This window comes from Curtobacterium sp. RIT-PI-V (genome assembly GCF_025642935.1).
Taxonomy (GTDB): Bacteria; Actinomycetota; Actinomycetes; order Actinomycetales; family Microbacteriaceae; genus Curtobacterium.
Map to the genome: position 1 here is coordinate 1 of NZ_JANZKM010000018.1, position 57,671 is coordinate 57,671.

Annotated in this window: 51 protein-coding genes (1 of these 51 running past the window's edge); 40 read left to right on the forward strand and 11 right to left on the reverse strand. The window is 71.0% G+C overall.

The features are described 5' to 3' along the window. Positions 1-525: RsmD family RNA methyltransferase (locus OGL88_RS11895; protein ID WP_263091501.1), on the reverse strand; the 525-nt coding region annotated here is incomplete at its 3' end. 86 nt (positions 526-611) lie between these two features. Between OGL88_RS11895 and OGL88_RS11900 the strand changes: the two genes are divergently transcribed. The 7 genes from OGL88_RS11900 (at position 612) to OGL88_RS11930 (ending at position 9,949) form a co-directional block, all read left to right on the forward strand. Next, a complete protein-coding gene (locus tag OGL88_RS11900; protein WP_263091502.1) occupies positions 612-2,840 on the forward strand; it encodes an ATP-dependent DNA helicase RecG in 2,229 nt (742 codons plus the stop codon). A gap of 43 nt (positions 2,841-2,883) precedes the next feature. Continuing rightward, positions 2,884-3,369 (forward strand): pantetheine-phosphate adenylyltransferase, encoded by a 486-nt coding sequence (gene coaD / locus OGL88_RS11905; protein WP_111086053.1) that lies wholly within the window; start codon positions 2,884-2,886, stop codon positions 3,367-3,369. 118 nt (positions 3,370-3,487) lie between these two features. Further along, positions 3,488-4,069, forward strand: a complete 582-nt coding sequence (locus tag OGL88_RS11910) for a YceD family protein (protein WP_111086054.1) — start codon at positions 3,488-3,490, stop codon at positions 4,067-4,069. Between the two features lie 55 nt (positions 4,070-4,124). Next, a complete protein-coding gene (gene rpmF, locus OGL88_RS11915; protein WP_017888273.1) occupies positions 4,125-4,328 on the forward strand; it encodes a 50S ribosomal protein L32 in 204 nt (67 codons plus the stop codon). A gap of 13 nt (positions 4,329-4,341) precedes the next feature. Next, positions 4,342-5,067, forward strand: coding sequence for a ribonuclease III (gene rnc / locus OGL88_RS11920; protein WP_228506018.1), 726 nt, complete (start codon positions 4,342-4,344; stop codon positions 5,065-5,067). A 4-nt stretch (positions 5,068-5,071) separates the two neighbouring features. After that, on the forward strand, positions 5,072-6,043 hold the full coding sequence (gene mutM / locus OGL88_RS11925) for a bifunctional DNA-formamidopyrimidine glycosylase/DNA-(apurinic or apyrimidinic site) lyase (RefSeq protein ID WP_263091503.1): 972 nt from the start codon (positions 5,072-5,074) through the stop codon (positions 6,041-6,043). Between the two features lie 54 nt (positions 6,044-6,097). Continuing rightward, entirely contained in the window at positions 6,098-9,949 is a 3,852-nt protein-coding gene (locus tag OGL88_RS11930; RefSeq protein WP_263091504.1) for an AAA family ATPase, read from the forward strand. Positions 9,950-10,151: 202 nt separating this feature from the next. Here OGL88_RS11930 and OGL88_RS11935 read toward each other — a convergent pair whose 3' ends face one another. After that, positions 10,152-11,180, reverse strand: coding sequence for a TerC family protein (locus tag OGL88_RS11935; protein ID WP_263091545.1), 1,029 nt, complete (start codon positions 11,178-11,180; stop codon positions 10,152-10,154). A gap of 233 nt (positions 11,181-11,413) precedes the next feature. On the opposite strand from OGL88_RS11935, the gene ftsY reads away from it, so the two are divergent. Next, a complete protein-coding gene (gene ftsY, locus OGL88_RS11940; protein WP_111086057.1) occupies positions 11,414-12,283 on the forward strand; it encodes a signal recognition particle-docking protein FtsY in 870 nt (289 codons plus the stop codon). 59 nt (positions 12,284-12,342) lie between these two features. Then, positions 12,343-12,501 (forward strand): DUF4175 domain-containing protein, encoded by a 159-nt coding sequence (locus tag OGL88_RS11945; protein ID WP_139199230.1) that lies wholly within the window; start codon positions 12,343-12,345, stop codon positions 12,499-12,501. A 189-nt stretch (positions 12,502-12,690) separates the two neighbouring features. On the opposite strand, the gene lipA is transcribed toward OGL88_RS11945, so the two are convergent. Beyond that, on the reverse strand, positions 12,691-13,674 hold the full coding sequence (lipA, locus tag OGL88_RS11950; RefSeq protein ID WP_263091505.1) for a lipoyl synthase: 984 nt from the start codon (positions 13,672-13,674) through the stop codon (positions 12,691-12,693). Continuing rightward, positions 13,671-14,438: a lipoyl(octanoyl) transferase LipB gene (gene lipB / locus OGL88_RS11955; RefSeq protein WP_263091506.1), complete on the reverse strand. Its 768-nt coding sequence runs from the start codon at positions 14,436-14,438 to the stop codon at positions 13,671-13,673. Before lipB ends, lipA begins: the two co-directional genes overlap by 4 nt. An 89-nt stretch (positions 14,439-14,527) precedes the next feature. On the opposite strand from lipB, the gene OGL88_RS11960 reads away from it, so the two are divergent. Next, the gene (locus tag OGL88_RS11960) at positions 14,528-15,199 is read left to right on the forward strand and encodes a hypothetical protein (protein WP_263091507.1); all 672 of its coding nucleotides are present in this window, start codon (positions 14,528-14,530) and stop codon (positions 15,197-15,199) included. 43 nt (positions 15,200-15,242) lie between these two features. Beyond that, positions 15,243-16,796: a signal recognition particle protein gene (ffh, locus tag OGL88_RS11965; RefSeq protein WP_111086061.1), complete on the forward strand. Its 1,554-nt coding sequence runs from the start codon at positions 15,243-15,245 to the stop codon at positions 16,794-16,796. Positions 16,797-16,977: 181 nt separating this feature from the next. On the opposite strand, the gene OGL88_RS11970 is transcribed toward ffh, so the two are convergent. Beyond that, positions 16,978-18,117 (reverse strand): glutamate--cysteine ligase, encoded by a 1,140-nt coding sequence (locus OGL88_RS11970; protein WP_263091508.1) that lies wholly within the window; start codon positions 18,115-18,117, stop codon positions 16,978-16,980. A 119-nt stretch (positions 18,118-18,236) separates the two neighbouring features. On the opposite strand from OGL88_RS11970, the gene aroA reads away from it, so the two are divergent. The 8 genes from aroA to trmD all read left to right on the forward strand — a co-directional run bounded on the left by aroA (position 18,237) and on the right by trmD (position 27,766). Continuing rightward, a complete protein-coding gene (aroA, locus tag OGL88_RS11975; protein WP_263091509.1) occupies positions 18,237-21,479 on the forward strand; it encodes a 3-phosphoshikimate 1-carboxyvinyltransferase in 3,243 nt (1,080 codons plus the stop codon). A gap of 3 nt (positions 21,480-21,482) precedes the next feature. Next, a complete protein-coding gene (locus tag OGL88_RS11980) occupies positions 21,483-22,652 on the forward strand; it encodes an acyl-CoA dehydrogenase family protein (protein WP_263091510.1) in 1,170 nt (389 codons plus the stop codon). An 83-nt stretch (positions 22,653-22,735) separates the two neighbouring features. After that, positions 22,736-23,560, forward strand: coding sequence for an SDR family oxidoreductase (locus tag OGL88_RS11985; RefSeq protein ID WP_263091511.1), 825 nt, complete (start codon positions 22,736-22,738; stop codon positions 23,558-23,560). A 4-nt stretch (positions 23,561-23,564) separates the two neighbouring features. Beyond that, positions 23,565-25,685 carry an oxidoreductase gene (locus OGL88_RS11990; protein ID WP_263091512.1) on the forward strand — a complete coding sequence of 707 codons (2,121 nt, stop codon included), beginning with the start codon at positions 23,565-23,567 and terminating at the stop codon, positions 25,683-25,685. A gap of 164 nt (positions 25,686-25,849) precedes the next feature. After that, on the forward strand, positions 25,850-26,263 hold the full coding sequence (gene rpsP, locus OGL88_RS11995) for a 30S ribosomal protein S16 (RefSeq protein ID WP_111086066.1): 414 nt from the start codon (positions 25,850-25,852) through the stop codon (positions 26,261-26,263). A gap of 3 nt (positions 26,264-26,266) precedes the next feature. After that, the gene (locus tag OGL88_RS12000) at positions 26,267-26,503 is read left to right on the forward strand and encodes an RNA-binding protein (protein WP_111086067.1); all 237 of its coding nucleotides are present in this window, start codon (positions 26,267-26,269) and stop codon (positions 26,501-26,503) included. 19 nt (positions 26,504-26,522) lie between these two features. Beyond that, entirely contained in the window at positions 26,523-27,068 is a 546-nt protein-coding gene (rimM, locus tag OGL88_RS12005) for a ribosome maturation factor RimM (protein ID WP_194651726.1), read from the forward strand. A 5-nt stretch (positions 27,069-27,073) separates the two neighbouring features. Further along, the gene (gene trmD, locus OGL88_RS12010) at positions 27,074-27,766 is read left to right on the forward strand and encodes a tRNA (guanosine(37)-N1)-methyltransferase TrmD (protein WP_205462607.1); all 693 of its coding nucleotides are present in this window, start codon (positions 27,074-27,076) and stop codon (positions 27,764-27,766) included. 146 nt (positions 27,767-27,912) lie between these two features. On the opposite strand, the gene map is transcribed toward trmD, so the two are convergent. Beyond that, complete coding sequence (gene map, locus OGL88_RS12015; protein WP_263091513.1) at positions 27,913-28,704, reverse strand: type I methionyl aminopeptidase; 792 nt, start codon at positions 28,702-28,704, stop codon at positions 27,913-27,915. 167 nt (positions 28,705-28,871) lie between these two features. Here map and rplS point away from each other — a divergent pair, with 167 nt between their 5' ends. The 9 genes from rplS (at position 28,872) to OGL88_RS12060 (ending at position 36,126) form a co-directional block, all read left to right on the forward strand. Continuing rightward, on the forward strand, positions 28,872-29,228 hold the full coding sequence (gene rplS / locus OGL88_RS12020) for a 50S ribosomal protein L19 (RefSeq protein ID WP_123339832.1): 357 nt from the start codon (positions 28,872-28,874) through the stop codon (positions 29,226-29,228). A 132-nt stretch (positions 29,229-29,360) separates the two neighbouring features. Beyond that, complete coding sequence (gene lepB, locus OGL88_RS12025; RefSeq protein WP_205462605.1) at positions 29,361-30,104, forward strand: signal peptidase I; 744 nt, start codon at positions 29,361-29,363, stop codon at positions 30,102-30,104. Continuing rightward, complete coding sequence (locus tag OGL88_RS12030; RefSeq protein ID WP_263091514.1) at positions 30,101-30,799, forward strand: ribonuclease HII; 699 nt, start codon at positions 30,101-30,103, stop codon at positions 30,797-30,799. The genes lepB and OGL88_RS12030 overlap by 4 nt, the downstream gene beginning before the upstream one ends. 280 nt (positions 30,800-31,079) lie before the next feature. Next, positions 31,080-31,403 (forward strand): DUF2469 family protein, encoded by a 324-nt coding sequence (locus tag OGL88_RS12035; protein WP_111086072.1) that lies wholly within the window; start codon positions 31,080-31,082, stop codon positions 31,401-31,403. 105 nt (positions 31,404-31,508) lie between these two features. Then, positions 31,509-31,856, forward strand: a complete 348-nt coding sequence (locus tag OGL88_RS12040; RefSeq protein WP_263091516.1) for a histone-like nucleoid-structuring protein Lsr2 — start codon at positions 31,509-31,511, stop codon at positions 31,854-31,856. A 152-nt stretch (positions 31,857-32,008) separates the two neighbouring features. Next, the gene (locus tag OGL88_RS12045; RefSeq protein ID WP_263091517.1) at positions 32,009-32,398 is read left to right on the forward strand and encodes a YraN family protein; all 390 of its coding nucleotides are present in this window, start codon (positions 32,009-32,011) and stop codon (positions 32,396-32,398) included. After that, the gene (locus OGL88_RS12050) at positions 32,395-33,918 is read left to right on the forward strand and encodes a YifB family Mg chelatase-like AAA ATPase (RefSeq protein WP_263091518.1); all 1,524 of its coding nucleotides are present in this window, start codon (positions 32,395-32,397) and stop codon (positions 33,916-33,918) included. Before OGL88_RS12045 ends, OGL88_RS12050 begins: the two co-directional genes overlap by 4 nt. Next, positions 33,915-35,162 (forward strand): DNA-processing protein DprA, encoded by a 1,248-nt coding sequence (gene dprA, locus OGL88_RS12055; protein ID WP_263091519.1) that lies wholly within the window; start codon positions 33,915-33,917, stop codon positions 35,160-35,162. Before OGL88_RS12050 ends, dprA begins: the two co-directional genes overlap by 4 nt. A 25-nt stretch (positions 35,163-35,187) precedes the next feature. Next, entirely contained in the window at positions 35,188-36,126 is a 939-nt protein-coding gene (locus OGL88_RS12060; protein WP_263091520.1) for a tyrosine recombinase XerC, read from the forward strand. Between the two features lie 3 nt (positions 36,127-36,129). Here the strand turns inward: OGL88_RS12060 and OGL88_RS12065 are convergent, their stop codons facing one another. Continuing rightward, positions 36,130-36,519: a M23 family metallopeptidase gene (locus OGL88_RS12065; RefSeq protein WP_205462600.1), complete on the reverse strand. Its 390-nt coding sequence runs from the start codon at positions 36,517-36,519 to the stop codon at positions 36,130-36,132. Positions 36,520-37,135: 616 nt separating this feature from the next. On the opposite strand from OGL88_RS12065, the gene OGL88_RS12070 reads away from it, so the two are divergent. From OGL88_RS12070 to OGL88_RS12115, 10 genes are all read left to right on the forward strand, one after another. Then, a complete protein-coding gene (locus tag OGL88_RS12070; RefSeq protein ID WP_263091521.1) occupies positions 37,136-38,578 on the forward strand; it encodes a sugar porter family MFS transporter in 1,443 nt (480 codons plus the stop codon). 356 nt (positions 38,579-38,934) lie between these two features. Continuing rightward, positions 38,935-39,864 carry a 30S ribosomal protein S2 gene (rpsB, locus tag OGL88_RS12075; RefSeq protein ID WP_263091522.1) on the forward strand — a complete coding sequence of 310 codons (930 nt, stop codon included), beginning with the start codon at positions 38,935-38,937 and terminating at the stop codon, positions 39,862-39,864. An 82-nt stretch (positions 39,865-39,946) separates the two neighbouring features. Continuing rightward, entirely contained in the window at positions 39,947-40,774 is an 828-nt protein-coding gene (tsf, locus tag OGL88_RS12080; protein ID WP_205462597.1) for a translation elongation factor Ts, read from the forward strand. A 126-nt stretch (positions 40,775-40,900) separates the two neighbouring features. Beyond that, positions 40,901-41,620 (forward strand): UMP kinase, encoded by a 720-nt coding sequence (gene pyrH, locus OGL88_RS12085; RefSeq protein ID WP_123339825.1) that lies wholly within the window; start codon positions 40,901-40,903, stop codon positions 41,618-41,620. A gap of 47 nt (positions 41,621-41,667) precedes the next feature. Then, on the forward strand, positions 41,668-42,222 hold the full coding sequence (gene frr / locus OGL88_RS12090; protein WP_111086089.1) for a ribosome recycling factor: 555 nt from the start codon (positions 41,668-41,670) through the stop codon (positions 42,220-42,222). Between the two features lie 65 nt (positions 42,223-42,287). Then, positions 42,288-43,232 (forward strand): phosphatidate cytidylyltransferase, encoded by a 945-nt coding sequence (locus OGL88_RS12095; RefSeq protein ID WP_263091523.1) that lies wholly within the window; start codon positions 42,288-42,290, stop codon positions 43,230-43,232. A 90-nt stretch (positions 43,233-43,322) separates the two neighbouring features. Beyond that, complete coding sequence (locus OGL88_RS12100) at positions 43,323-43,871, forward strand: DivIVA domain-containing protein (RefSeq protein WP_205462596.1); 549 nt, start codon at positions 43,323-43,325, stop codon at positions 43,869-43,871. Positions 43,872-43,931: 60 nt separating this feature from the next. Beyond that, a complete protein-coding gene (locus OGL88_RS12105; protein ID WP_263091524.1) occupies positions 43,932-44,930 on the forward strand; it encodes a lytic transglycosylase domain-containing protein in 999 nt (332 codons plus the stop codon). A 12-nt stretch (positions 44,931-44,942) separates the two neighbouring features. Continuing rightward, on the forward strand, positions 44,943-45,245 hold the full coding sequence (locus OGL88_RS12110; protein ID WP_240347341.1) for a hypothetical protein: 303 nt from the start codon (positions 44,943-44,945) through the stop codon (positions 45,243-45,245). Next, positions 45,242-45,976 (forward strand): alpha/beta hydrolase, encoded by a 735-nt coding sequence (locus OGL88_RS12115; RefSeq protein ID WP_263091525.1) that lies wholly within the window; start codon positions 45,242-45,244, stop codon positions 45,974-45,976. The genes OGL88_RS12110 and OGL88_RS12115 overlap by 4 nt, the downstream gene beginning before the upstream one ends. Positions 45,977-46,067: 91 nt before the next feature. Here OGL88_RS12115 and OGL88_RS12120 read toward each other — a convergent pair whose 3' ends face one another. Beyond that, on the reverse strand, positions 46,068-47,894 hold the full coding sequence (locus OGL88_RS12120) for a hypothetical protein (RefSeq protein WP_263091526.1): 1,827 nt from the start codon (positions 47,892-47,894) through the stop codon (positions 46,068-46,070). Positions 47,895-48,078: 184 nt separating this feature from the next. Here OGL88_RS12120 and OGL88_RS12125 point away from each other — a divergent pair, with 184 nt between their 5' ends. Both OGL88_RS12125 and OGL88_RS12130 read left to right on the forward strand, forming a co-directional pair. After that, complete coding sequence (locus OGL88_RS12125; RefSeq protein ID WP_263091527.1) at positions 48,079-49,821, forward strand: hypothetical protein; 1,743 nt, start codon at positions 48,079-48,081, stop codon at positions 49,819-49,821. Next, complete coding sequence (locus tag OGL88_RS12130) at positions 49,818-50,825, forward strand: tetratricopeptide repeat protein (RefSeq protein WP_263091528.1); 1,008 nt, start codon at positions 49,818-49,820, stop codon at positions 50,823-50,825. Before OGL88_RS12125 ends, OGL88_RS12130 begins: the two co-directional genes overlap by 4 nt. Before the next feature lie 170 nt (positions 50,826-50,995). Here OGL88_RS12130 and glgB read toward each other — a convergent pair whose 3' ends face one another. The 3 genes from glgB to OGL88_RS12145 all read right to left on the reverse strand — a co-directional run. Further along, the gene (glgB, locus tag OGL88_RS12135) at positions 50,996-53,551 is read right to left on the reverse strand and encodes a 1,4-alpha-glucan branching protein GlgB (RefSeq protein WP_263091529.1); all 2,556 of its coding nucleotides are present in this window, start codon (positions 53,549-53,551) and stop codon (positions 50,996-50,998) included. After that, complete coding sequence (locus OGL88_RS12140) at positions 53,548-55,548, reverse strand: alpha-1,4-glucan--maltose-1-phosphate maltosyltransferase (RefSeq protein WP_263091530.1); 2,001 nt, start codon at positions 55,546-55,548, stop codon at positions 53,548-53,550. Before OGL88_RS12140 ends, glgB begins: the two co-directional genes overlap by 4 nt. A 248-nt stretch (positions 55,549-55,796) precedes the next feature. Then, positions 55,797-57,671 carry the 3' portion of a glycogen debranching protein gene (locus OGL88_RS12145; protein WP_263091531.1) on the reverse strand. It continues 246 nt past the right edge of the window, so 1,875 of the gene's 2,121 nt are visible here — the last part of the coding sequence; its start codon lies beyond the right edge, outside the window; its stop codon occupies positions 55,797-55,799.

Consider the following 57,671-nt stretch of genomic DNA (forward strand, 5'->3'; position numbering starts at 1 on the left):
GCCGTAGCTGCGCTTGCTGAACGGGTCGAGCCCCGCGGGCCACGTCGGTTCGGGCGAACGCTTGCTCCGCTCGAGCACCACGACGGCACCTGCGGTCAACCGCGGCACGAGCGTCTCGAGCACCTCGGCGATCTCGTGCTCGGTCACGTCGTACGGCGGGTCGATGAACACCAGGTCGAACGTGCGCACCGTCCCGCGCAGGTACCCGAGCACCGGCTGCGGCTGCACGTCGATCCGCACCCCGGGGATCCGCTGCTGCACGGCCTTCGCGTTCGCCCGGCACGCCTGCGCCGCGGCCGACGCGCGGTCGACCAGCACGACCTCGACCGCACCGCGCGACGCCGCTTCGAGCCCGAGGGCCCCGGTGCCGGCGTAGAGGTCCGCGACGGACGTGTCGTCGACGAGCCCGCGGGCCTCCAACGACGAGAAGAGTGCCTCGCGCACCCGGTCGCTCGTCGGCCGGGTGCCGGACTTCGGCACACGGAGCGTCGTGTTGCCGGCGGCGCCGGCGATGATGCGGGTCATGCAGCCACCGTATCGGCCGGCGGCGTCGTCCACAGGCCGGACGGGAGGCACGTGGCACGTCGGTCGTGCCCGGTACCGTGGTGTCCGTGGTCACCACCGGAACCCCCGCTGCGCCGGCCGCGCCCGACCTCGGTCCGGCGCCCCTCGACGCGCGGCTCGCGAACGTGCTCGGTGGTCGGACCGCGTCCGCGATCGAGAAGGCGTTCGGCCACCGCACGGTGGGGGAGTTCCTCGAGCACGCACCGCGGCGCTACGCCGAGCGCGGCGCGCTGACGGCGCTCGACTCCCTGGCGATCGGCGAGCCGGTCACCATCGTGGCCGAGGTGGTCGACGTCCGCGAGCGCACGATGCGTGCCCGCCGCGGATCGATCCTCGAAGCCAAGATCGGCGACGGCAAGGGGCTGCTCACCCTGACGTTCTTCAACCAGGGATGGCGCACCAAGGACCTGGTGCCCGGTGCCCGCGGCATCTTCTCCGGCAAGGTCAGCGACTACCGCGGTGCCCGCCAGCTCGCCCACCCGGACTACGAGCTCTTCGACCCCGACGACCCCCGTGCCACGGCCGACCCCGGATCGGACGAAGCGATCCGGTGGTCACGGCAGCCGATCCCGATCTACCCGGCGACGGCGTCGCTCACCTCGTGGCAGATCGCGAAGTCGATGGGCATCGTGCTCGACACCCTGCCGGACCTGCCCGACCCGGTGCCGGCCTCGGCGCGCAGCCGGCTCGACCTCGTCCCGTTCCGCCGGGCGCTCGAGCTGCTCCACCGCCCCGAGAAGGTCGCGGACTTCAAGCGCGCGCAGGACGCCCTGCGCTACCGCGAGGCATTCGTGCTGCAGACCGCCCTGGTGCAGCGCCGGATCCGCGCCCGACGCACCGCGGCGACCCCGCGGGTGGCCGTTCCCGGTGGCATCCTCGAGCGCTTCGACGCCACCCTGCCGTTCACCCTGACCGACGACCAGCGTGCCGTCGGCGCCGAGATCGACACCGACATCGCCCGCACCTGGCCGATGCACCGGCTGGTGCAGGGCGAGGTCGGCTCCGGCAAGACCCTCGTGGCCATCCGCGCCATGCTCACGGTGGCCGAGTCCGGTGGGCAGTCCGCCCTCATCGCCCCGACCGAGGTGCTGGCCGCACAGCACCTGCGGTCCATCGTGAAGTTCCTCGGACCGGACCTGGCGGCCGAGCTCCGTCCGGTGATCCTGACCGGGTCACAGTCCACCGACGAACGCCGACGGGCCCTGCTCGCCGCGGCGTCGGGCAGCTCGAGGCTGGTGGTGGGCACCCACGCGCTGCTCGGCGACCGCGTCGACTTCGCCGAGCTCGGGCTCGTGGTCGTCGACGAGCAACACCGCTTCGGCGTCGAGCAGCGTGAAGCGCTCCGGACCAAGGGCGCCACCCCACCGCACGTCCTGGTGCTCACCGCCACGCCGATCCCGCGCACCGTCGCGATGACGGTGTTCGGCGACCTCGACGTCTCGACGATCACCGGGCTGCCCTCCGGTCGTGCCGGCGTCGAGACCTTCACGGTGCCGCTGGCGGAGCACCCCGGGTGGGAGTCCCGCATCTGGTCCCGGATGGCGGAAGAGCTCGACAAGGGACGTCAGGCCTTCGTGGTCTGCCCCGCGATCGACGACGCCCACGCCGAGGACGACGGCGAACCCGCGCCCGCCGAGTCCGAGGACGACGCCCCCAAGCGCGCGCCGGCGACCGTGCTCGCCACCGCCGAGCGGATGCGCACGATGCCCGTGCTCGACGGCCGGCGGATCGCGGTGCTGCACGGCCGGATGACGGCGGAGGAGAAGGACCGCGTGATGACGTCCTTCGCCGCCGGCGACCTGGACGTCCTCGTCGCGACGACCGTGATCGAGGTCGGTGTCGACGTGCCGAACGCCGCGATGATGGCCGTGCTCGACGCCGATCGCTTCGGTGTCTCCCAGCTGCACCAGCTGCGCGGCCGCATCGGGCGCGGGCAGTGGGCGGGCGTCTGCCTGCTCGTCACCACCGCCGAGCTCGAGACCACCTCGCGGGAGCGCGTCGACGCGGTGTCCGCCTCGGACGACGGCTTCGAGCTCGCCCGGGTCGACCTCGAGCTCCGGCGCGAGGGCGACGTGCTCGGCGAGCGGCAGTCGGGCGGCCGGTCGTCGCTCAACCTGCTGCGCGTGGTCGAGCACGCCGACCTCATCGTGGACGCACGTGGCGAGGCCGAACGGGTCCTCGAACCCGATCCCGAGCTCGACGGGTCCCCGGCCCTGCGCGAGGCACTGGCGCGCCGCCTCGACGAGTCCGACGCGGCGTTCCTCGGCAAGAACTGACCCCGGCCCGGACGCCCCGGCCCGGACCGGTATCGTCGCTGCCATGGCGCAGATCGCGGTGGTCCCCGGTTCCTTCGACCCCGTCACGCTCGGGCACCTCGACGTCATCGGTCGAGCTGCCGGGCTGTTCGACGAGGTGCACGTGCTCGTGGTGCACAACCCGGACAAGAAGCCCGCGATGTTCGAGGCGGTCGACCGCGTCCGGCTCATCGAGGAGTCCCTGGCCGAGGTCGGGACGCCCGGAACGGTCCGGGTCGGGGAGTGGACCTCCGGGCTCCTGGTCGACTACTGCCGGCAGGTCGGGGCGAAGGTGCTCGTCAAGGGCGTGCGGTCGGGCGAGGACGTCGCGTACGAGACCCCGATGGCGATCATGAACCGGCACCTCGCCGACGTCGAGACCGTGTTCCTGCTGCCCGACGCCTCGCGCTCCCACGTGTCGAGCTCGCTCATCCGCCAGGTGTCGACGCTCGGCGGTGACGTCACCCCCTACGTGCCGAAGGCCGTGGCGGCGGCCCTCGCCGCGCGCTGAGCCGCGCGCTGAGCCGCACGCCGAGCCGCAGGCACGGTCGCCCGACGCGCGGACACACCCCCGCCTGCCTCGACTCTCGGCTGCGTTCACGCTAGAGTTGACGATCGTGTCTTCCCACGTGAACAGCCCCTACGCCCTGCGCGTGCGCGACCTGGCGCACCGTCCGGGCGAGATGCGCGAGCACTCGCTCGACATCGTGGTGCCGGACGCGCTGGGAGCCGGTGTGATCGCGGTGCGCGAAGGTGCTCCGCTGCGCATCGACCTGCGGCTCGAGGGCCTGCACGAGGGTGTCCTCGTGTCCGGTCACGCCTCGGCCGACGCGACGGGGGAGTGCTCGCGCTGCCTCATCGACATCAGCGAACCCGTCGAGGTCGATTTCGCCGAGCTGTTCGCGTATGATGCCTCGGAGGATTTCGACTTCTTCGTTCGCGATGACCACGTGGACTGCGAACAGGTCGTTCGAGATGCGGTGGTGCTGGCGCTGCCGTTCCAGCCGGTCTGCCGACCGGACTGCCCAGGCCTCGACCCGGTGACGGGCGAGCGACTGGCCGACCTCGATGAGCAGCCCGTTCACGAGACCCTGGACCCGCGCTGGGCAGCCCTCACCGGCATCCAGCTCGAAGCAGCCGAGCGTGCCGCCCACGGCGACACCACCGACACGAAGACCACCGAGGGCGAGGAGCGGGCCGAGGCCGAGTAGGCCCCGACACCGCCAGCCCCCGTACCGACCACCGACCAACCGAAAGAGATTCACCATGGCCGTTCCCAAGCGCAAGCAGTCCCGTGCGAACACGCACGCCCGTCGTTCGCAGTGGAAGGCCACGCCGATCCAGCTCGTCAAGACGATCGAGAACGGTCAGGTCACCTACAGCCTCCCGCACCGCGCGAAGGTCGTCGAGGACTCGGCCGGCACCCCCCTGTACATGGAGTACAAGGGCCGCAAGGTCGCCGACGTCTGATCGGACCGAACGCATGACGACGACGTCCGGCGCAACGGGGTCCCGCCCCGTTGGGCCGGACGTCGTTCGTCTGCAGGGCCAGCTCGGGGTCGACATCGACCTCGAGCTGCTCCAGCTCGCCCTGACGCACCGCTCCTACGCCTACGAGCACGGGGGCATCAAGCACAACGAGCGCCTCGAGTTCCTCGGCGACTCGATCCTCGGCCAGGCCGTGACCGTGAAGCTCTACCGGTCCTTCCCCGACCTCGACGAGGGTGACCTCGCGAAGCGTCGAGCCAGCCTGGTGTCGACGGTCGCCTTGGCCGAGATCGCTCGGATGATCGGGCTCGGCCAGTACCTGCGCCTCGGCAAGGGCGAGGAACAGACCGGCGGCCGCGACAAGTCGTCGATCCTCGCTGACACCGTCGAGGCCGTCATCGGCGCCACCTACCTGTCCGCGGGCCCCGACCCGGCGACCGACCTCGTGCTCCGCCTGGTCGAGCCGCTGATGATCGACCCCGACCGGTTCGGCGCCGCGATGGACCCGAAGACGAGCCTGCAGGAGCTCGCGGCGAGCCTCTCGCTCGGCAACCCGGCCTACCGCGTCACCGAGACCGGCCCGGACCACGACAAGACCTTCAGCGCGACCGTCGTCCTGCAGGGCGAGGACATCGCGGTCGGCACCGGCTCGAGCAAGAAGGCCGCCGAGATGTCCGCGGCGCTCGACGCCTGGACCCGACTGTCCGGCCGAGCGGCCTGACCGCGTGCCCGAACTTCCCGAGGTCGAGGTCGTCCGCGCCGGCCTCGAACCCGCGGTCAGCGGCGCTCGGGTGCTGCACGTCGACGTCGTGGACGACCGAGCGCTCACCCGGCACGACGGACCGGCCGAGGACTTCGCCGACCGCCTGACCGGTCGCACCATCGCCGCAGCAGTCCGTCGGGGCAAGTTCCTCTGGATGCCGTTGCAGCCGGAGCACGAGGGCGACCGGCCCGAAGCGCTCGTCGCCCACCTCGGCATGAGCGGCCAGATCCTGCTCGGCCGCGGTCGACCGGCGGCGAAGCACCGCCGCATCCTCATCGACGTGCGACCCGTCGGCACGGACCGCGACGGCACCGCCGAACCCGCGGTCGAGCTCGAGTTCGTCGACCAGCGCACCTTCGGCTCGATGGCGATCGACGCGATGGTGCCGACGGTGGACGGCGCCCCCGCGGGGTTCGCCGGGCACGTCGACGCATCGGACCCCGATGCCGTGTGGCGCCGGAGCGTGCCGCAGCAGGTGTCGCACATCGCCCGCGACCCGCTCGACCCCGCGTTCGACGACGACCGCTTCACCGCCATCGCCCGGAAGCGTTCGAGCGGCATCAAGCGGATCCTGCTCGACCAGGGCGTCGTGAGCGGCATCGGGAACATCTACGCCGACGAGTCCCTCTGGGCCGCGAAGCTGCACTACGACCGACCGGCCGAGCGGCTGACCCGTGCCGACCTCGCACGCCTGCTGCACGAGGTGCGCAGTGTCCTCCGGCGCGCACTGGAGGACGGCGGGACGAGCTTCGATGCCCAGTACGTCAACGTCAACGGGCAGTCCGGGTACTTCTCGCAGCGGCTGAACGTGTACGGACAGCAGGGGAAGCCCTGCCCCCGCTGCGGCACGACGATCGTGCGCGAGGCCTTCATGAACCGGTCGAGCCACATCTGCCCCGTGTGCCAACCGCGTCCCCGCGCTCGCACGCGTTAGCCTGACGCCCAGCAGCACCACAGCGCCGCACGAGCGAGCACACCCGGAGACCGCATGTACTTGAAGAGCCTGACCATCAAGGGGTTCAAGTCCTTCGCGCAGCCGACGACGTTCGCGTTCGAGCCGGGGGTCACCTGCATCGTCGGCCCGAACGGGTCGGGCAAGTCCAACGTCGTCGACGCCCTGGCCTGGGTGATGGGTGAGCAGGGGGCGAAGACCCTCCGCGGCGGCAAGATGGAGGACGTCATCTTCGCGGGCACCTCGACCCGCGGGCCGCTCGGCCGTGCCCAGGTGCTGCTGACGATCGACAACACCGACGGGCTGCTGCCGATCGACTACTCCGAGGTGACGATCGCGCGCACGCTGTTCCGCAACGGCGGCAGCGAGTACGCCATCAACGGCGAGAACTGTCGACTGCTCGACGTGCAGGAGCTCCTGAGCGACACCGGCCTCGGCCGCGAGATGCACGTCATCGTCGGGCAGGGGCAGCTCGACAAGGTCCTGCACGCCACCCCGGAGGACCGCCGCGGCTTCATCGAGGAAGCCGCCGGCATCTTGAAGCACCGTCGCCGCAAGGAGAAGACCCTCCGCAAGCTCGACGCGATGCAGACGAACCTGACCCGCCTGTCCGACCTCGCGGGCGAGATCCGGCGCCAGCTGAAGCCGCTCGGACGCCAGGCCGAGGTCGCCCGCAAGGCCCAGTCCGTCGCCGCCGTCGCGCGGGACGCCAAGGCCCGCATCCTCGCCGACGACGTCGTCCGACTGCGCCGGGAACTGCACGACCACCAAGAGGTCGAGGCTGGTCGCAAGTCCGAGCGCATCGTCCTGACCGAACGACTCGACCAGACCCGGGTCCGCCAGCAGCACGTCGAGCAGAGCATGGTCGGGGACGACGTCGACCGCGCCCGGACCGTGGTGCACCGTCTGGAGAGCGTGCAGGAGCGCCTGCGCGGGCTGTCCAGCCTGGCGAACCAGCGGCTGATGTTCCTGGCGCAGCAGGCCGACGCCCCGCAGCAGGGCCCCTCGATCACCCCGGAGCGGGTGGCGGGTGTGCGTGCCGAGGCCGATCGTCTCGCCGCCCGCGCCGACGAGATGCAGGGCGGTTCCGCCGAGACCGCCCGTGCGGTGCAGGCCGCCCGTGACGCGCTCGACGCCCTCGACGAACGCATCGCCGCGCAGGCCGCCCGGGTCTCGCAGCACGACCTCGAGGCGCAACGGCTCGCGAACGCCGTCGACGTGGCCCGGTCGAAGCGCGGGTCCACGGTCGCGGACCGTGAACGTCGCGAGCGCGCCCTCGCCGAGGCGGGCGAGCGCGCCGAGCGTGCGACGGCGGCCCTCGCCGAACTCGGCACCGATCCGTCCGAGGGCGTCGACGACGATGCCCTCGCCACCACGCTCCAGGCGGCTCGTGCGCAGTTGGAGACTGCTCAGGCCGCCCGCGACGAGCAGCGCGACCGGCTGCACGCCCTCGAGCGCGAGCGAGATGCCCTCGACGCGCGGGTCGCGGCGCTCGGCATGTCGATCGACGTCCGCGACGGTTCGCAGGCGCTCATCGACGCCGGACACGCGGGCATCGTCGGGCGCCTGGCCGACGCGCTCACGGTGACGCCCGGGTTCGAGGGCGCCGTCGCCGTCGCGCTCGACGGGCTCGCCAACGCCGTCCTCGCCGACGACCGGTCGGTCGCGCTCGACGCCGTCGACCACGCCCGCTCCGCGGACATCGGTCGCATCGACGTCGTCGTCGCAGACGCCGAGGTCGTCCCCACGGACCTGCCGGAAACGCTGCCGGCCGGCGTCCGCCGTGCACTCGACCTGGTGCAGGGCCCGCCGGCGATCGCCGCGATCCTGCGGAACACCCTGATCGCGGACATCCCGGCGCACGAGGACGAGCACGAGGACGAGCACGAGGACGAGCACGAGGACGAGCACGAGGACGGACACCCGGACACGCTCGACCTGGAGGCCGTGCTCGCCGCCGCCCCGCAGGCGACGGTCGTCACCCGTGCCGGCGACCTCGTGCGCGCCGTCCGCGTGACCGGCGGCGGGGAGCGCGTGACCTCGCGGATCGAGCTCGTCGCGGAGCGCGACGACGCCGTGACGCGACGCGACGCGATCAGGGCGGACGCCGAGGACGCAGCCACGGGCCTCCAGACAGCACGCACCGCCGTCGAGGACGCACGCCGCCGGGCGGACGAGGCCGACGCTGCGTCCCGCGCGCACGCCAAGGCGACGGCCGAGTACGACCGGGCCAGCGCCTCGTCGCGGGCGAAGGCCGAGAACGCGGCGGCCGAGGTGGAGCGCCTGCGCGCTGCCCTCGCCGAGACCGACGGCGCCGTCGAGGTCGTCGAGGCCGCCCTGACGGAGGCCGAGACGGCGCTCCACGCGTTCGCCGAGCAGGAGCGTCCCGTCGTCGACGCCTCCGAGCGTCCGGGCCTGCAGGACGCACTCGAGGCCGCACGCGCCGCCGAGGTCGAGCAGCGCATCCAGGTGCAGACCGTGCGCGAGCGCGTCCGCGCCGAGCTGCACCGTGCCGACCAGCTCGAACGCCAGCTCGAGGCCGAGCGCGCGGCGGCGGAGGAAGCAGCGCGTCGTGCGGTGATCCGCCGCGGGCAGATCGAGACCGCCGAAGCCGTCCTCGCCGACCTGCCGGGTGTGCTGGGCGCCGTCGACCGGTCGCTGGCCGAGGCACGCGTGCAGCTCGCGACCGAGGAGTCCGAACGGTCGAAGCGGAACACCGAACTGCAGGCGATCCGGAACGAGGAGCGCGAGCTCCGCGACCGGCTGCAGACGATCACCGACGGCGTGCACTCACTCGAGATGGAGATCTACGAGAAGAAGCTGCACGTGTCGGGCGTGCTCGACCGGGCGCTGAGCGACCTCGGGCTGACCGAGGCCGTGCTCGTCACCGAGTACGGGCCGACCGTGCCGGTGCCGGTCGACGTGCTGGTGGACCCGCGGGTGCTCGCACGGAAGCACCGCGACGCCGAGCGCGCGGCGGCTGCCGCGGCGGGCCTCGACGGGCCGGCGGACGGTGCCACGGCGCCGGTCGACGAGGCGGAGACCGACACCGACATCGCCCCCGACGACGGCACGGCGGACCTCGACACCAGCGCCGGCGACGACACGGTGGCGCTCGTCGACGCCGATTCGACGTTGCCCGGCGGCCCCGCCCTGCCCGAGTTCGACGTCACCGACGAGGTCGACCCCGACGACGTCGAGACCGTGCCGTACGTCCGCGCCGAGCAGGAGCGCCGCCTGCAGGCCGCCGAACGCGACCTCGGGCGGCTCGGCAAGGTGAACCCGCTCGCGCTCGAGGAGTTCCAGGCCCTGGAGCAGCGGCACGCGTTCCTCGCCGAGCAGCTCGAGGACCTGCAGAAGACCCGCACCGACCTGATGACGATCATCGACGAGCTCGACACGAAGATGCAGACGATCTTCGAGTCGGCGTTCAACGACACCAAGGACGCCTTCGACGTCATCTTCCCGATCCTGTTCCCGGGCGGCTCCGGCTCGATCACCCTCACCGATCCCACCGACCTGCTCGGTACCGGGATCGACGTGCAGGTGAAGCCCGCCGGCAAGAAGATCGACCGCCTGACGCTGCTGTCCGGTGGCGAGCGGTCCTTGGCCGCAGTGGCGCTGCTCGTCGCGATCTTCACCGCCAGACCGTCGCCGTTCTACATCATGGACGAGGTCGAGGCCGCCCTCGACGACGCCAACCTCGGTCGCCTGCTGACCGTGTTCGAGCGGCTCCGCGAGTCCTCGCAGCTCATCGTCATCACCCACCAGAAGCGGACGATGGAGATCGCCGACGCCCTGTACGGGGTGTCGATGCGGCAGGACGGCGTGTCCGCCGTCGTCGGGCAGCGGGTCCAGCGGCGCGAGCCCGCCGACGCGGTCGCGTAGCCGCGCTGGCTGGCCGGCCGGTTGGCCGGCCGGGCGAGACTCGCGCTGAGCGACAGTTCACGCGCTCCGGAGCGGGTGAACTGTCGCCCAGGCCGAGACTCGGCGCGCGCGGCCCGAGACTCGGGGACGGACAGACGGGAGGCACGGTGCCAGCTGGCACCGTGCCTCCCGTCCGCGTTGCCGCCCGTCCAGGGCGTCGCGACTACTCCGCGTCGGCCGCGACCGACTCCTTCGGCTCGCCCGTCGGGGTGAGCCCGCGCTCCTGACGCTTCTTCGAGACGACGAGCGAGGCGGTCGTCGCGACCGCGATGGTCAGCATGATGAAGCCCAGCGAGAACCAGATCGGGATCTCGGGCGCCCACTCGATGTGCTCGCCGCCGTTGATGAACGGCAGTTCGTTGACGTGCATGGCGTGGAAGACGAGCTTCACACCGATGAAGCCGAGGATGACCGCGAGGCCCTGACCGAGGTAGATCAGACGCTCGAGCAGCCCGGCGATCAGGAAGTACAGCTGCCGCAGGCCGAGCAGCGAGAACGCGTTCGCGGTGAACACGATGAAGGCGTCCTGGGTGAGCCCGAAGATCGCGGGGATCGAGTCGAGTGCGAACAGCACGTCGGTCAGACCGATCGCCACCATGACGAGCAGCATCGGGGTGAACAGGCGCTTGCCGTCGACCTTGGTGGTCAGGCGGTCGCCGTCGTAGTGGTCCGACGTCGGGATGATGCGCTTCAGGATGCGGATCAGGCGGGAGTCGCCTTCGTCGCCACCGTGGTCGTTGCCACTGCGGGCCTGCGACCACGCGAGCCAGAACAGCAGCGCACCGAACAGGTAGAACACCCACGAGAAGTTCTCGATGATCGTGACGCCGAGGGCGATGAAGATGCCTCGGGCGACGAGGGCGATCGCGACGCCGACCAGCAGGACCTTCTGCTGGAACTCCTTCGGTACGGCGAAGCTCGACATGATGATGAGGAAGACGAACAGGTTGTCGACCGACAACGCCTTCTCGGTGAGCCACCCGGCGAAGTACTCACCGCCGGCCTGTCCGCCGCCGAAGACCAGGATGCCGAAGCCGAACAGGATCGCGAGTCCGATGTAGAACACGGACCAGAACGCGGATTCGCGGATGTGCGGCACGTGCGGGGTGCGCACGTGCGAGTAGAAGTCGAACACCAGCAGGGCGAGGATGCCTGCGATGGTGAGGAGCCAGACGAAGAGTGGGACGTCCACGGTTTCCTTCAGGTAGGCGACGTACGAGTGCGTGTCGTGGGACGACACGTGGGTACGCCGAGGCCTGAAGGTCTCTTCCGCCGTGTCGCACCGGATCCGGTGCAGCACGACCGGCGCCCCGGGACCGGATCGTTCCGGGCCGTACTGACGGGGTCACCGAGAGGGAATACTCCCCTTCGTGAGACCGAGCATACCGGGCACAGCGGACATGCGCCGCGCTCTAAGCTGGGAGCATGGCGAGTTCCTGGTCACTGTCCTCACGGCTGCGCGGCCTCTTCCAGCGCAAGACGATCGACGAGACCACGTGGGAGGACCTCGAGACCGCGCTGATCGGTGCCGACTTCGGTCCGGACATCTCCGAGGCGATCATCGAGGACCTGCACGCGCGCGTCGACCGGTACGGCACGACCGACCCGGCCGATCTGCAGCGCATGCTGCGCGAGGTGCTCGAGGAACGGCTGTCGAAGCTCGACACCACGCTCAAGCTCAGCGCGCGGCCCGCCGTCGTGCTCGTCGTCGGGGTGAACGGTGTCGGCAAGACCACGACGATCGGCAAGTTCGCCAAGTTCCTGAAGACCTACGACCGCACGGTCCTCGTCGGTGCGGCCGACACCTTCCGTGCTGCCGCGGTCGAGCAGGTCGCGACCTGGGCCGAGCGCGCCGGCGTCGACGTCGTCCGGCCGTCGCAGCCCGGGCAGGACCCGGCCTCGGTGGCGTACCAGACCGTCGAGAAGGCGATCCGCGACAACACCGAGATCGTCGTCATCGACACCGCCGGCCGCCTGCACACCAAGGCCGGCCTGATGGACGAGCTGACGAAGATCAAGCGCGTCGTCGAGAAGCAGACCGAGATCAGCGAGGTGCTGCTCGTCCTCGACGCCACGACCGGGCAGAACGGCCTGGCCCAGGCGCAGGCGTTCATCGAGGGTGCCGGGGTCACCGGCCTCGTCATCACCAAGCTCGACGGCTCCGCGAAGGCGGGGTTCGTGCTCAGCGTGCAGGAGAAGACGGGCATCCCGATCAAGTTGATCGGTCAGGGCGAGGGCATCAACGACCTGACCGGTTTCACCCCGCACGTGTTCGTGCAGAACCTCGTCGGCTGATTACGGGTACTGTCTCCGCAGTACAGGGATCGTCCAGGTACACCGGAAGGAGCCCCTCAATGCCCGCTCTCCTGATCATCGCGATCATCGTCGGCCTCGTCCTGCTCTTCAGCGGCATCTTCGTCGGTGCGCTGAAGTTCCTGCTGTGGGTCGGGATCGTCCTCATCATCCTGGCCGTCATCGGCTGGCTCCTCAGGAGCATCCGCGGTCGCGCATAGCGCTCGCGTCGCCCTGAACGGGCGGATGGACGAACGGGAGGCACGGTGCCAGCTGGCACCGTGCCTCCCGTCTGTCCGTGCCCGAGTCTCGGGCCGCGCGCGCCGAGTCTCGGCCTGGGCGACACTTCTCGCGCTCCGGAGCGCGAGAACTGTCGCCGAGCGCGAAACTCGCGCAGCACCGCGCGAGACTCAGACCGCCTGGCGACCGGGCGCTGCGTCGAGCAGGTGCGACAGGTGCTCGGGAACCGAGCCGCCACGCGCGACCGTGGCGCGCGCCCACAGGCGTCCGGCGCGGTACGACGACCGGACGAGCGGGCCGGCGAGCACCCCGGCGAAGCCCATCTCCTCGGCGACCTCGCGCAGCGCGACGAACTCTTCCGGCTTGACCCAGCGCGCCACCGGCAGGTGCCGCGGCGACGGGCGGAGGTACTGCGTCAACGTGATGATGTCCGTGCCGGCGTCGAACAGTCGTTGCAGCGCGTCCTCGATCTCGATGCGCTCCTCGCCCATGCCGAGGATCAGGTTCGACTTCGTGACGAGTCCCGCTTCGCGACCCTGCGTGATGACGTCGAGGGAGCGCTCGAACGTGAACGCCGGTCGGATCCGCTTGAAGATCCGCGGCACGGTCTCGACGTTGTGGGCGAAGACCTCGGGTCGGGCGTCGAACACCTGGCCGAGCTGATCCGGGCGGCCGTTGAAGTCCGGTACCAGGATCTCGACGCCGGTGCCGGGGGAGTGCTCGTGGATCTGGCGGATGGTCTCGGCGTAGAGCCAGGACCCGCCGTCGGCCAGGTCGTCGCGGGCGACTCCGGTCACGGTGGCGTACTTCAGGCCCATCGACACGACCGAGTCGGCGACCCGGCGGGGCTCGTCGCGGTCGAGCGGCTCGGGCTTGCCGGTGTCGATCTGGCAGAAGTCGCACCGGCGGGTGCACTGCGAGCCGCCGATCAGGAAGGTGGCCTCGCGGTCCTCCCAGCACTCGAAGATGTTCGGGCAGCCGGCCTCCTGGCAAACGGTGTGCAGCTGCTTGTCCTTGACCAGGGCGGACAGCTCGCGGAACTCCGGGCCCTGGGTGGCACGGGTCTTGATCCACCCGGGCTTCGTCTCGATCGGGGTCTCGGCGTTGCGGGCCTCGACGCGGAGCATCCGGCGGCCTTCGGGGGCGAGGGTCATACGAGGGTCTCCTGTCGAGCGGGCGCAGTGCTGGTGGCTGCGGTGCTGGTGGCTGCGGTGCTGATGCTCGCGGCGCTGCGTGCCGCGCGGCTGATCCGGTCGCCGCTGCGCATGCCGTGCTCGGCGGCACGGATGCGGTCGACCACGACGTCGGCGAGGTCGGCCACCGTGACGGGGTGCCCGGCGGCGGCGCTCAGCGTCGTCACCCCGGCGTCGGCGATGCCGCACGGCACGATCGCGGCGTAGGCGTCGAGCGCGTTGTCGCAGTTGATCGCGATGCCGTGGGTCGTCACGCCGTCGGCGACGTGCAGCCCGATGGCGCCGACCTTGGCGGGTGGCGCGCCGGTCGTCGGGACGGCCCCGGTCGTCGGCGACGACGTCCACGCGCCGCTCCGGCCGTCGATGCGCCGTGCGTCGACCCCGACGGTCGCCGCCGCGTCGATGATGACCTGCTCGAGGTCGCGCACCCATGCCACGACGTCGATCGGAACGGCCAGTCGGACGATCGGGTAGGCGACGAGCTGCCCCGGGCCGTGCCAGGTGATGCGTCCGCCCCGGTTGACGTCGACGACCGGGGCGCCGTTCGTCGGCAGGTCGGACGGCTCGGTGCGCCGGCCGGCGGTGTACACGGACGGGTGCTCGCACAGCACGAGGGCCCCGGGGGAGCGGCCGGCGACGACGTCGGCGTGGAGGTCCCGCTGCAGCGCGAGTCCCTCGGCGTAGTCGAGCAGCCCGGCAGGCCGCACGATCTCGAGTTCCGGCATGCGAGCGAGCCTACGACGGTTTCTGGACGGAGTACAACAACGGGGGCGACCTTGACCTGAACCGTGGTTGAGGGCTTCGGATGGCGAACATGGACATCCGCCAGGCACAGCTCGCCACCCGCTCGCTCGACGACACCGCCCGGTTCTGGGAACAGCTCGGCTGCCCGGTCGACCGCGCCGACGGAGTCGTCGAGGTCGCTGTGGGGTCCACGCGCCTCCTGTTCCGGGAACTGCGGTCGATGACCGGTGCGCTGCACCTCGCGATCACGATCCCGGCGGGCACGTTCGACGTGGCTGCCGAGTGGATCGCCGGGATCGCGACGGTGCTGGTCGACGCCGACGGGCGTGACGAGTTCGAGGGCCCGCCGAACTGGAACTCGCGATCGGTGTACTTCGAGGGACCGGACCAGCAGCTGCTCGAGCTCATCGAACGGCGGGATCTCGCCGCTGGGGCAGGTGCGACCCGTGCCGGTGTGTCCACCGGGCCGCTGCCGCTCGTCTCCGTCAGCGAGGTCGGCATCGCGGTGCCCGACGTCCTCGGTGCCGTCGGGACACTGCGCCGCGCCGGACTCGAGCCCTACGCCAACCCGGCAGGCGAGGGCTTCGCCGCGGTCGGCGACGTCGACGGTCTCGTCATCCTGGTGTCGTCGGAACGGCGCTGGTTCCCGACCGGTGACCGCCTGCCGTCGACCGCGCCGGTGGTCCTCGACGTCGGGCTGGACACCCCGGTCGAGCTCACGCCCGGCGTGCTGCTGCGCTGACCGACCAGGACCCGCGCTCCGAGCCTTGTAGAATCGACGGATCATGGCGCAATTCGGTTCACTCTCCGATCGGCTGACCGAGACCTTCCGCAATCTGCGGAGCAAGGGTCGGCTGACTCCGTCCGACGTCGACGGCACCGTCCGCGAGATCCGGCGGGCGCTCCTCGACGCCGACGTCGCGCTCGAGGTCGTCAAGGCGTTCACCGCTTCCGTGCGCGAGCGTGCCCTCTCCGACGAGGTCAACCGCGCGCTGAACCCGGCGCAGCAGGTCGTCCAGATCGTCAACGAGGAACTCGTCGGCATCCTGGGCGGGCAGCAGCGTCGCCTCGAGTTCGCGAAGAAGCCGCCGACGGTCATCATGCTCGCTGGTCTGCAGGGTGCCGGTAAGACCACCCTCGCCGGCAAGCTCGGCAAGTGGCTCAAGAAGGACGGCCACACCCCGATGCTCGTCGCGGCGGACCTCCAGCGTCCGAACGCTGTGCAGCAGCTGCAGGTCGTCGGCGAGCAGGCCGGCGTCCACGTCTTCGCGCCGGAGCCCGGCAACGGCGTCGGTGACCCGGTCAAGGTCGCCAAGAACGCCATCAAGGCCGCGGTCGACCAGCAGTACGACACCGTCATCGTGGACACCGCCGGTCGTCTCGGTGTCGATGCCGAGCTGATGAAGCAGGCCGCGAACATCCGCAAGGCCGTCGACCCCGACGAGGTCCTGTTCGTCATCGACGCGATGATCGGTCAGGACGCCGTCGTCACGGCCCGCGCGTTCCAGGAAGGCGTCGACTTCACCGGTGTCGTGCTGTCGAAGCTCGACGGCGACGCCCGCGGTGGTGCGGCCCTGTCGGTCGCCAGCGTCACCGGTCGCCCGATCATGTTCGCCTCCACGGGTGAGGGCCTCGACGACTTCGAGCCGTTCCACCCGGACCGCATGGCGAGCCGCATCCTCGACCTCGGCGACATCATGTCGCTCATCGAGCAGGCCCAGTCGGCCTTCGACGAGGACGAAGCCCGCGCGGTCGCCGAGAAGATCGCGTCCGACTCGTTCACGCTGAACGACTTCCTGCAGCAGATGCAGCAGCTCCGCAAGGCCGGCTCGATCAAGGGCATGCTCGGCATGCTCCCGGGCGCCAAGGGCATGCGCGAGGCGCTGGACAACTTCGACGAGCGCGAGATCGTCCGCACCGAGGCGATCATCCAGTCGATGACGCCGAAGGAGCGCGAACTCCCGAAGCTCCTCAACGGCTCGCGTCGACTCCGCATCGCCAAGGGTGCCGGCTCCACGGTCACCGAGGTCAACGCCCTCGTGAACCGGTTCGAGCAGGCCGCGAAGATGATGAAGACCGTTGCCCGTGGTGGCGTGCCGCAGATGCCGGGCATGGGTCCGATCCCGGGCATGCACGGCGGCAAGAAGCAGCAGCAGGGCGGCAAGAAGAAGTCGAAGGTCGGCAACCCGGCCAAGCGTGCGGCGATCGCCGCCGGTACCGCTGCCGCTCCGCAGCAGGCGCCGAAGGGCTCCGGCCTCGGCCTCGGCGGTGCCGCCAAGGGCGGCAAGGCGCCGACCGAGGAAGAGCTCGCGAGCCTGCAGAAGTTCCTGGGGCGCTAGTCGCGACCGCTGACGGACGGGAGGCCCGGTGCCAGCTGGCACCGGGCCTCCCGTCCGTCTGCGCGCACCTCGCGACGTTCCTTCCCAGAACGGGCGCGATGGCAGGCGGCATCGGGCGTACCTGGTCGGAAGTAACGACCCGGTACGCCCGATCCGACCAGCTACGCGGAGCGGCCCGGGGTCACAGCGACTCGCGGAACTCCGTGACCAGGTGGCGGACGACCTCGCGCAGGTCACCGCCGTGCTCCTGCGCGACCCGCAGCTGCCGCTGGTAGGACGCCCCGTTCGCGATCATCGTGTCGAGGTGGTGCAACTCCTGCTGGCAGCCGAGTCGCTCGGCCACCGGGTCGAGCCGCTGCACCAAGTCGTGCACCTCGTCGGTCACGAGTCGCTCGTCGCCGGCGGCGTTCGTGATGATCTCGGCCTCCATGCCGTAGCGGGCGGCGCGCCACTTGTTCTCACGGACGAACCACGGCTGCATCGTCGGCAGGGTCTCGCCGGCGTCGAGCCGGTCGGACATCGTGGTGACCAGGCACTGCACGAGTGCGGTGACGGCACCGACCTCGTGCAGGGTCGAGATGCCGTCCGACACCCGGTTCTCGAGCGTGCCCCACTTCGGCGACGGGCGGATGTCCCAGCGCAGGTCCTTCACGCTGTCGATGACGCCGGTGTGCGTGAGGTCGCTCACCACCTCTTCGAAGTTCGCCCAGGCCCCGAGGGCGGGCGGCAGGCCACCGGTGGGGAGCTGCTGGAACATCAGCGCGCGGTTCGAGGCGTAGCCGGTGTCGATGCCGGCCCAGAACGGGCTCGACGCGGTGAAGGCCTGCAGGTGCGGGACGTACGCGAGCATCGCGCCGAGGATCGGCAGGGCCTTGTCGCGGTCGTCGATGCCGACGTGCACGTGCACACCCCAGATGAGCATCTGACGGCCCCACCAGCGCGTCCGGTCGATCAGGGTCGTGTAGTGCTCACTGTCCGGGGTGATCTCCTGCTGGTCCCAGACGGCGAACGGATGCGTGCCGGAGCACATGACCTGGGCGTCGAGCGGCTCGGCGGCGTCGATGACCTCGCCGATGATGCCCGACAGCTCGCTCGTGGCGTCGCCGACCCGGGAGTGCACGCTGGAGACGACCTCGACGGTGTTCGTCAGGAGTTCCTCGGTCACCCGCTCGCGGTCGCCGATCCGTTCGTGCACGGCCGCGATGACGGCAGGGGCACGGGGCGTGAGGTCGCCGGTCGACAGATCGACCAGCGGCAGTTCCCACTCGACGCCGATGGTCGACGGAGGGGACTCGGTGAAGCGGATGTCCATGCTGTACATCCTGCCCGGAAGGTTGTCGGACACGCACAACGACGGCGGGTTCTGGTCGTGCGGATCCGATTCACAGTAGTTCCACACCGGGCGTACCGTTGATATGTACAGAGCAGGAAGAGGTACGCATGCAGTTGGTCGTGCGCGGCACGTCCGCACCACTCGTCGGTGAACTCGACGTCCCGGTCTCGAAGTACCACGCGCACCGCGCGCTGGTGCTCGCGTCGCTGGCGAAGGGGACGAGCATCGTCTCCGGCATCAGCGCCACCCGTCAGGTCGAGTGGACCGTCGGCACGCTCCGCGCCCTCGGCGTCGACGTGAAGCGTCGCGGGGACGAGTACCACGTCACCGGGCTGGGCGGCCGGTACGCGGCCACCGACGTCGTCGACCACGGGTCCCGTGGCGCCGACGGCATCCTGAACATGGGGTCCTCCGGCACCACGCTCTACTTCATGACGGGTCTTGCGTCGCTCGCCGACAAGCCGATGACGCTCGCCGGCATGAAGTACTTCCAGCGCCGGCCCATCAAGGCACTGCTGACTTCCCTGACCCAGATGGGCATCGAGCTCGAGGCGACGAACGACTGCCCGCCCGTCACCGTCCAGCCGAAGCGCCCCCGCGGCGGTGACGTCACGATCGCCGGCACCCTGTCGCAGTGGGTCTCCGGCCTGCTGCTGGTGGCCCCGTTCGCCGAGCAGGAGACCCGGATCCACATCACCGGCGACCGGCTCAACGAGCAGCCCTACGTCGAACTGACCGTCCGGATGATGCGACAGTTCGGCCTGACGGTCGAGGTCTCCGACGACTGGCTCGAGTACCGGATCCCGGCGAACCAGCAGGCCTCCCCGCACGACTACGTCATCCCGCCGGACATCGGCTCCGCCGCGTTCGGCATCGCCGCGGCCGGCATCCGCGAGTCGAACCTGCTCCTGCGCGGCATGACGGCCTTCACCACCGCCGAGACCGACCACCCGGAGAGCGAGTTCCTCGACCTCGCGACGGCGATGGGCGTCCCGATGCGGATCGACGAGGAGACCGGGTTCGTGCGCATCGAGCACGACGGCTCCCCGCTGCGACCGCTCGACATCGACTGCCAGCCGATCCCCGATCTGCTGCCGGTGCTGTCGACCATGGCCACGTTCGCCGAGGGCACCACCCGGCTCTGGAACGTTGCCCACATCCGGTTGAAGGAGTCCGACCGTGTCGCCGCGATGCTGCAGCTCAACCGCATGGGCGGCCGGGCCGAGCAGGGTGCGGACGAGCTCCGCGTCACCGGCGTCGGGGCCGAGGGGCTCCACGGCGCGCAGATGTCGTCGTTCAACGACCACCGCGTGCTCATGTCGCTCGCCGTCGCCGCCTCGAAGGCGCGCGGCACCTCGGGGCTGACCTACCCGCGGGCCTACCGGATCTCGTACCCGACGTTCCTCGAGGCGATGAACTCCGTCGGCCTCGACATGGAGGTCGGCGACGCCCTCGCCGCGCAGATCGCTCGCGACGACCGGGCCGACGCGGCCGAGGCGGCCGAGATCGCCGACGCGCGCACCGACCTCGGCGAGCGCACCGACGGTGAGCGCGCCGACGGTGAGCGCACCGACGGTGAGCGGGCCGACGGTGCGCGCGCCGACGGCGAGCAGCAGCCGGCCGCGCCCACGAACCCGGAGCAGCTCGCGCTCGCCGGAGTCGACGCCGACCCCCTCGTGCTGAGCGAGAAGGTCCGTACCCTGGCGACGACCGATCCCGACGGCCTCGCGGTCATCGAGGTCGGCGGCGCAGCATCGGTGAACACCACGTGGCGGGAACTGCAGGACGAGGCCGACAAAGTCTCCGCGCTCCTGCTCGAGCTGGGGGTCCGCACGGGCGAGTCGGTCGCCATGCAGCTGCCGAACTGGCGCGAGTTCGTCTCCATCACCCTCGGGGCGATCCAGATCGGGGCGGTCGCGACGCCGATCATGCCGGTGTTCGGTCCGCGCGAGACGACGATGACGCTCGCCCGGTCCCGCGCCCGCGTGGTGTTCCTGCCGAACGTGTTCCGCAAGCGTCGGCCCGCGCTCGAGCTCCTCGACGTCATCGACGAGGCGAAGGCCCAGCAGCGCCGGCTGTCGGTCGAGCACGTCATCGTGCTCCGGTCCGAGGCACGCGGTCAGGCCGACGCCCCGACCAACCAGCCGCCGCTGCCCGCCGATGCCCTGGACCGGGTGGCCACGAGCGACTGGCACTGGCGCTACTTCGACAACGCCCTCGACGCCGTGCACGCGGACGTCGACGAGATCACCGCGCGTGCGCCGGGCCCCGACGACGTCTGCCAGTTGCTGTTCACGAGCGGCACGACGGGGGAGCCGAAGGGCGTGCAGCACCCGCACCGCACCCTCGGGCTGGCGACCGCCATGCACGTCGCGCAGTCGGGCTTGACGAGCACGGACCGGATCTACATCCCGTCGCCGCTCGCGCACCAGACCGGGTTCCTGTACGGCATGCTGCTGGCGTTCCGGCTCGGTGCGCCGCAGGTCATCCAGCCGGTGTGGGACGGCACCGTCGCGCTCGAGCAGGCGTTCGGCGTCGCGAAGGCGTCGTTCGTGCAGTGCGCGACCCCGTTCCTGACCGACCTCGTGGACCTGGTCGAAGCCGGTGCCGCCCAGCCCGAGTCGCTGCGGATCTTCGTGCCGACCGGTGCCGCCGTGCCGCGGGCCCTCGCCCAGCGGGCCGCGACGGTGCTCGGCACGGCCATCCTCGGCGCGTTCGGCACGAGCGAGACCTGCCTCGGCGCCCTGTCCAGCCCGAGCGACGACCCGGCGGCAGCGTACGGGCACGACGGTCGTGCGCTGCCGGGCATCCGGATCCGGATCGTCGACGACGAGGGCCACGAGCTCCCCGCCGACACCGAGGGCAACTTCGAGCTGCACTCGCCGACGATGTTCGACGGCTACCTCGACCGCCAGGACCTGACCGACGACGTCTTCACCGAGGACGGCTGGTACAAGACCGGCGACCTGGCGAAGGTCGACGCGAACGGCTTCCTGTCGATCACCGGTCGGATCAAGGACGTCATCAACCGTGGCGGCGAGAAGATCCCGGTCGTCGAGATCGAGAACCTGCTCTACCAGCACCCCCTGGTGACCGACGTGGCGATCGTCGCGATGCCGGATGCCCGACTCGGTGAGCGTGCCTGCGCGTTCGTGGTGCCGGCCGCCGGTGCCGAACGGCTCGACTTCGCGGCGATGCAGCAGGCGCTCGACAAGGCGGGCGTGAGCAAGTACTACTGGCCGGAGCGGCTCGAGTACATCGACGAACTGCCGCGCAACGCCGTCGGCAAGGTCCAGAAGAACGTCCTGCGCGAGCAGGCGGCCGCGCTCGTCGCGACGAAGGAGAACTGAGAGATGACGATGGTCACGGAGCCGGACACCGAGACGGCCTTCCAGCAGCTCAAGGCCGAGGTCACCGAGTGGGTCCGCGGCCGTGGTGAGGAGTGGGCCGACGAGATCGAGCGCACCGGCCAGGTCGCCCCGGAGCTCTTCCAGGAGCTCAAGGACAACGGGTGGCTGTCGCTCGCGGCGCCGACCGAGCTCGGCGGACGGGACATCCCGTTCTCGCGCTACCTCGAGATCATGGAGATCGTCTCCCGCTCGCACGCGTCGATCCGCATGCTCGTCCACGTCATCAACGGCACGTGGCGCGCCATGGCGCCGTACGCGACGCCCGAGCAGATCGAACAGGTCGTGAAGCCGAGCGTCGCGGGCGACAAGCTCGTCGCGTTCACCCTGACCGAGGCCACGGCCGGCACCGGCGCGGACATCCGCACCACCGTCCGCCGCGAGGGCGACACCTACGTGATGAACGGCGAGAAGCACCTCATCACGTTCGGCGTCAAGGCCGACTACTGGCTCATCGCGGCCCGCCTCGAGGGCACCACCGGCCAGGACGGCACGGTCGCGTTCCTCATGCCGAACTCCGGTCTGCCGGGTGCCGAGGTGATCGACGACTCCGACACCATGGGCATCCGCGGTACCGACCACGCGATCCTGCGCTTCACCGACGTGCCCGTGCCGGCCAGTGCGCTGCTCGGCGCCGAGGGCCAGGGGCTCGAGGTCGCGCTCGGCGGCTTCCTGCTGCCGAGTCGCGTGTCCGTCGCGATGAGCGCCGTCGGCCTCGCCGAGCGCGCGAACGAGCTCGCCGTCGAGTACGCGAACAAACGGGAGACCTTCGGCAAGCAGCTCTCCAGCCGCCAGGCGATCCAGTTCTACCTGGCCGAGAACTACGCCGACATCGCCGCAGCCCGCGCCCTGGTGCTCGAGGCCGCCCGCGCCTACGAAGAGGACCGCCCGGACGCCGGCACGCTGTCCAGCGCCTCGAAGATGGTCGCGGTCGACATGCTCGCCCGCGTCACCGACAAGGCCCTGCAGGTGCACGGCGGCCAGGGCTACTGGAAGCGCAACGCGATCGAGCGCGTCTACCGCGACGCGCGCGCGCAGCGCTTCGAAGAGGGCACCAACGAGATCCAGAAGCTGGTCGTCGGCCGCGCCGTCGTCACCGGCAAGGCCGGGTTCTAGACCACCACCACCCACCGGACGGGAGGCCCGTGGCAGGCCCGCCCCGCGCCTCCCGTCCTTCCCCACACACGTAGAGGACCGCAGTGACCGACACCACCAACGCACCCATCGCACTGATCACGGGCGCTTCGCGCGGCATCGGCCGCCTGCTCGCGCAGAAGCTCGGCCAGCGCGGCGTGACCGTCGTGGTCACGTACAAGGGCAACGCCGACCTGGCCGAGGAGTCGCTGGCCGACGTCAAGGCCGCCGGCGGCGACGGCATCACCGCGCAGGTCGACATCGAGCAGCCGGAGTCGATCGACGCCCTGTTCGACCTGGTACGGGACACCTACGGTCGCCTCGACTACTTCGTCGCGAACGCCGCTGCCAGCGCGTTCAAGCCGGTCAAGGAACTGAAGCTGCACCACCTGGACCGCAGCTACGCCACCAACGCCCGCTCGTTCGTGCTCGGGGCGCAGCGTGCCGCCGAGCTGATGGACCGCGGTGGGCGCATCGTCGTCGTGACCTCGTACGGATCGCTCCGCGCGTTCCCGACCTACGCCGCGCTCGGCGCCGCGAAGGCCATGAGCGAGTCGTACATGAAGTACATGGCGGTCGAGTTCGGTCCGCGCCAGATCACGGTGAACGCGGTCAACGGTGGTCTGATCGACACCGACTCGCTCGAGTACTTCTACACGAAGGTCCCCGGCCAGGCGCCGATCGACTCGGTGTTCGAGAAGCTCCCGCTGCAGCGCCCCGGCACCGCCGACGACATGGCGGACGCGGTGGACTTCCTGCTGTCCGACAAGGCCGGCTACATCACCGGCCAGGTGCTGTCGGTCGACGGCGGCCTGACCGTGATCGCCCCGCCGTTCTGGGCGGACACGACGTCGCCGCTGCGCGACGCGGTGCTCCCTCCGGCAGAGTAGGGGCATGAGCACCGTCGCCATGCCCGAGCTCGCCGTCGTCTCCTCGCCGTGGACCCTCGGCCCCCTGACCCTGCCCAACCGGGTCGTCATGGGGTCGATGCACACCGGACTCGAGGTGCACGACGACGGTGGGGCCGGCATGGCGGCGTTCTACCGCGAACGTGCCGCCGGCGGCGCCGCCTGCATCATCACCGGCGGCATCGCGGTGAACGACGAGGCCCGGGGCGGCCCCGACTTCGCCGTGTTCGGTGTCGGGGGAGCGGACGAGCGGTTCCGCGCCGCGGTCGACGCCGTGCACGACGAGGGCTCCACGATCCTCGCGCAGCTGTTCCACGCCGGGCGGTACGCGCTCGCCGCGGGGATGGTCGACCGGCACGGGGACCCCCAGCGCGTGGTGGCACCGTCGGCCCTGCCCTGGGCGGCCGCCCGTGGCGTGGTGCCGACCGAGCTGACGCCGGCCGAGATCGAGCGCACCATCGAGGACTTCGCCGCCGCGGCCCGGTCCGCGCGCGACATCGGGTTCGACGGCGTCGAGATCATGGCGTCCGAGGGGTACCTCATCAACCAGTTCCAGTCGCCGCTGACGAACCTGCGTGACGACGAGTGGGGCGGTTCTCCCGAACGCCGACGACGCTTCACGATCGCGGTGGTGTCGGCCGTGCGTGCCGCGGTGCCGGACCTCGCCGTGACGATCCGGCTCTCCGGCGCCGACCTGATGCCCGGTTCGTCGACCGAGGACGACGTCGACGCCCTGGTTCACGACCTGCTGCCGCTCGGGCTCGACGGCATCTCGGTGGGGATCGGCTGGCACGAGTCCCGCACGCCGACCGTGCAGGCCGCCGTGCCGCACGGTGCCTGGCTCGCCTACGCCGCGCGCATCGCCGGGGTCGTGCGCGCCTCGTCGTACCCAGACGTTCGGGTGATCGCGTCGAACCGGATGACCGACCTGCGCGACGGTGAGACCGTCCTCGCCGACGGAGCCATCGACGCCGTCGCGCTCGCCCGACCGTTCCTCGCCGACCCCGCGCTCGTGAACCGGTCGCTCGCGGGCCGGTTCGCCCTGGTGAACACGTGCATCGGCTGCAACCAGGCGTGCCTCGACCGCTCGATCATCGGCGCGCCGGTGTCCTGCCTGGTGAACCCGCGTGCCGCCCGCGAGGTCGCGTTCCCCGCGCGTCCGACCACCGACCCCAAGCGCGTCGACGTCGTCGGCGGGGGACCGGCTGGACTCGCCGCAGCCGTCGACGCCGCCCGACGCGGCCACCACGTCACCGTGTGGGAGGCCGCCGACCGGCTCGGCGGCCAGTTCGGCCTCGCCGCGCTCGTGCCCGGCAAGGAGGACTACGCCGCCACCGTGCGGGCTGCCCGCGCCGAACTCGACGAGCGGGGGGCCACGGTGCACCTCGGCCGCCCGGCGACGCCCGCGGACCTGGCGGACAGCGACGCCGTGGTGCTCGCCGCCGGGGTGGTCCCGCGCGACGTCGACGTCCCCGGTGCACACCTGCCGCACGTCCTGTCGTACGAGCATGCGCTGCGCGATGGCGTGCCGGCCGGCACCGTCGCGATCATCGGTGGCGGCGGCATCGGCGTCGACACCGCGGCGTTCCTGACCGAGTCGCCGGACGAGTCGGTCCGCGCCACCGAGTTCGCGGCGCGCTGGGACCTCGACGTCTCCGAGGAGCTCGTCGGTGACGTGCCCCAGCGGCTGCCCGCCGCGTCGCGCACGATCCGGCCGGGCTCCGACGTCACCGTGCTGCGCCGATCGGGCAAGTTCGGGCAGGGCGTCGGGATCACCTCGCGCTGGGTCGCCATCGGTCGCCTCCGTGACGCCGGGGTGCGCATGGTCGGTGGCGTGCAGGAGTACCTGCGCATCGAGCCCGGTGTCCTCTGGATCCGCGACGAGCACGGCGAGGAGCGCGCGATCCCGGCGGACAACGTCGTGGTCTGCGCCGGGCAGGAACGCGCGATCGACACCGAGGGTGACGTGCCTGACGAACTCGTGACGGGCCTCCAGGCCGCCGGTGTGCCGTTCGCCGTCGTCGGCGGCGCACGCGACGCACGGAGCGTGGACGCGGTCCGCGCGACGTCCGAGGCCCTCGAAGCGGTCCGGCGACTCGCGCCGTAGCGCGTCGGCTCGCATCGCGGCCCGGAATCTGTAAGAATGAACGGTCGAATCGCCGCAGCTCGACCCTCTATCCAGCTGTGAGCGATCTCTCTCGAGCTTTCACCGTGTGTGCCCCCACGCCCGCGGTTCCAGTTCAACCACAACGTAAGCAAACAGGAGCAATTGTGGCTGTCAAGATCCGTCTGAAGCGTCTCGGTAAGATCCGTGCGCCCTACTACCGCATCGTCGTCGCCGACTCGCGCACCAAGCGCGATGGTCGTGTCCTCGAGGAGATCGGTCAGTACCACCCGACCGAGGAGCCCTCGGTCATCAAGATCGAGTCCGAGCGTGCGCTCTACTGGCTCGGCGTCGGCGCGCAGCCGACCGAGCAGGTCGCGGCCCTCCTCAAGCTGACCGGCGACTGGGCCAAGTTCAAGGGCGAGAAGGACACCGCGTCCAAGGTCAAGGTCGCCGAGCCCAAGCAGGCCTTCCAGGTCGACTCCTCGAAGAAGGCCGTCCTCAAGCCGAAGTCGGAGAAGACGGCTCCCGCCGCCAAGACCGACGACGCCGAGACCGCCGACGAGACGACCGAGGCGTAGTCCTTGCTCGAATCCGCGCTGACGCACCTCGTCAAGGGGATCGTCGATCACCCTGACGACGTGCGCGTCGCCAGCTCCACCTCCCCGCGGGGCGAGGTCCTCGAGGTGCGCGTGCACCCCGAGGACCTCGGCCGCGTGATCGGTCGTGCCGGGCGGACCGCCAAGGCACTCCGCACCCTCGTCTCGGCCCTGGCCGACGGCAAGCGGGTGCGGGTCGACGTGGTCGACACCGATTCCTAGGGAGACGACCCAGCTCCGGGTGGGTCGAATCACGAAGGCACACGGGCTCAAGGGCGGCATCAAGCTCGAGCTCTACACCGACGACCCGGATCGTCGGTTCACCCCCGGTGCCACGTTCACGCTCCAGGTCCCCGACGACTCACCGTGGTCGGGCAAGACTCTCGAGCTGGACGAGCTCCGCTGGTACAACGGTCACCCCGTCGCGTTCTTCGCCGGGATCGACGACCGCACCGGCGCCGAGTCGCTCGCCCGGATCATCCTCTGGGTCGAACAGGACGCCGACGCCGAGACCGGCGAGGACGACGCCTGGTACGACCACCAGCTGGTCGGGCTGAAGGTGCTGCGCGACGGCGTCGAGGTCGGCACCGTCGCCCGCGTGGACCACATGCCGGCGCAGGACCTGCTCGCGATCGACACCCCGTCTCGCGGCGAGGTCCTCGTGCCGTTCGTCGCGGCGATCGTGCCCGCGGTCGACATCGCTGCCGGCACCGTCACGGTCACGCCGCCGCAGGGCCTGTTCGAGGACCCCGAGGACACATCACGTCCCGAGACGGTCACGGACTAGCAGCCGTGCGCATCGACATCGTCACGATCTTCCCGGAGTTCTTCTCCGTGCTGGACGTGTCCCTGCTCGGCAAGGCCCGCTCCGGTGGGCTGCTCGACCTGCACGTGCACGACCTGCGCTCCTGGACGACCGACCGGCACCGCACCGTCGACGACACCCCGTACGGCGGTGGCGCCGGCATGGTGATGAAGCCGGAACCGTGGGCGCAGGCGCTCGAAGCCCTGCTCCGGCCGGACGGCTCGTCGACCCTCGTGGTCCCGACACCCGCCGGCACACCGTTCACGCAGTCCATCGCCCGCTCGCTCGCCTCGACCTCCGACCACCTCGTGTTCGCCTGCGGGCGGTACGAGGGCATCGACGCCCGCGTCTTCGAGTGGGCGGCGTCACGCTGCTCGGTCGTCGAGCTCTCGCTCGGCGACTACGTGCTGAACGGTGGCGAGGTCGCGGCGATGGCCATGATCGAGGCCGTCGGGCGACTCGTCCCCGGCGTCGTCGGCAACCCCGAGTCCCTGGTCGAGGAGTCCCACGAGGACGGCCTGCTCGAGTACCCCTCGTACACGAAGCCCGCGTCCTGGCGCGACCACGACGTGCCCGAGGTGCTGCTCAGCGGCCACCACGGCAGGGTCGCCGCGTGGCGGCACGAGCAGCAGGTGGAGCGGACGCGGCGCGTCCGGCCGGACCTGCTGCCCGACTCGTAGCGCCTTCCTGCCTCCCCCCCCCCGAGACTCGGGCTGAGCGACAGTTCTAGCGGTCGCGATCGCGAGAACTGTCGCTGGGCATGAGACTCGGCTCCGCCGTTTCGGACTGGAGGCGCGGGGCGGGCCCGCACCGCGCCTCCAGTCCGTCAGGTGGTCGCGCCGGCGCGCTGGGCGCGACGCAGGGTCAGGACCTCGGGTCCGGCCTCGGTGACCGCCACCGTGTGCTCGACGTGCGCTGCGCGCGAGCCGTCGACGCTCCGCAGCGTCCAGCCGTCGTCGTCCTGGTACAGCTCGTCGGTGCCCTGCATGAGCCACGGCTCGATCGCGACCACCAGGCCCGGCCGGAGCTTCAGACCGCGACCGGGACGTCCGTCGTTCGGCACGTGCGGGTCCCCGTGCATCGTGCGACCGACTCCGTGCCCGCCGAACTGCAGGTTGACGCCGTAGCCCGCCCGCTTCGCCACGTGCCCGATCGCGTGCGACACGTCGCCGAGCTTGTTGCCGGGCGCAGCCTGCGCGATGCCAGCGGCCAGGGCGCGCTCGACGGTGTCGATGAGCGTCTGGTCCTCGTCGCGGGGCGTTCCGACCTGCACCGACACGGCCGAGTCCGCCACCCAGCCGTCGACGCTCGCGGCGAAGTCGAGGCTGACGAGGTCGCCGTCCTGCAGCACGTGGTCGAACGGCAGGCCGTGCAGCGCGGCGTCGTTCACCGAGGTGCACAGGTTCTTGCCGAACGGCGACTTGCCGAACGAGGGGTGGTAGTCGACGTAGCAGCTCTCGGCACCCCGGTCGGCGATCATCCGGGCGGCGACGCGGTCGAGCTCGAGCAGGTTCACGCCGACGTCGACGGTGTCGAGCAGTTCGTCGAGGACGTCGGCCACGAACCGACCGGCGGCGCGGAGGCCGTCGAGTTCCGTGGGGGTGCGCAGTTCGATCATGGGTCCATCCTCGCTGTTTTGCCCCCGGCGTTCCGTGTGGCAGTATGGATCGCTGTGCCCTGGCTGGACTCTGCCACGGGGGAGTCGCCGACACCGGGCACGCACCACCACTTCATCAGACATCGATCCGCGGCGACCCGTGTGCGTCCGCAGAGAGTAGAACAGCCATGAGCCAGCTCCTCGACAACGTCGACGCAGCATCGCTGCGGACCGACGTCCCGGATTTCCGCGCCGGTGACACCATCAAGGTGCACGTGAACATCGTGGAAGGCACGCGCTCGCGTATCCAGGTCTTCCAGGGTGTCGTCATCGGCCGCCAGGGCCACGGCATCGGCGAGACCTTCAAGGTCCGCAAGGTGAGCTTCCAGGTCGGCGTCGAGCGCTGGTTCCCGGTGCACTCGCCGATCATCGACCACATCGAGATCGTCACCAAGGGTGACGTCCGTCGCGCGAAGCTCTACTACCTGCGCGAACTGCGCGGCAAGGCGGCCCGCCGCAAGATCAAGGAGAAACGCGACGCCTGATCGCCTTCACAGTGAGCGTCCGCGAGCCGGACGCCGCTGCTGGCCCCTCGCCGATGTACGGTTGTGCATCGACGGGGGGCTTTCCCTTTGCGCCCGCTGAACCCGGGCGGGCACGTGTGAACGAGAGCGGAAATGACGGACACGACTGAGGAATCCGGGCGCAGACCCCGGCCCGAGAAGCAGCGCAACGGGGTCCTCACATTCCTCCGCGACCTCGTCATCATCTTCATCGCGGCGCTGCTCGTGTCGTTCTTGGTCAAGACGTTCCTGATCCGCTCGTTCTACATCCCGTCGGCGTCGATGGAGAACACGCTGCAGATCAACGACCGCGTGATCGTCAACGAACTCGTCCCGGGTGTCGTGGCGCTGAAACGCGGCGACGTCGTCGTGTTCAAGGACCCGGGTGGATGGCTCGCCGGGTCCGAGGTGCCGAGCGTCACGCCGGACACCCAGCCCGCCAAGGCGATCGACTGGGTCCTGACGCAGATCGGCCTCGGGACCGGTGACAGCGACGACCACCTCATCAAGCGAGTGATCGGTCTGCCGGGGGACAAGGTCTCCTGCTGCAACGACCTCGGGCAGATGTCCGTGAACGGCGTCCCGATCAAGGAGCCGTACCTCAAGCTGCCAGCCGGCGCTCCCGCCTCGGCGACCGACTTCTCCGTCACCGTGCCGAAGGGCACCATCTGGGTGATGGGCGACAACCGCAACGACTCCAAGGACTCCCGGTACAACGGGGACACACCGTCGAAGGGGTTCGTGCCGTTGTCCGACGTGACCGGCCGTGCGTTCGTGATCTCCTGGCCGACGAGCCGCTGGACGTGGCTCGACGACCACCCCGAGGTGTTCGCCGGGGTGGAGGAGCGCGACCAGTGACACCCGTCCGCCCCTCCCTCCGCGTCGAGAAGCGGCTGCTGGCCGACGGCCGTGTCACGGTCATCGGGATGGACGAGGTCGGACGCGGTGCGATCGCCGGTCCCGTCGGCGTGGGCGTCGCGGCCGTGACGATCGACGTCGGCCGGGTGCCGCAGGGTCTGGCTGACTCGAAGCTGCTGTCCGCAACCCGCCGGACGGACCTGGTCCCCGTCGTCACCCGGTGGGCACGCACGGCCGTCGGCATGGCGTCCGCCGAGTACGTCGACCGGCAGGGGATCGTCCCGGCGCTCGGAGCCGCGGGGGCGCAGGCGCTCGAGTCGCTGGTCGCCGACGGGCTGTCGCTCGACGGCGCAGTGGTCGTGCTGGACGGTTCGTTCGACTGGCTGACCCGTGCCGTCCCCACCTCGCTCCGTCCGACGACGGACCCGCTCGAGGTCGTCGTGCAGGTCAAGGCCGACCGGGACTGCGCCTCGGTCGCCGCAGCGTCGATCGTGGCGAAGGTCGCGCGGGACGCCCTGATGATCGCGGCGCACGACGAGGCACCCCACTACGCCTGGGCGTCGAACAAGGGCTACGGCTCGACCGCGCACTACGACGCCATCCGCGCGGTCGGGGCGCACGCGCTGCACCGGAAGTCGTGGTTGCACCAGGCGTCGAGCGTGTCACTGGACGGCTTCGACGCGCTCGTCAGCTGAGGCGCTGCGGTCGCCCCTGCCCGGCGGTGGCCTCAGCGGTCCTGCCGCGGCGGCGGCCCGTTCGGCGGCCCTCAAGGTTCCGAGATCTCGGCATCTCGGCGCACGCCCGGTGCCGCTGCGGAACCTCGGCAGAGCGCACGCGGCGTGTTGTGGAACCTCGGTGAGCTCGTTGGGGAGCGGCCGGCCTCGGTGCGTTCGCCCTTCACGTTCGCGGCGCTGGGGCACATGGCTGCGGGGTGGTCGCGCACTGGTGCGGCTGCCGCCGTAGACTGTGGGCGCAATGGATGAAGACGAATTCGACGACTACGACCGCGAGGTCGAGCTGGCCCTGTACCGCGAGTACCGCGACGTCGTGTCGCAGTTCCGCTACGTGGTCGAGACCGAGCGGCGTTTCTACCTGGCGAACGAGGTCGAACTCGTACGCCGGGACACCGAACACGATTTCTACTTCGAACTGACGATGAACGACGTCTGGGTGTGGGACGTCTACCGTTCCGACCGGTTCGTGAAGGGCGTCCGCGTCCTCACCTTCAAGGACGTGAATGTCGAAGAACTGACATCGCGAGAACTCGAACTGCCGAAGGAACTCGCACTCGACGAGTGATCGTCAATTCCGGTGCATTCGGTGAATCGCCGGTGATCGGTGACGTGCCGGAATTCCACGCGCTATTCTGGTCGGGATTTCCCGTCCAATGAACAGGAGCCGCGCATGGCACAGAAGGTCACCGTCCAGCTCGTCGACGACCTCGACGATTCCCCCATCACCACCGGTGAAGGTCGCACGGTCGAATTCGGTTTCGACGGCTCGTCGTACGAGATCGACCTGACGAACGACAACGTCGACAAGTTCCGCGAAGCGATCTCCGACTACATCGCCGCAGCGCGCAAGGTCTCCGGTCGTCGCACCGGCAGCACGGTGCCGAAGTCGACCCCGAAGCGCGGCAACTCCGAAGAGCTCGGCAAGATCCGCGAGTGGGCGAAGGAGAACGGCTACGAGGTCTCGACCCGTGGTCGCATCTCGACCCAGGTGCAGGAAGCGTACGCAGCCGCACACTGAGCCGCTGTCGACGAAGGACCCGGGTGATCGTGATCACCCGGGTCCTTCGTCATTCCTCCCCAAGGGCGATCGTCGTCGTCTGATTCCACAGAGCCGTCGTCGGCGCCCACCCACGCTGCCGTTCCCGCGATCGTTGCCGTGGAGGCAATGACATGGAACAGAAGCTGCATGATCGCCCCGGACGAACACTCCGGAACAGCCGCCTGGGGCGGTTCGGCGAGGACCAGGCCGTGGCGTGGTTGCACGAACGGGGATTCCGGGTCCTCGAGCGGAATTGGCGGTGTGCCCGGGGCGAGATCGACATCGTCGCGTGGGATTCCTGCACACTCGCGTTCATCGAGGTGAAGACGCGATCCGGTACGACGACGGGGCATCCGTTCGAGGCGATCACGGCGACGAAGCGCACCCGGATGCGACGACTCGTGGCCGAGTGGTTCGACGCCCATCCGGAGGTGTCGGCACGCGCGATCCGCATCGACGTCGTCGCGGTCCACGTCGACGGCCCCCGGGCGGTCGTGCACCACGTGGCGGGTGTGCTGTGACGGGCATCGGGCGCGCTGCGGCTGTCGCCCTGCTCGGCGTGACCGGGCGCCGGATCGAGGTCGAGGCCCACCTGACCAGCCAGCTGCCCGCCTTCAGCATCATCGGACTGCCGGACACCTCGCTCGGCGAGGCGCGCGAGCGGGTCCGTGCCGCCGCTGCGAACGCCGGGTGTCCGTTGCCGGCTCGCCGGATCACGGTGAACCTGACGCCGGCGGCGATCCCGAAACGGGGTTCCGGGTTCGACCTGGCGATCGCGATGGCCGTGCTCGCCGGCGCCGGACTCGCACCCGAGGTCAGTGAGCGGATCGTCTACATCGGGGAGCTCGGTCTGGATGGTCGGGTCCGACCGGTCGCCGGCGTCATCCCGATGCTGCTCGCCGCCCGCGACGCCGGGGCCGACCGGGTCGTGCTGCCGATCGGCAACCTGCCCGAGGCCCGCGTGGTCGACGGCGTGCGCAGCACCGGGGTCGACTCGCTCCGGGCCGCCGCGATCGACGCCGGCGCGCTGCTGCCGCCCGTCGAGGTCGACGCCGTACTACCGGTGCCGGTGCCCTCGGTCCAACGGCCGGTGGCCGAACTGTCGGACGTCGTCGGGAACCCGATCGGGGTGCGCGCCGTCGTCGCGGCGGCGGCCGGAGGGCACCACGCTCTCCTGCTCGGTCCGCCCGGTGCCGGCAAGACGATGCTCGCCGAGCGACTCCCCGGACTCCTGCCTGACCTCGACGACGCGACAGCGCTCGAGGTCGCCGCCGTCCGGTCCGTCGCCGGACTCGGGCCGGCGTCGTGGAGCACGAAGCCCCCGTGGGAGGCCCCGCACCACTCCGCGTCGGCGATCTCGCTGATCGGCGGCGGCTCCGGTGTGCTGCGACCCGGAGCAGTGTCGCGGGCGACCGGCGGCATCCTGTTCCTCGACGAAGCACCGGAGTTCCCCCGAGCGGTGCTCGACGCGCTCCGCCAACCGCTCGAGTCCGGTCGGATCACCATCCACCGGGCTGCGGGCGCCGCCGAGTTCCCGGCGCGGTGCCAGGTCGTGCTCGCTGCCAACCCCTGCCCGTGCGGCAACGCCGGCGGAGCGCACGGGCAGCCGTGTGAGTGTCCGCCGAGTGCGGTCCGGCGGTACCTCGGGCGGATGTCCGGACCGCTGCTCGACCGGATGGACATCCGGGTGCTCGTACCCCGGGTGACGACCGGGAAGATGCGCGGTGCCGACGGGAGCACCCCGACGACGGCCGAGGCCCGCGACGGTGTCGCCGCGGCCCGCGCTCGGATGGCCGAACGCCTCCGGGGCACCGGGTGGACGAAGAACGCCGAGGTCACCGGGGCCTGGCTGCGTGCGGACGGTCGGATCGAACCGGGTTCGACCACCGAGCTCGACCGGGCGCTCGACCTCGGCACCCTGACCATGCGCGGGTGGGACCGGGTGATGCGGCTCGCGTGGACCCTCGCCGACCTCGAAGCGGTCGACCGTCCGAGCAGAGCGCACGTCCGGGGCGCCCTCGCCCTGCGGAGCGCGCTGTGAGCGGCGTCGGGCCCGGCCACGGCAGCGAACTGCTCGCCGCGATCCGGCGGCTCCTCGGGACGGACGAAGCGTCGGATCCGGTCGAGACCGCTGCCCGCGTGGCGTGGTCCGTGATCGTGGAGCCGGGGGACTCCGTCGCCGGTGAACTCATGTCGGCCCTCGGGCCCAAGCGCGCCCTGGGGTCGGTCCTGCTCGCGGCCGACGGTGCGTTCGACGAGCTGCTCGAGCGCTGCGGGGAAGCGGGTGTGCCCGGTGCGGAGGACCCCGATGCGCTCGTTGGTGTGCTGCACACGGCCATCGACCGGTGGCGACCGCGCTTGGTCCGGTCCGACGTGGCCGACGTCGTCGCCTCGGCCGACGCCGTCGGGGCACGACTGCTCGTGCCCGGGTCCGCTGGGTGGCCGACGGCGATCGACGACCTCGGCCCCCACGCACCGCTCGTCCTCTGGATCCGCAGCGCCACGGCGGGTGTCGGCGACGGGGCCCCCGCCCTGGCCGTGGTCGGGTCACGGGCGAACACCGTCGCCGGGGCCGAAGCAGCCGCCGAGATCACCTCGGCCGCCGCGGACGTCGGCTGCACGATCGTCAGCGGCGGCGCCTACGGGATCGACGCGGTCGCACACCGGGTGGCGATCGCCGCGGGGGCCACGACGGTCGCGGTCCTGGCCGGGGGGATCGACCAGCTCTACCCCGCCGGCAACGTGCAGCTGCTCCACAACGTCGCTCGGCAGGGTGCCCTGGTGGCGGAGTCGGCACCGGGGACCCGTCCGACCCGGTGGCGTTTCCTGGCCCGGAACCGGTTGATCGCCGCCCTCGCCGACGCCGCCGTCGTCGTCGAGGCCGGCGCGCGGTCCGGTGCGCTCAACACCGCGCACCACGCCGGGCAGCTCGGTCGCCCGGTGTTCGCCGTCCCGGGGGCGTTCGCGTCCTCGGCGTCGGTCGGGTGCCACCGGCTCGTGGCACAGGGTCGGGCGCAGCTCGTCGTGCACCCGGGGGACCCGGTCGCCGCGATGCGTCCCGTGGCCGCGTCCGGTGCGTCCGCGGTTGCGGACGAACCCCTCGTGTCGGTCCAGCGCGATCCCGAGGTCGTCCGGGTCCTCGACGCGCTCGGCCGTCGTGCCCTGCCGGAGGCCGAGATCGCTCGACGGTCCGGGCTGTCAGGAGCCGACGTGGCGGATGCTCTCGCGCTCGCGCAACTGCAGGGGCTCGTGGCGCGCAGCAGCGGCGGGTGGGGCCGCGCATGACGTCGGCCAGCCGTACGCTGACGACGTGGCGGACCGAGCAGAGCAGAAGGAAGCGCGACTCGTGGCAGCGGTCGACTCGTTCCTCGGGCACGCTCGACACGCCAGGGGGCTCAGCGAGCAGACGCTCCGCGCGTACGCGAACGACCTCGACCAGTTCGTCGGGTTCGCCGCCCGACGCGGCGTCGTCGGCATCGACGCGGTCGACCTCGAACTCCTCCGTGACTGGTTGTGGGAAGCCGACCAGCGGGGGCTCGCACGGTCGACGATCGCCCGCCGGTCGTCGTCGGTGCGGGCGTTCACCCGGTGGGCGAGCGAGACCGGGGTGACCGCGACGGACGCCGGTGTGCGGCTCCGTGCGCCGAAGGGCGGTTCGCACCTGCCGCGGGTGGTGTCAGCCGACCAGGTTCGTCAGCTGCTCGACGGCCTCGCGGCCCGTGCAGCGACCGACGATCCCGGGGCGCTGCGGGACCTGGCGCTCGTGGAGCTGCTGTACGCCGCGGCCATCCGGGTGAGCGAGCTCGTCGGCATCGACGTCGCCGACGTCGATCGCGGGCGGCTCACGGTCCGCGTGCTCGGGAAGGGGGGGAAGGAACGGGTCGTTCCGTTCGGTGTCCCGGCCCGTGACGCACTCGAGGCGTGGACGTCGCGGGGGCGTCCGACCCTCGCGGCGCGGGCCGACGTACCGAGCACAGCACTGTTCCTCGGCGACCAGGGCGGCCGGCTCGGGGTGCGCAGTGCGTACCGCGTGGTGGCTCGCCTGCTCGGGGACCTCCCCGGCGAAGGGCCGAGCGGACCGCACACCTTCCGGCACACCGCGGCGACGCACCTGCTCGACGGGGGAGCGGACCTGCGGGCGGTCCAGGAACTGCTCGGGCACGCGAGCCTCGGGACGACGCAGATCTACACGCACGTGTCCTCGGCACGGCTGCGCGAGGTCTACCGGACCGCTCACCCGCGCGCCTGACGCTCACCCCGGCCAGGCGGACTCCGGCAACAGCACGGGCCACTCGGCCGGGGGAAGGTACGCCGTCGGGTCCACGTAGCGGCCGTCGACCCGCGCGCCGAGGTGCAGACACGGTGCCGAGGCCGGGCAGTGCCCCACGGACACCCGGCCGACCGGATCACCCTGGCGGACGTCGTCCCCGGCGGCGACGAGTGGCTGCACCGAGTCGAGGGTGCTGACGAGCCCTCCGCCGTGGTCGATCGTCACGACGCTCCTGCCGCCCACCGGTCCGGCGAACGCCACCGTACCGTCGTCGACCGCCGCCGCGGTCGTGCCGAGCGGCGCCGGGACGTCGATCCCGCGGTGACCGGCGGCGTAGTCGTCGGACGGTGGTTCCCACCCGCGCTCGACCACCCGCGAGCCGGTCGGCCAGACCCACGGCTCGGCAGCACGGGCGGCCGCCGTGCGGTCCCGATGGCCGCGGAGGTCCTGCGGCGCGGGCCCAGGCGCGAGCCCAGGCGCGGGCCCGGGTGCGGGCCCGGGTGCGGGCCCAGGTGCGGGCCCAGGCGCGGGCAACGACGCGGTGGCCATCCCGGACGCCCCCAACATCCCGACCACCACCACCACCGCGACGACCGGGGGGAGCCGAGTGCCGGAGCCGGGGAACAGGAACATGCCGCCACTCTGTCCGCCCGGGACCGGCCACACGACCGAGGTGAGGCGGTCCGTGGAGGGCGGGGCGGGCCTCCCGGCCTGTGGAGGGACGACGCGACCGCAACGAACGAGCATGCGGACGCGTCTCGCGACGAAGCGCGAGGCGATCGACGCGTGGACTGTCGGAGAGGTCGTGCGCAGGCCCAGCCCCCGACCCGACCGCCCCGCGCCCGGGCGCACCCGGTTATGACCACATCCGCCACGAGGAGTACAGTCGGGGCCGCTCCGGACCACGCAACGCCGCACGGACGGCGAACGAGCCGACCGCCGGGGCACCGTGCCCACAGCAGCACGGCCGGCAGAACCCAGGAGCATCGTGTCCAACACAGCCACCGGGCACGGCGAGGACCGTGCGTTCAAGGGGAAGGTCACCGCGTTCGCCATCGCAGCAGCGGTGGGCGGTTTCCTCTTCGGTTTCGACTCGTCGGTCATCAACGGCGCCGTCGAGGCCATCAAGGGCGAGTTCGGCCTGTCCGAGGCGGCGAGCGGCTTCGCGGTCGCGTCCGCACTCATCGGCTGTGCGTTCGGCGCCTACTTCGCCGGTCGACTCGCTGACCGCTGGGGCCGCACCCGGGTCATGTTCTGGGCCGCCGTCCTGTTCTTGGTGAGCTCGATCGGCTCCGGCTTCGCGTTCGCCACGTGGGACTTCGTCCTGTGGCGTCTCGTCGGTGGCCTCGGCATCGGTACGGCCTCGGTGATCGCGCCGGCGTACATCTCCGAGGTCTCGCCGAAGGCGATCCGCGGGCGTCTCGCCTCGTTCCAGCAGCTCGCCATCACGCTCGGTATCTTCGCCGCGCTGCTCTCCGACCAGTTCTTCGCCGTCACCGCTGGTGGCGCCTCCGAGGTCGTCCTCGGCCTGCCGGCCTGGCGCTGGATGTTCCTGGTCGGCGTGATCCCGTCGGTGGTCTACGGCATCCTGGCGATCACGCTGCCGGAGTCGCCGCGGTACCTGCTCGCCAAGGGACGGACGGAGGACGCCCGTGCGGTCATGACGAAGATCGTCCCGCGCGACACGGTGAACACGAGCCTGGAGGAGATCCAGGACGGCATCAAGAAGGAAGCCAACGAGAAGAAGGGCTCCATCCGGGGCAACCGCTTCGGCCTGCAGCCCATCGTCTGGGTCGGGATCATCCTGGCGGTGCTGCAGCAGTTCGTCGGCATCAACGTGATCTTCTACTACTCGACGACGCTCTGGCAGGCGGTCGGGTTCAAGGAGAGCGACTCGTTCCTCATCTCGACGATCACGTCGGTGGTCAACGTCGCGGTCACGTTCATCGCGATCTTCCTGGTCGACAAGGTCGGTCGGAAGCCGCTGCTCGTCACCGGTTCCGCCGGCATGTTCGTGTCGCTGGCGATGGTCGCGATCGCGTTCTCGCAGTCGACGATCGTGGACGGCAACCCGAGCCTGCCCGGCTCGTGGGGCGTCATCGCCCTCGTCTTCGCGAACCTGTTCGTCGTGTCGTTCGGTGCGACGTGGGGTCCGCTCATGTGGGTACTGCTCGGCGAGATGTTCCCGAACCGCATCCGTGCCACGGCGCTCGGCATCGGCTCGGCCGCCAACTGGGTCGCGAACTTCATCGTCACGATCACCTTCCCGGTGCTGTCCGGCTTCAACCTGACGGTCACGTACGGCATCTACGCGCTGTTCGCGCTGATCTCGTTCTTCTTCGTCATCGCGAAGATCCCCGAGACCAAGGGTCGCTCGCTCGAGGAGATGGGCATCTCCGCCGAGGGCGACACGGTGAACGCGAAGGCGTGATCAGACGCGCCTGACACACCCAGAACACCGGACGGGGCCCACGCCGCCGGTTCCGGCCCGTCGCGCCAGCGACGGGCCGGCCGTGCCGGTGGGGAGGCCCGGATCACGTCAGCCGGTCGGCGCGCGTGATCCGGGCCTCCCGTCTGCTAGCATTTCTCCAGCAGTGCGCTGATGCGCGCTGACTTCGCGTGTCCACCAAGCCGCTTTCGGCTCGGTACCCGACCACCGGTCCTGCTCTCACGAGCGGGCGGTCGCGTGCCAGGACACCAGGGATCACGACCTCCGGTCGTGCTCGACACAACCGCAACAGGGGCACAGCGCAGCTGTGCGCCGAGAACACAGAAGGAGGACGGCACATGGCCGTCGTCACCATCCGCCAGCTGCTCGACAGCGGCGTCCACTTCGGACACCAGACCCGTCGGTGGAACCCGAAGGTGAAGCGCTTCATCCTCGCCGAGCGCTCGGGCATCCACATCATCGACCTGCAGCAGTCGCTGGCCTTCATCGACCGCGCGTACGACTTCGTCAAGGAGACGGTCGCGCACGGTGGCACGATCCTCTTCGTGGGCACCAAGAAGCAGGCGCAGGGCTCCATCGCCGAGCAGGCGACCCGCGTCGGCCAGCCGTACGTCAACCAGCGTTGGCTCGGCGGTCTGCTCACGAACTTCCAGACGGTCTCCAAGCGCCTCGCGCGCATGAAGGAGCTCGAGGAGATCGACTTCGACGACACGACGAAGGGCTTCACCAAGAAGGAGCTCCTCATCAAGAAGCGCGAGCTGGACAAGCTCCACAAGACCCTCGGTGGTATCCGCAACCTCACGCGGACCCCGAGCGCGCTCTGGATCGTCGACACCAAGAAGGAGCACCTCGCCGTCGACGAGGCGCAGAAGCTCGGTATCCCGATCATCGGCATCCTCGACACCAACTGCGACCCCGACGAGATCACGTACCCGATCCCGGGCAACGACGACGCGATCCGCTCCGTCGGCCTCCTCACCCGCATCGTCGCCGACGCCGCGGCCGAGGGCCTGAAGACCCGCCACAACGGTGGCGACGACGAAGCGGCCGCAGAGCCCCTCGCCGAGTGGGAGCAGGAGCTCCTCAGCGGCGGCGACGCCGCGACGCCGTCCGCCGACGCCGCTCCCGAGGGCGCGACCGTCGAGGAGAACAACGCTGACGCGCAGGTCGCCGCGAAGGAGATCGGCGAGCCGATCGCCGACGACGCGAAGAACGCGGAGCCGACGGCCGAGGCCGAGGCAGCCGCGGAGACCACCCCCGCCGAGTGACCTGTCGCAGGCGCCGGATCCGATCGGGTCCGGCGCCTGCTTCACCACTCTCCACACACGTACCGTCCAGAAAGGACAGTCAATGGCAAACTTCACCGCTGCTGACGTGAAGAAGCTCCGCGAGGACCTCGGCGCCGGCATGATGGACGCGAAGAACGCGCTCGTCGAGGCCGACGGCGACTACGACAAGGCCGTCGAGCTGCTCCGCATCAAGGGTGCGAAGGCCGTCGCCAAGCGCGACGACCGTGCCACCTCGGAGGGCGTCGTCGTCGCTTCCGCCGAGAACGGCGCCGCCACGGTCGTCGAGCTCGCGAGCGAGACCGACTTCGTCGCGAAGAACGAGAAGTTCACGACGCTGGCCGACAAGGTGCTCGGGGCCGTCGCGGCCGCCGGTGCTGCTGACGTCGCCGCCGCGAACGCCGCCCCCGTCGACGGCAAGACCGTCCTCGAGGTCGTCAACGAGTCGGCCGCCGCACTGGGCGAGAAGCTCGAGGTCCGCACGGTTCGCCGTGTCGAGGGCTCGGCCTTCGAGATCTACCTGCACAAGACCAGCCAGGACCTGCCGCCGCAGATCGCCGTCGTCATCGCGTACGAGGGTGACAACGCTGCCGAGGCCCGCTCGATCGCCCAGCACGTCGCGTTCGCGAACCCGACGTACCTGACCCGCGACGAGGTCCCGGCGGACGAGATCGCCAAGGAGCGTGCGACCGTCGAGGCGATCACGCGCGAGGAGGGCAAGCCCGAGGCTGCGCTCCCGAAGATCGTCGAGGGTCGGGTGAACGCCTACATCAAGCAGGTGTCGCTCCTCGACCAGGACTACGCGAAGGACAACAAGATCTCCGTCGCGAAGGCCGCCGAGAACGCCGGCATCACGATCCAGGGCTTCGCCCGCGTCAAGGTCGGCGCGTAACGAACCCGTGACGGGGTCAGGAACCAACCAGGTTCCTGGCCCCGTTTTTCGCGCCTCCGGACGCGACACACACGCGACACATCCGCGAGTACATTTCCACGAGACCACGACGAAGGGTGCGATCAGATGACCGACGAGAAGACCGGACGACGCCGCGTACTGCTGAAGCTGTCGGGAGAGGCCTTCGGGGCCGGATCGCTCGGTGTGAACCCCGACGTGATCGGGGCCATCGCCAAGGAGATCGCCGTCGCCGCGCGCGAGGTGGAGATCGCGATCGTCGTCGGCGGGGGCAACTTCTTCCGCGGCGCCGAGCTCTCGCAGCGCGGCATGGACCGCGGCCGCGCCGACTACATGGGCATGCTCGGCACCGTGATGAATGCGCTCGCACTGCAGGACTTCCTCGAGCAGGCCGGGGCCGCTACGCGCGTGCAGTCGGCCATCGCGATGACCCAGGTCGCCGAGCCGTACATCCCGCGGCGCGCCGAGCGACACCTCGAGAAGGGTCGCGTCGTCATCTTCGGCGCCGGCGCCGGTCTGCCGTACTTCTCGACCGACACGGTGGCCGCGCAGCGAGCGCTCGAGATCAAGGCCGACGAGGTCCTCGTCGCCAAGAACGGTGTCGACGGCGTGTACACGGCGGACCCGAAGAAGGACGCCACGGCCGAGAAGCTGCACCACGTGACCTACCAGGACGCGCTCCTGAAGGGCCTGAAGGTCGTCGACGCCACCGCGTTCTCGCTCTGCATGGACAACGGCATGCCGATGCACGTCTTCGGCATGGAGGGCGAGGGCAACGTCCAGGCCGCCATCCGTGGCGAGCGCATCGGCACGGTGGTCAGCAACTGACCCGCACCGCTGACTAGACTCGACGCCAGTACCGAAGGAGTAACACCGTGATCAGTGATGTCCTGACCGAAGCCACCGAGAAGATGGCGAAGGCTGTCGAGGTCGCCAAGGACGACTTCTCGACCGTCCGCACCGGCCGCATCAACGCGGCGCTCTTCCAGAAGATCCCGGTCGAGTACTACGGCACGCCGACGCCGCTCGCGCAGCTCGCGTCGCTGCAGACGCCCGAGGCCCGCACGCTCATCGTGACGCCGTACGACAAGACGGCGCTCAAGGAGATCGAGCGCGCGATCGCGACGTTCCCGAACCTCGGCGCCAGCCCGACGAACGACGGCGACATCGTCCGCGTGACGATCCCGGAGCTCACCAAGGACCGCCGCAAGGAGTTCGTCAAGCTCGTGCGGACGAAGGGCGAGGACCACAAGGTCGTCATCCGGAACATCCGCCGCAAGGCCAAGGACGACCTCGACGCACTCAAGGGCGAGATCTCGGACGACGAGATCTCGCGCGGCGACAAGGACCTCGAGGCCCTGACGAAGAAGCACGTCGACCAGATCGACGAGTCGCTGAAGAAGAAGGAAGCCGAACTCCTCGAGGTCTGATGCGGCGCCCGGACCAGGGCGGTGAACGCCCCACAGCAGAGCACGGACCCGACCAGACCGGGCCCGTGAAGAAGGGGCTCCGCCAGGACTTCGATGCGCGTGCCCGAGCGGCCCGCACCGACTTCGAGGCGCAGCTCCGCCAGCGCAAGGCCGACTTCGGTGCGCGCAACGAGGCCCTGACGGCGCGGACCGGGCGCAACCTGCCGGCGGCGATCGGCATCGCGCTCGCGTTCGCCGTGGTCATGCTCGGCACGCTCCTCATCTGGCCGCCGTCGTTCATGGTCGTGGCGGCGTTCCTGCTCGGCGTGGGCGTCTACGAGCTCACGAGCGCCATGCGCTTCGCGGGCCGGGACGTCCCGCGGATCCCGAGCGTCGCCGTCGCGATCGCGATCGTGCCGGCGGCGTTCCTGCTCGGGCAGGTCGCGGCACTCTTCACGCTGCTCGGTGGCATCGTCCTGATCAGCCTCTGGCGTCTGGTCGAGGTCGCGCTCTCGCGGCAGAAGCCGTCGGCAGGCGACGTGTTCCGCGACGTCACGAACGGCCTGTTCGTGCAGGCGTACATCTCGTTGCTCGGCGCCTGCGTCGTCCTGCTCTCCGCGCAGTCGCGGGGCAACCTCTGGGTGATCGGTTTCATCCTCGTCGTCGTCGCTGTCGACACCGGTGCGTACGCCACCGGGTTGAACCTCGGCAAGCACCCGATGGCGCCGCGGATCAGCCCGAAGAAGACGTGGGAGGGCTTCGCCGGCTCGGTCGCAGCGAGCATCATCGTCGGCATCCTGGTCGCCTGGCTCATGCTCGGCCTGCCGTGGTGGACCGGCGTCGTCCTCGGCGTGCTGATCTCGGGGTCGGCGACCCTGGGTGACCTCACCGAGTCGATGATCAAGCGCGACCTCGGCATCAAGGACATCTCGTCCTTCCTGCCCGGGCACGGCGGTCTGCTCGACCGCATCGACAGCATCCTGCCGTCGGCTGCCGTCGCCTACGTGCTGTACCTGATCGTCAACCACTGACCGACCTCGATCGACCTCGTCGGCCCACCCTGAGCGCTGCCCTCAGCGTGCCCAGGTTGTGCCACGGTTCGGGACTGGCAGAATGACGCCGTGGCCACCACCTTCCCGACCGCAGCCCGCTCCGCCCTCGGATACGACGTCGACGAGGTCGAGCGTTTCCTCGAGGACGCCCGTCGTGCGTACTCCGCCGACGACAGCGCCCCCGGCATCGAGGCGGCGAAGATCCGTGCCACCGCGTTCTCGATGCGCAAGGGCGGCTACTCGACCTCGCACGTCGACGCAGCGCTGGAGCGTCTCGAGGACGCCTTCGCGGCCCGGGAGCGTGAGCGGGAGATCGGCGATGCCGGGCAGAAGGCCTGGTACGCCGAAGCCCGCACGAAGGCCTCCGACGTCGTGGCTCGCCTCGAGCGGCCCGACGGACAGCGGTTCAGCCGGGTGAGCGTGCTCGGCACCGGTTACCACCCGAAGGACGTCGACGCGTTCGCGGCCCGCCTCGGCGGCTACTTCCGCGAGGGCAAGCCGCTGAGCCTCACCGAGGTGCGGTCGATCGTGTTCCGCCCGAAGCACGGCGGCTACCGCGAAGCCCAGGTCGACGCGCTGCTCGACGCCGTCGTCGAGGTCATGCTCGCCGTCCGCTGACGACGCGCTGCACCCAGGTGCTTCGCTTTCCGTGATCGTTCCGTTACCCTGGTCCTACTCATGGGCAGGCACACGGCAGACCACAGCTCCGACCGCGATCTCCGCGAGCACCTGAGCCTCCAGGCTTCGGGTGAACGCCGCGCGGCACTGAACCGAACCCGTACGGCGGACACCTCGGTGCTCCAGGCGAACCCGCAGGTCCTGCCGGAGACCGGTCCCGTCGCGACGCCGAAGTCGGTCGCGGCGAACCGCGTGTCCGACGAACGCATCGCCGCGTTCGCGCACGAGGCCCCAGCGTCCCGGGTGGACCCGCGTGCCGTGAAGCAGCAGAACGCGACGGCGATCCAGCGCACCGCGACGGCGCAGCAGCCGAACCGTGGCGCAGCCGCTGCGGTCAACGCCTTCGCACGGAAGCGTTCCTCGGTTCCCGCGTTCTCGTTCGTCGGGGTCTTCCTCTTCGTCGGGGCGTCGCTCTTCAACCCGCTCCAGGCCGACGTCGCGCAGGCCGCGGTCGACACCCCGGTGCTCGTGAAGACGCCGCAGGCCCCGCAGCAGTACACCGCGCACGGCACCTACGGCGACGCCGCTGCCGACCGCGACGGCTACGGCGTGACCGTGCCGGCCCCCAAGGTCGTCAAGCCCGTCGTCGAAGAAGCAGCCGACGACGCCACCACCGACGAGACGACCGACGCCGCCGCGACCGAGACCGAGAGCGTCTCCGCCGCGAACACGCTGGCCGCCGTGGCCGCGACGCCCGACGCGGGCAGCGCACAGGCCATCGCCCTGCAGCTCGTCACGGCCCGGGGCTGGGGAACCGACCAGTACAACTGCCTCGTCTCGCTGTGGAACAAGGAGTCCGGCTGGCGGGTGAACGCCTACAACCCCAGCGGTGCGTACGGCATCCCGCAGGCGCTCCCGGGCAGCAAGATGGCGACCGCCGGTGCCGACTGGCAGACGAACCCCGCAACGCAGATCACCTGGGGGCTCAACTACATCGCCGGTGTCTACGGCACGCCCTGCGGCGCCTGGGGCCACAGCCAGGCGAACAACTGGTACTGATCGGCAGTTGGGGTGCCGCGCAGCAACCGGCCGCGGCGTCCCCGTGGTCGCGACGTCGAGCCTGACGAGGACACCGGCCTCGACCGGCTGATGAGTTCGTGGAAGCGCACCGAGGTGCGTCGCGGGCGCGAGTACCTCGTCCAGCCCGTCTCCGCGGCGTCGGCGCTGAAGGAGTACGTCTGCCCCGGGTGCGGCGGAACCGTCCTGCCCGGCACCGCTCACGTGGTGGTCTGGCGATCCGACGGGGTCCTCGGCGACGCTGCTGACCTGGCATCACGCCGACACTGGCACAACCACTGCTGGAGCATCGCATGACCGACGACGGCGAGATCCGCTCCGCCACGCAGCTGCCCGCCCGCCGCACCGACGTCGAGCTCGTCACCGACGACCACCTCACGCTGGTCGGGGAACTCGCCGAACCGGCGTCGGGCCCGGCACGGGGCACCGTCGTGACGCTGCACCCACTGCCGACCGCGCACGGCTTCATGGACTCGCACGTGCTCAAGAAGGCCGCCGCGCGTCTGCCGGCTCTGGCGGACATCGCGGTCCTGCGCTTCAACTTCCGGTCGGTGACGTCGCCGCGCGGCACGTCCGAGGGCGTGTTCGGCGAGGGCGTCTCCGAGGGCTTCGACCTACGCGCCGCCGTTGCCGAGGTGGTCGACCGTGGTCTTCCGACGCCGTGGTTGGTCGGGTGGTCCTTCGGCACCGAGGTGATCCTCAAGCACGCCCTCGAGCACGTCGAGGCCGGCACCGTGGCGGGCGTGGTCCTGCTCTCACCGCCGTTGCACCGCACCACGGAGGACGAGCTCGCGCGCTGGGCGGCCGTGGACGTCCCGGTGGTGGCCCTGGTGCCCGAGCACGACGACTTCCTGCAGTTCGACGAAGCGATCGCCCGGTTCGCCGTCGCCCCGAACGTCCGGGTCGTCCCGATCGAGGGCGCGAAGCACCTGTGGGTGGGGGAGCGGTACGTCCGGATCGTCCTCGACGCCGTTGCCGACCTCGTCGTGCCGGGCAGCGCGCCGCTGCCGACGCACTGGCCGGTCTGACGGCATCCACCGGTTCGACGCACGGTGCGTGCCGACCTCGGTGCGGTGAGCGGACCGGGAGGCGCGACCCGCGCCTCCCGGTCGGCTCGCGTCAGCGTTCGGTCGCGTCCACTGCGTCGTCGGCTGCTCCAGGGGCGGTCCCCAGCAGGCCGGTCGCGTGCGTGAGCACGCCGCGCAGGTTCTCCAGGTAGCCCGCCACGGCCTCGCGCTCGGTGCGGATCGCCGACAGTCGGTCCTCGGCCTCGGCGGTGATGGCAGCCGTCCGCTCCTCGGCATCGGAGACCATCCGGTGCACGCGGTCCTGGGCGTCGGCGACGATGGTGCGGGCGTGCTCCTGCGCCTCGGCGGTGCTGGTGCGCTCGAGGTCGTCGGCTTCCTGCTGGAGCCGTTCGGCGCGCTCACGGGCCTCGGTGGCACGGCGCGTGGCCTCGGCGAGCTGCAGGTTCGCCTCGTCGAGGTACTTCTGCGTCTCGGTGACGGTCTCGTGGTGCTTCTGCAGGTAGTCCTGCTCGGCGTCGTCCCGGCGTGCGGAGAGCTCGGACTCGAGCGTCGTGCGGGCCTCGTCGCGCTCGCGGGCGACCTCGGCGCGGGCCTCGTCACGTTCCTTCGCCAGGTCGGCGCGGGCCGTGTCGATCTCCTGACGGAGGGCGGTGCGCTCGGACTCGAGCGTGTCGAGCTCTGCCGAGCGGCGGTCGGCGATCTCGGTGTCCACCTCGGCGTGCTCGCGTTCGCGGCGTGCGGCGAGCGCGTTCTCGTGCTCGCGGTCCGCGCGTTCGGCGGCAGCATCGGCTTCGGCGCGCTCCCGCTCGATTCGGGTGTCGTGCTCCTCGAGCTCGCGTGCGATGCGATCGGCGGTCTCGTGCACGAGCCGCTCGTTCTCGACGCGCGTCTGTTCCTCGTCGACGCGCAGCTGCGCACGCGATGCCTCGGCCTCCTGCGCCAGGGCGGCACGCGCCGAGGCGAGTTCCCGGTCCCACTCGGCACGGGCTGCGGCGAGTTCCTCGTCCACGACACGGCGGCGGTCGGCGAACTCGCCGTCGATCTCGGCGCGGCGGCGGTCGACCTCGACCTGCAGCTCGGCGCGGCCGGTCTCGATCGCCAGGGCGTGCGCCTGCTGCTGCTCGTCGCGCTCCCGGTGCCACGCAGCACGCCCCTCGGCGACCTCGCGCTCGAGTGCCTGACGGCGGGTGGACTCCTCGTGGTCGAGGTCCTCGACCCGGCGGGCGTGGTCGGCCTCGAACACGGAGCGGCGGTGCTCGGTCTCGCGGTCGAGGTCGGCCGCGGCGGTGCGCGAGTCGGCCGACTCGCGCTGGGCGATCTCGCGCAGCTCGGCGACCTCGTGCTCGACCTGGGCGCGCAGGGCGTTCGTCTCACGGATGGCGACGGAGCGGACCTCGGCGGCCTCGGTCACCGCGGCACCTCTGATGGCGGCGGCCTCGTTGCGGGCGTCCTGTGTCAGGAGGCCGGCTTCGGCACGGGCACGCTCGACGGTGTCGGCGGCCTCGGCCCGAGCACGGGTGAGTTCGTTGGTCGAGCGGGTGCGCGCGTCCTCGAGGGTGTCGCGGGCTTCCTCCTGCGCCTCGCGCACGGTGCGGTCGGCCTCGGCCCGGCTCGACGCCCGCAGACGCTGCGCGTCGATGTCCGCCTGACTGATGAGACGAGTGGACTGCTCCTCCGCCACGCGCAGGGTGGACTCGAGTCGTGTGCCCAGGCCGCTGTAGGTGGGGGTGCCGGCTTCGTCGAGCTCGCCCTGGAGCTCGGAGACGCGGGACTGCAGGAGACGGATCTCCTTCGCGGCGTCGGCACGGTCGGTGTTCGACTTGATGAGCTCACGGCGCAGGTCGTTCAGCGAGCGGTCGACGTCGTCGCGGCGGTACCCGCGCAGCTCGGTCCCGAACTCTGCCTCGTCGTTCGCCACGTGTCGCTCCTGGGTGCTCGGCGGAGGGCCCGATCCGGCCCGCGGTCGATTGTAGTGGTGGCCCGACGGGGTCGTCTGAGTCCGGCGACAGCCCGGATGGATGCGCTGCTCAGCCATGCTCGCTATCCTGAGTCGCTGATTCGCGCGCCGACATCCCCACCCCGGCGCGGTAGGGAGAGTGTTCGTGCGATTCGTCCTGGCGATCGTCAGTTTCGTCATCGGCCTGCTGCTCGTCGCGTTGGCGGTCGGACAGCGGACCGTGTTCGCTCCGCCGTCCTCGCTCGTCGCGGACAGCTCGACCACCAGCTCCGCTCCGGTCACGGTGATCCCCGGGTCGACGCTCAACGCGAACCCCGGCTACCAGCGCATCAACGTGTCCGGCTCCGGCAAGGTCTTCGCGGCGTACGGCAAGACGGCCGACGTCGACGCGTGGGTCGGCGACGCCGAGCACACCACGCTCCGGTTCGACGCCGAGAGCGCGAAGCTGGTGGGCAAGACCACCGGCTCCGAGGCGTCCGTCCCGTCGCCGAAGGGCAGCGACCTCTGGTACCAGGAGTACGACGGCTCCGGGCAGTTCACGGTCCGTCTGCCACAGGACGTCTCGGTCCTCATCGTCAGCGACGGCACCGCCGCCGCCCCGAGCGACGTCTCGGTCACCTGGCCGAAGGACACCGCGACGCCGTCCGTCGGGCCACTGCTGGTCGCCGGTGGCGTCTTCGCACTCGGCGGCATCGTGCTGCTGGTCCTGGCGTTCCTGCACCAGCGCCGCGGTCGTGGGCCGCGTCGTCGCAGCGGTGGCACCCGACCGCCGCGCGTGCGGGCGTCGCGCCGCGCCGCCGCCGCCGGTGCCCAGGTCCCGACCCGGGGTCGCCGCGGTTCGCGCGCGTTCATCGCGGTCCCCGTGGTGCTCGTCGGCACGCTCGCACTGGCCGGCTGCTCGTCCGACTACTGGCCGCAGGGTGGGGATCCCTCGCTCGCGACCCCGACCCCCACGGCCAGCGCGACCGGCGCGGCGGAGACCACCGAGCCCACGGCGGCGACCAAGCAGCAGATCACCCGCGTGGTCGAGCGGATCGCAGCGGTCGCCGAGAAGGCCGACGGAGCCCGCGACACCGACCTCGCGACGACCCGGTTCACCGGTGCCGCGCTCGACCTGCGGACGGCGAACTACGCCATCCGCGGCAAGGACTCCGAGGTCAAGGCCCCGCCGGCGATCTCAGCCGGCCAGGTGTGCGTCGCGTTGCCGCAGCAGACCGACACGTGGCCGCGCACGGTCTTCGTGATCGTCGCCGAGGACTGCGACGCCAAGTCGGCACCGCAGGCCCTGACGCTCGTGCAGGACACCGCGCGCGACCCGTACAAGGTCGCCTACGACGTCTCGCTCGAGGCCGACGCGAAGATCCCGAGCCTCGCGCCGACGTCGATCGGCGCGGCGCTCCTGGCCCCGCAGTCGAAGCTCCTCGCGATCGCCCCGGACCAGGTCGCGACCGCCTACGGCGACATCCTGTCCAAGGACTCGAAGAGCGAGTACGCCGACCTGTTCGCCACCGAGGGTGACGGCCTTCGCACCACCATCGGCAAGGCGTACAAGGACAAGAAGGCGGAGTCCCTGCCGGACACGGCGAAGATCGAGTACTCGTCCGAGGCCCCGGAGGACTCCTCCGTCGCGATCGCGACCGACGACGCCGGCGCGCTCGTCTCCGCCGACCTCAACGAGATCGAGAAGGTGACCCCGACCGCCTCCGGCGCCGAGGTCAACACCGAGGGTGCCGTCAAGGCACTGTCCGGGGTCGACACGAGCAAGAAGGGCATCAGCGCCACGTACGGCGTCCAGCTGCTCTTCTACGTGCCACCGGTCGCCTCGGATGACAAAGTGGTCCTGCTCGGGTTCACGCAGGGCCTGACCGCAGCGAGTGAGGTGCAATGAGCAACATCCCCCCGACCCCGTCCGGGCTCCGCGGAGCCGTGGACCTGTCGTCCCTCGTCGACCGCGCACAGCGGCCGCCCCAGCCGCCCGCCGGTGCTCCGGCGCAGGCGGGAAGCCCGACCGGAGCTGCGGTGCCGGGCACCGAGACCGGTGGCGACCTGACCGTCCCGTCGCTCGTCCTCGACGTCACCGACGACACATTCCAGGACGTCCTGGAGCTGTCGTCCGTGGTGCCGGTCATCGTCGACATCTGGGCCGAGTGGTGCGGGCCGTGCAAGCAGCTCTCGCCGATCCTCGAGCAGCTGACCGCCGAGTACGGCGGGCGCGTGCTGCTCGCCAAGGTTGACGCCGACACGAACCCGCAGCTCGTCCAGGCGTTCCAGGCGCAGTCGATCCCGACCGTGGCCGCGCTGATCGGCGGACGCCCGCTCGGGCTCTTCGTCGGCGCGCTGCCCGAGGCGCAGGTCCGCGACGTCTACGAGCAGGTCCTCCAGGCAGCCGAGCAGAACGGCGTCTCCGGTCGCGTCACCGTGGACGGTGCCGCCGCGACCGACGACGCCGCCGAGCAGGGCGAGCCGGAGCCCGAGCCGCTGCCGCCGCACCACCAGGCCGCGTACGACGCGATCGAGCAGGGCGACTACGCCACGGCGATCACCGAGTACAAGACCGCGATCCTGCAGGACCCGCACGACCAGATGGCCGTCGCGGGGCTCGCGCAGGTGTCGCTGCTGGACCGGCTGAACGGCCACACCGCCGACGACATCCGTGCCGCCGCCGGCGCGGGTCCGAAGGACGTCCCGGCGCAGCTCGCGGTCGCCGACCTCGACATCTCCGGTGGCCACGTCGAGGACGCCTTCGGGCGCCTGCTCGACCTGGTGCCGACGGTGTTCGGCGAGGACCGTGAAGCCCTGCGCGTCCGCCTCGTCGAGTACTTCGAGCTCATCGGGACCGACGACCCGCGCGTGGTCGCGGCCCGCCGTCGCCTGGCGAGCGCCCTGTACTAGACGCGCGCGACGAACGGACGGGAGGCCCGTGGCGGATCCGCCACGGGCCTCCCGTCCGTTCGTGCGGGCGTTCCGACCCCTTGCGCAGGCCATGAGATGACGAATCGCGCGTGGGAGGCCGGGATGTCCGGCCTCCCACGCGCGAAACGGCTTCGTACGCGCGGAACGTCCTACTGCGCGAGCTCGAGCCAGACGGCGCCGAGCGGCGGCACCACGAGGTGCGCCGACGCCGGGCGGCCGGCCCACGGGGTGTCCTCGGCCGTGACGACCCCGAGGTTGCCGACACCGGAGCCGCCGTACTCTGCGGCGTCGGTGTTGAGCACCTCGTGCCACTCACCGGCGCTCGGCAGGCCGAACCGCCGCTCGACGGGCACGCCCGAGAAGTTCACGAACACCGCCAGCCGGTCGTCGCCGGCCTTGCGCAGGAACCCGAGTGTCGAGTGGGGTGCGTCGCCGCCCTCGATCCACTCGAAGCCGTCGGCCGTGCTGTCGTGCGTCCAGAGGGCGGGCGTGTCCTTGTAGACCCGGTTCAGGGCAGCGACGAGGTCCTGCACGCCGCGGTGCCCGGGTTGGTCGAGAAGCCACCAGTCGAGCCCCTTCGCCTCGGACCACTCTGCGGGCTGGGCGAACTCCTGCCCCATGAAGAGCAGCTGCTTGCCGGGGTGCGCCCACATGAACGCCAGGTAGGCCCGGACGTTCGCGAGCTTCTGCCACTCGTCGCCGGGCATCTTGCCGTAGAGCGAGCCCTTGCCGTGCACGACCTCGTCGTGGCTGATCGGCAGGGTGAACTGCTCACTGAAGGCGTAGACGAACGAGAACGTGATCTCGTCGTGGTGGTAGCTGCGGTACGCGGGGTCGCGCTGCACGTACTCGAGCGAGTCGTGCATCCAGCCCATGTTCCACTTCTGGCCGAACCCGAGCCCACCAGCGCTGGTCGGCTGGGTCACGCCGGGCCACGAGGTGCTCTCCTCGGCGATCATCACGATGCCCGGGTAGCGCTTGTACGCGGTGGCGTTCGTCTCCTGCAGGAACGCGACGGCGTCGAGGTTCTCGCGGCCGCCGTGGATGTTCGGCAGCCAGTCGGTGCGGGAGTAGTCGAGGTACAGGATCGAGGCGACGGCGTCGACGCGCAGGCCGTCGATGTGGAACTCCTCGAGCCAGTACAGGGCGTTGGCGACCAGGAAGTTCCGGACCTGCGGCTGCCCGAAGTCGAACACGTACGTGCCCCAGTCGAGCTGCTCGCCGCGGCGGGGATCCGGGTGCTCGAACAGCGCGTGGCCATCGAAGCGTCCGAGTGCCCACTCGTCCTTCGGGAAGTGTCCGGGGACCCAGTCCATGATCACGCCGATGTCGGCGGAGTGCAGGCGGTCGATCAGGTACCGCAGGTCGTCGGGGGAGCCGTAGCGTGCGGTCGGGGCGTAGTACCCGGTGACCTGGTAGCCCCACGAACCGCCGAACGGGTGCTCGGCGAGCGGCAGGAACTCCACGTGCGTGAAGCCCGTGTACTGCACGTGCCCGATGAGCTGGTCAGCGACCTCGCGGTACGACAGCCCGGGGCGCCACGAGCCGAGGTGGACCTCGTAGACGCTCATCGGCTGGTCGTGCGTGGTCGTCTCCGCGCGGCGTTCCATCCAGGCGCGGTCGCCGTCGGACCACGTGTAGCTCGACTCGGTGATGACCGAGGCGGTGGCCGGGGCGATCTCGGCCTCGCGGGCGAACGGGTCCGCGCGCTCGACCCAGCCGGAGTCGGTGAGGATCTGGAACTTGTACCGCTGCCCCGCGACGGCCCCGGGCCAGAACAGCTCCCAGACGCCGAGGTCGCTCAGACGGCGCATCGCCGTGGTGCGGCCCTCCCAGCCCTCGAAGTCGCCGATCACGCGGACGGCGGTGGCTCGGGGTGCCCACACGGCGAACGCGACGCCGTCGACGCCGTCGATCGTGCGGACGTGCGCGCCGAGGTGGTGCCAGAGCTGCTCGTCGCGGCCCTCACCGAACAGGTGCAGGTCGAGTTCGCCGAGCGTCGGGGCGAACCGGTACGCGTCGTCCGTCGTCCAGGTGGCGTCGTCCTCTTCCGAGGACTCGTCGAAGTCGTAGTCGGCCTCGACCCGGTAGCGCCCGAGCTCCTCGGCGGTGGCACCGGCCCAGAGACCGTCGCCCTCGTGGGTCAACTCGACGTCGTCGCCGTCGAGCCGGACGAGCCGGACCGCCTGCGCCAGGTGACGCACCACGCGGACGCTCGTGCCGCCGTCGACGGCGTGCGGGCCGAGGACGTCGTGGGGCTGGGACCAGCGGCCCTCGGCGACCTGTTGGCGCAGCCACTGCTCGACCGGAGCCGGGCGCGGGCTCGTGCTGTCGGCGGTGGCGGGCTCGGGATCCGGCAGTGTCGGGAGGGCGGTCGACGGCGCAACGGTGGACGGGCCTCCGGTCGGAGTGCCCGAGGACGCGACGGCGTCGACGGACGGTCCCCGCGGGTGCGTCGCGTCGGCGGGGTGCCCCGCCAGCGTGGCGGACTCGGCGACACCGCGGTCGGGCGCCTCGCGCGGTGCAGCGGGAGCACCGGGCAGGTCCTCGTCGGGGGCGGAGACCCGCGGCTCGTAGCGCGGTTCCGGCGCGGCGTCGGACGGCGTCCGCGCGGGCACGGGCGGCGGCGGAGGCGGTACCGGCGGCACGGCGGGGCCGCGGCGCGACGGCGGGGTCGGCTGGGGTGCGGTCGGGTCGTTCGTCATCGGTGCAGTCCTTCCACGACGAGCAGGTGCACGGGTTCCTGGAACGCGTCCAGGCGGACGTAGTTCGACGCGCCCCAGACCCAGCGCTGCCCGGTCACGACGTCACGGACGTCGAACCGGCTGTCGGCCGGCAGGCCGAGCGCAGCGAGGTCCAGGTGCACGGTGGTCTCACGCGCCGAGTGTGGGTCGACGTTCGCCACGACGATCACGGTGTCGGCGTGCCCGGAGCGGATGAACTCGCCGGACAGGTGCTTCGAGTACACGACGGTCGCGGGGTCGTCCGCCGCGTGCACGTGCAGGTTCCGCAGCTGGCGGAGCGCAGGGTGCGCGGCACGGAGTCGGTTGAGCATCGTCACGTACGGGGCGAGCGACGCGCCCTCGGCCTCGGCCAGGGCGAAGTCACGCGGCTTGTACTCGTACTTCTCGTTGTCGATGTTCTCTTCCGAGCCCGGTCGGGCGACGTCCTCGAACAGCTCGTACCCGGAGTACATGCCCCACGTCGGGGCGCCCGTCGCGGCGAGCGCCGCACGCACCTTGTACGCGGCGCGACCACCGAACTGCAGGTACTCGGTGAGGATGTCCGGCGTGTTCACGAACAGGTTCGGGCGCAGGTAGTCGCTCGTCTCGTGCGACAGCTCCTCGAAGTAGGACTCGACCTCTTCCTTCGTGTTCCGCCACGTGAAGTACGAGTACGACTGCTGGAACCCGACCTCTGCCAGTGCGCGCATCATCGCCGGACGGGTGAACGCCTCGGCCAGGAACACGGTGTCCGGGTGCTCGTCGCGGACTTCGCGGATCACGCGCTCCCAGAACCAGAGCGGCTTGGTGTGCGGATTGTCGACCCGGAAGATCCGGATGCCGAAGTCGATCCAGTGCCGCAGGACGCGGAGGACCTCGGCGACCAGGCCCTCGGGGTCGGAGTCGAACTGGATCGGGTAGATGTCCTGGTAGCGCTTCGGCGGGTTCTCGGCCGTGGCGATCGAGCCGTCGGCGCGTTGCGTGAACCAGTTCGGGTGCTCGGTGACCCAGGGGTGGTCGGGGGAGCACTGCAACGCGAAGTCGAGCGCCACTTCCATGCCGGTGTTCTTCGCGGTCTCGACGAAGTCGCGGAAGTCGTCCTCCGACCCGAGGTCGGGGTGGATCGCGTCGTGACCGCCCTCGGGGGAGCCGATCGCCCAGGGGCTGCCGGGGTCGTGCGGCCCCGGGGTGAGCGTGTTGTTCGGGCCCTTGCGTGCGGTCGTGCCGATCGGGTGGATCGGCGGCAGGTAGACGACGTCGAAGCCCATCCGGGCGACGGCGGGCAGACGACGGGCAGCGGTGCGGAAGTCGCCGCTCTTCCACGAGCCGTCCGCGTTCTTCTTCGCGCCTTCGCTGCGCGGGAAGAACTCGTACCAGGCGCCGACGCCGGCGCGGGTGCGCTCGACGTCGAGCAGCTGCGTCGGAGAGTGCGTGCGGAGCGAGGTGAGCGGGGCTTCCTCGACCTCGGCCACGATGCGCGGGTCGTCGACGGCGGCCAGGCGCTCGGCCGGGTCGAGGTCGGTGTCACGCACCTTGGCTGCCGCACGGGTGGCGGCGGGGGAGTCGGTCTCGTCGGCGAGGCGGTCGAGCAGCAGGGCGCCGTCGAGGAGCGTCGCCTCGGTGTCCACCCCGGCCGCGATCTTCAGCCGTGCGGCGTGCAGCCACGTGGCCCAGTCGTCGGAGTAGGACTCGACGTGCCAGGTCCAGACGCCGACGTGGTCGACCTGGACGGTCGCCTCGTACCGGTCGGTCCCGGGCGCGCCGAGGGCCAGGGGGACGGTCCTGGTGCCCCCGTCCGGGCGTTCGAGGACGAGGTCGGCGCCGATGATGCCGTGTCCTTCTCGGAAGACGGTCGCACCGAACGTGATCACCTCGCCGTCGAACGCCTTGCCGGGGAACCCGTTCGGCGTCCTCGGGGCGAGCTCGGTGATCGGGATGCGCCCGATCTTCGGTCGGCGGGGTCGGTCTGCGGTGGCCACGTGCCGAACCTACCCGGAAGCCGCCCGGACGTTCCCCGGAACGCGTGTCGTGTGGACAGCTCGTCGGTCGCTCGTGCCGGTGGAGGGACGGACGGGAGGCGCGGGACGGGGCCGCCACGGGCCTCCCGTCCGACCGCCGATTGGGACCACGTTGCGCCCCGCCGTGGTCATCGCGCCCCGACTCTCCGGGGCGCGATGACGTTGACGGGGCGCAGCGCGCGAGCGCGCGAGCGCCCGAACGCCCGGCGCTAGGCCGGCTCGAACAGGTGGATGCCGGGGCCGTAGGCGGTGAACACCTGACCGGCGGGGCGGAGCCGCTCGTGGTCACGGTGCTTCTCGCTCGACCACGCGAGGCGGTAGCCGAGCACGTCCTCGCGCACCGGCAGCGTCAGGTCCCGTGTGCGCCCGCTGCCGTGCACGACGACCAGCACGCGGTCGTACGGCTCGTGTTCCGGCGTCGACTCGGCGAAGTACTGCAGGACGCGGTGCACCGGCTGGTCCCAGCCCTCGATGGTCATCGGGTGCCCGTCCGGTCCGTACCAGGTCATCCGCGAGGCGCCCGGGGTCTCCTGCCCCTCGACGCCGAAGCGCGTCGGCCGGAGTGCGGGGTGCGCCTGCCGGAACCGGGCGAGCGCGGCGACGGCCTCGGTCATCGACTCGGCGTCCTCGTCGTCGGACCAGTCCACCGGGGTGAGGTCGTCGGAGACGACGTACGCGTTGTTGTTGCCGTGCTGCGTGCGGCTCCGCTCGTCGCCCGCGGTGAGCATCGGCACCCCGGCGGAGAGCAGCAGCGTCGCCGCGAGGTTCCGCATCGACCGGCCGCGCGCTGCCCGGACGCCGCGGTCGGCGGTGTCGCCCTCGACGCCGTGGTTGAACGAGCGGTTGTCGTTCGAGCCGTCGCGGTTCTCCTCGCCGTTCGCCGCGTTGTGCTTGCCGTCGTACGACACCAGGTCGAGCAGCGTGAAGCCGTCGTGGGCGGTGACGAAGTTGACGCTCGCGAGCGGGCCGCGCTCGGCGCCGAACAGGTGGCGGGAGCCGGTCAACGCGCCGGCCAGCGCACCGATGCCGGTGTGGGGCATGCCGTTGCGGCGTTCCTCGGCGATGTCGGTGAGCCAGAACTGCCGGACCGTGTTGCGGAAGCCGTCGTTCCACTCACTGGTGCGGTCGCCGGCCGCCCCGAACGAGCCGGTCTTCCAACCGTCGGGTCCGACGTCCCACGGCTCGGCGATGACCAGGGTGTCCTGCAGGTCGGGGTGGTTCCGGATCCGCTCGAGCAGCGGGTGCGACGGGTCGAAGACGTGGTCGGCGTTCCGGGCCAGGGCGGCCATCAGGTCGAAGCGGAAGCCGTCGACCTGCACCTCGCGCGCCCAGTAGACCAGGCTGTCGACGATCAGGTCCGCCGTGGACTCCACGGAGGTGTCCAGGGTGTTCCCGCAGCCGGTGGTGTCGTAGTAGGTGTCCCGGAACGGCGGGTTCGCCTGGGTCCACCGGTACCGGTCCGCGCCGTCGATGCCGCGCAGGCTGGTGGTGGGTCCGCCGAGGCCCTCTTCCGCCGTGTGGTTGTAGACGACGTCGAGCACCACCTGGATGCCGGCCTCGTGCAGCAGTCGGACCATGCCCTTGAACTCGCGCAGGACCGCGGACGCGCCCTCCGCCCGTGCGGGTGCCGAGGCGTGCGCGGCGTGCGGCGCGAAGAACCCGAGCGTGTTGTAGCCCCAGGCGTTCTCGCGGCCGGCGTCCCGCAACCAGTTCTCGGTGTCGAACGCGTGCACCGGCAGGAGCTCGAGGGTCGTGACGCCGATCCGGTGCAGGTGCGCGATGGTGCTCTCGTGCGCCACCCCGGCGTACGTGCCGCGCAGGTGCTCCGGCAGGTGCGGGTTCGCGGCGGTCAGGGTGCGGACGTTCGCCTCGTAGACCACGGCGCGGTCGAGCGGGATCGTGGGCTTCACGACGCCGCCCCAGTCGAAGGCGTCGTCCACGACGACGCTCGTCCAGCGGGGCGCGCGGGTCCCGGTGTCGGTTCCGGTCCCGGTGTCGGTTCCGGTGTCGGCTCCGGCCTCGTCGGCGCCGGTCGGGACGATGCCGCGCGCGTACGGGTCGAGCAGGGGCCGCGTCGGGTCGAA

Coding starts and splice junctions, on each gene's coding strand:
- coaD (WP_111086053.1), top strand. CDS start 2,884: ATGGCGCAGATCGCGGTGGTCCCCGGTTCCTTCGACCCCGTCACGCTC.
- rpmF (WP_017888273.1), top strand. CDS start 4,125: ATGGCCGTTCCCAAGCGCAAGCAGTCCCGTGCGAACACGCACGCCCGT.
- rnc (WP_228506018.1), top strand. CDS start 4,342: ATGACGACGACGTCCGGCGCAACGGGGTCCCGCCCCGTTGGGCCGGAC.
- OGL88_RS11930 (WP_263091504.1), top strand. CDS start 6,098: ATGTACTTGAAGAGCCTGACCATCAAGGGGTTCAAGTCCTTCGCGCAG.
- ftsY (WP_111086057.1), top strand. CDS start 11,414: ATGGCGAGTTCCTGGTCACTGTCCTCACGGCTGCGCGGCCTCTTCCAG.
- OGL88_RS11945 (WP_139199230.1), top strand. CDS start 12,343: ATGCCCGCTCTCCTGATCATCGCGATCATCGTCGGCCTCGTCCTGCTC.
- lipA (WP_263091505.1), bottom strand. CDS start 13,674: ATGACCCTCGCCCCCGAAGGCCGCCGGATGCTCCGCGTCGAGGCCCGC.
- lipB (WP_263091506.1), bottom strand. CDS start 14,438: ATGCCGGAACTCGAGATCGTGCGGCCTGCCGGGCTGCTCGACTACGCC.
- OGL88_RS11960 (WP_263091507.1), top strand. CDS start 14,528: ATGGACATCCGCCAGGCACAGCTCGCCACCCGCTCGCTCGACGACACC.
- ffh (WP_111086061.1), top strand. CDS start 15,243: ATGGCGCAATTCGGTTCACTCTCCGATCGGCTGACCGAGACCTTCCGC.
- OGL88_RS11970 (WP_263091508.1), bottom strand. CDS start 18,117: ATGTACAGCATGGACATCCGCTTCACCGAGTCCCCTCCGTCGACCATC.
- aroA (WP_263091509.1), top strand. CDS start 18,237: ATGCAGTTGGTCGTGCGCGGCACGTCCGCACCACTCGTCGGTGAACTC.
- OGL88_RS11980 (WP_263091510.1), top strand. CDS start 21,483: ATGACGATGGTCACGGAGCCGGACACCGAGACGGCCTTCCAGCAGCTC.
- OGL88_RS11990 (WP_263091512.1), top strand. CDS start 23,565: ATGAGCACCGTCGCCATGCCCGAGCTCGCCGTCGTCTCCTCGCCGTGG.
- map (WP_263091513.1), bottom strand. CDS start 28,704: ATGATCGAACTGCGCACCCCCACGGAACTCGACGGCCTCCGCGCCGCC.
- rplS (WP_123339832.1), top strand. CDS start 28,872: ATGAGCCAGCTCCTCGACAACGTCGACGCAGCATCGCTGCGGACCGAC.
- lepB (WP_205462605.1), top strand. CDS start 29,361: ATGACGGACACGACTGAGGAATCCGGGCGCAGACCCCGGCCCGAGAAG.
- OGL88_RS12035 (WP_111086072.1), top strand. CDS start 31,080: ATGGATGAAGACGAATTCGACGACTACGACCGCGAGGTCGAGCTGGCC.
- OGL88_RS12040 (WP_263091516.1), top strand. CDS start 31,509: ATGGCACAGAAGGTCACCGTCCAGCTCGTCGACGACCTCGACGATTCC.
- OGL88_RS12045 (WP_263091517.1), top strand. CDS start 32,009: ATGGAACAGAAGCTGCATGATCGCCCCGGACGAACACTCCGGAACAGC.
- rpsB (WP_263091522.1), top strand. CDS start 38,935: ATGGCCGTCGTCACCATCCGCCAGCTGCTCGACAGCGGCGTCCACTTC.
- tsf (WP_205462597.1), top strand. CDS start 39,947: ATGGCAAACTTCACCGCTGCTGACGTGAAGAAGCTCCGCGAGGACCTC.
- pyrH (WP_123339825.1), top strand. CDS start 40,901: ATGACCGACGAGAAGACCGGACGACGCCGCGTACTGCTGAAGCTGTCG.
- OGL88_RS12105 (WP_263091524.1), top strand. CDS start 43,932: ATGGGCAGGCACACGGCAGACCACAGCTCCGACCGCGATCTCCGCGAG.
- OGL88_RS12115 (WP_263091525.1), top strand. CDS start 45,242: ATGACCGACGACGGCGAGATCCGCTCCGCCACGCAGCTGCCCGCCCGC.
- OGL88_RS12130 (WP_263091528.1), top strand. CDS start 49,818: ATGAGCAACATCCCCCCGACCCCGTCCGGGCTCCGCGGAGCCGTGGAC.
- glgB (WP_263091529.1), bottom strand. CDS start 53,551: ATGACGAACGACCCGACCGCACCCCAGCCGACCCCGCCGTCGCGCCGC.